Annotated in this window: 51 protein-coding genes and 1 pseudogene (2 of these 52 only partly in view); 28 read left to right on the forward strand and 24 right to left on the reverse strand. The window is 60.1% G+C overall.

Annotation, left to right across the window (positions count from 1 at the left end; genetic code table 11):
• The 4 genes from JFT44_RS02155 to yaaA all read right to left on the reverse strand — a co-directional run.
• Positions 1–557 carry the 5' end (the start) of an alginate biosynthesis protein Alg44 gene (locus tag JFT44_RS02155; protein WP_057958527.1) on the reverse strand. It extends 613 nt beyond the left edge of the window, so only the first 557 of its 1,170 coding nucleotides appear in the window; the start codon lies at positions 555–557; its stop codon lies off the left edge, out of view.
• Positions 558–594: 37 nt separating this feature from the next.
• Positions 595–2,076: a mannuronan synthase gene (gene alg8 / locus JFT44_RS02160; protein WP_162947770.1), complete on the reverse strand. Its 1,482-nt coding sequence runs from the start codon at positions 2,074–2,076 to the stop codon at positions 595–597.
• An 83-nt stretch (positions 2,077–2,159) separates the two neighbouring features.
• Positions 2,160–3,476, reverse strand: a complete 1,317-nt coding sequence (locus JFT44_RS02165; RefSeq protein WP_057438225.1) for a nucleotide sugar dehydrogenase — start codon at positions 3,474–3,476, stop codon at positions 2,160–2,162.
• 812 nt (positions 3,477–4,288) lie between these two features.
• A complete protein-coding gene (yaaA, locus tag JFT44_RS02170) occupies positions 4,289–5,068 on the reverse strand; it encodes a peroxide stress protein YaaA (protein ID WP_198830310.1) in 780 nt (259 codons plus the stop codon).
• A gap of 147 nt (positions 5,069–5,215) precedes the next feature.
• Between yaaA and JFT44_RS02175 the strand changes: the two genes are divergently transcribed.
• From JFT44_RS02175 to JFT44_RS02205, 7 genes are all read left to right on the forward strand, one after another.
• On the forward strand, positions 5,216–6,340 hold the full coding sequence (locus tag JFT44_RS02175; RefSeq protein ID WP_169959730.1) for a polysaccharide deacetylase family protein: 1,125 nt from the start codon (positions 5,216–5,218) through the stop codon (positions 6,338–6,340).
• 323 nt (positions 6,341–6,663) lie between these two features.
• On the forward strand, positions 6,664–8,058 hold the full coding sequence (locus JFT44_RS02180; RefSeq protein WP_057438231.1) for a PhoH family protein: 1,395 nt from the start codon (positions 6,664–6,666) through the stop codon (positions 8,056–8,058).
• 169 nt (positions 8,059–8,227) lie between these two features.
• Positions 8,228–8,701 (forward strand): cyclic pyranopterin monophosphate synthase MoaC, encoded by a 474-nt coding sequence (gene moaC, locus JFT44_RS02185; RefSeq protein ID WP_057438233.1) that lies wholly within the window; start codon positions 8,228–8,230, stop codon positions 8,699–8,701.
• On the forward strand, positions 8,698–8,940 hold the full coding sequence (gene moaD / locus JFT44_RS02190) for a molybdopterin converting factor subunit 1 (RefSeq protein ID WP_057438235.1): 243 nt from the start codon (positions 8,698–8,700) through the stop codon (positions 8,938–8,940). Before moaC ends, moaD begins: the two co-directional genes overlap by 4 nt.
• Before the next feature lie 2 nt (positions 8,941–8,942).
• Entirely contained in the window at positions 8,943–9,395 is a 453-nt protein-coding gene (gene moaE, locus JFT44_RS02195; protein ID WP_057958531.1) for a molybdopterin synthase catalytic subunit MoaE, read from the forward strand.
• Between the two features lie 230 nt (positions 9,396–9,625).
• Positions 9,626–11,611 (forward strand): hypothetical protein, encoded by a 1,986-nt coding sequence (locus JFT44_RS02200; RefSeq protein ID WP_198800077.1) that lies wholly within the window; start codon positions 9,626–9,628, stop codon positions 11,609–11,611.
• 39 nt (positions 11,612–11,650) lie between these two features.
• Entirely contained in the window at positions 11,651–16,453 is a 4,803-nt protein-coding gene (locus JFT44_RS02205) for an RHS repeat-associated core domain-containing protein (protein ID WP_198830311.1), read from the forward strand.
• Between the two features lie 24 nt (positions 16,454–16,477).
• Here the strand turns inward: JFT44_RS02205 and JFT44_RS02210 are convergent, their stop codons facing one another.
• From JFT44_RS02210 to JFT44_RS02220, 3 genes are all read right to left on the reverse strand, one after another.
• Positions 16,478–17,605: an FAD-binding oxidoreductase gene (locus tag JFT44_RS02210; protein WP_169989499.1), complete on the reverse strand. Its 1,128-nt coding sequence runs from the start codon at positions 17,603–17,605 to the stop codon at positions 16,478–16,480.
• A 145-nt stretch (positions 17,606–17,750) separates the two neighbouring features.
• Positions 17,751–19,223: an ATP-dependent RNA helicase RhlB gene (rhlB, locus tag JFT44_RS02215; RefSeq protein WP_115128943.1), complete on the reverse strand. Its 1,473-nt coding sequence runs from the start codon at positions 19,221–19,223 to the stop codon at positions 17,751–17,753.
• Between the two features lie 96 nt (positions 19,224–19,319).
• Positions 19,320–19,976, reverse strand: coding sequence for an alpha/beta hydrolase (locus JFT44_RS02220; RefSeq protein WP_057958536.1), 657 nt, complete (start codon positions 19,974–19,976; stop codon positions 19,320–19,322).
• Between the two features lie 345 nt (positions 19,977–20,321).
• On the opposite strand from JFT44_RS02220, the gene JFT44_RS02225 reads away from it, so the two are divergent.
• The 4 genes from JFT44_RS02225 to JFT44_RS02240 all read left to right on the forward strand — a co-directional run bounded on the left by JFT44_RS02225 (position 20,322) and on the right by JFT44_RS02240 (position 24,490).
• A complete protein-coding gene (locus JFT44_RS02225; RefSeq protein WP_057438245.1) occupies positions 20,322–21,353 on the forward strand; it encodes an amino acid ABC transporter substrate-binding protein in 1,032 nt (343 codons plus the stop codon).
• Positions 21,354–21,425: 72 nt separating this feature from the next.
• On the forward strand, positions 21,426–22,607 hold the full coding sequence (locus JFT44_RS02230; RefSeq protein WP_198830312.1) for an amino acid ABC transporter permease: 1,182 nt from the start codon (positions 21,426–21,428) through the stop codon (positions 22,605–22,607).
• 10 nt (positions 22,608–22,617) lie between these two features.
• Positions 22,618–23,715 carry an amino acid ABC transporter permease gene (locus tag JFT44_RS02235; RefSeq protein ID WP_057958538.1) on the forward strand — a complete coding sequence of 366 codons (1,098 nt, stop codon included), beginning with the start codon at positions 22,618–22,620 and terminating at the stop codon, positions 23,713–23,715.
• A 10-nt stretch (positions 23,716–23,725) separates the two neighbouring features.
• The gene (locus tag JFT44_RS02240; protein ID WP_045062117.1) at positions 23,726–24,490 is read left to right on the forward strand and encodes an amino acid ABC transporter ATP-binding protein; all 765 of its coding nucleotides are present in this window, start codon (positions 23,726–23,728) and stop codon (positions 24,488–24,490) included.
• A gap of 107 nt (positions 24,491–24,597) precedes the next feature.
• Here JFT44_RS02240 and JFT44_RS29035 read toward each other — a convergent pair whose 3' ends face one another.
• Together JFT44_RS29035 and JFT44_RS28950 are read right to left on the reverse strand one after the other, a co-directional pair.
• Positions 24,598–24,771, reverse strand: coding sequence for a YgiT-type zinc finger protein (locus JFT44_RS29035; protein WP_169959846.1), 174 nt, complete (start codon positions 24,769–24,771; stop codon positions 24,598–24,600).
• A 20-nt stretch (positions 24,772–24,791) separates the two neighbouring features.
• Positions 24,792–24,863 (reverse strand): annotated as a pseudogene (locus JFT44_RS28950) (type II toxin-antitoxin system MqsR family toxin); the annotation flags it as partial.
• A gap of 159 nt (positions 24,864–25,022) precedes the next feature.
• On the opposite strand from JFT44_RS28950, the gene JFT44_RS02250 reads away from it, so the two are divergent.
• Both JFT44_RS02250 and JFT44_RS02255 read left to right on the forward strand, forming a co-directional pair.
• Positions 25,023–25,682, forward strand: coding sequence for a FadR/GntR family transcriptional regulator (locus tag JFT44_RS02250; RefSeq protein WP_057958539.1), 660 nt, complete (start codon positions 25,023–25,025; stop codon positions 25,680–25,682).
• Positions 25,672–26,952: a CynX/NimT family MFS transporter gene (locus JFT44_RS02255; RefSeq protein WP_057438249.1), complete on the forward strand. Its 1,281-nt coding sequence runs from the start codon at positions 25,672–25,674 to the stop codon at positions 26,950–26,952. The genes JFT44_RS02250 and JFT44_RS02255 overlap by 11 nt, the downstream gene beginning before the upstream one ends.
• Here the strand turns inward: JFT44_RS02255 and JFT44_RS02260 are convergent.
• The 8 genes from JFT44_RS02260 to JFT44_RS02295 form a co-directional block, all read right to left on the reverse strand.
• A complete protein-coding gene (locus JFT44_RS02260) occupies positions 26,949–27,599 on the reverse strand; it encodes a DUF1120 domain-containing protein (protein WP_057438251.1) in 651 nt (216 codons plus the stop codon). The genes JFT44_RS02255 and JFT44_RS02260 overlap by 4 nt on opposite strands.
• A gap of 17 nt (positions 27,600–27,616) precedes the next feature.
• Positions 27,617–28,759: a DUF1120 domain-containing protein gene (locus JFT44_RS02265; protein ID WP_128592821.1), complete on the reverse strand. Its 1,143-nt coding sequence runs from the start codon at positions 28,757–28,759 to the stop codon at positions 27,617–27,619.
• An 11-nt stretch (positions 28,760–28,770) separates the two neighbouring features.
• Complete coding sequence (locus JFT44_RS02270; protein WP_307829567.1) at positions 28,771–31,203, reverse strand: fimbria/pilus outer membrane usher protein; 2,433 nt, start codon at positions 31,201–31,203, stop codon at positions 28,771–28,773.
• Between the two features lie 55 nt (positions 31,204–31,258).
• A complete protein-coding gene (locus tag JFT44_RS02275; protein WP_057958542.1) occupies positions 31,259–31,960 on the reverse strand; it encodes a fimbria/pilus chaperone family protein in 702 nt (233 codons plus the stop codon).
• Between the two features lie 33 nt (positions 31,961–31,993).
• The gene (locus JFT44_RS02280; RefSeq protein WP_115128933.1) at positions 31,994–32,620 is read right to left on the reverse strand and encodes a DUF1120 domain-containing protein; all 627 of its coding nucleotides are present in this window, start codon (positions 32,618–32,620) and stop codon (positions 31,994–31,996) included.
• Between the two features lie 89 nt (positions 32,621–32,709).
• Complete coding sequence (locus JFT44_RS02285) at positions 32,710–33,330, reverse strand: DUF1120 domain-containing protein (RefSeq protein ID WP_169989496.1); 621 nt, start codon at positions 33,328–33,330, stop codon at positions 32,710–32,712.
• 37 nt (positions 33,331–33,367) lie between these two features.
• Complete coding sequence (locus tag JFT44_RS02290) at positions 33,368–33,982, reverse strand: DUF1120 domain-containing protein (protein ID WP_057958544.1); 615 nt, start codon at positions 33,980–33,982, stop codon at positions 33,368–33,370.
• Positions 33,983–34,029: 47 nt separating this feature from the next.
• Complete coding sequence (locus JFT44_RS02295; protein WP_057438259.1) at positions 34,030–34,656, reverse strand: DUF1120 domain-containing protein; 627 nt, start codon at positions 34,654–34,656, stop codon at positions 34,030–34,032.
• 427 nt (positions 34,657–35,083) lie between these two features.
• Here JFT44_RS02295 and JFT44_RS02300 point away from each other — a divergent pair, with 427 nt between their 5' ends.
• The 5 genes from JFT44_RS02300 to JFT44_RS02320 all read left to right on the forward strand — a co-directional run bounded on the left by JFT44_RS02300 (position 35,084) and on the right by JFT44_RS02320 (position 38,616).
• Entirely contained in the window at positions 35,084–35,893 is an 810-nt protein-coding gene (locus tag JFT44_RS02300) for a response regulator (RefSeq protein WP_198830313.1), read from the forward strand.
• A gap of 200 nt (positions 35,894–36,093) precedes the next feature.
• Positions 36,094–36,729 carry a response regulator transcription factor gene (locus JFT44_RS02305; RefSeq protein WP_057438263.1) on the forward strand — a complete coding sequence of 212 codons (636 nt, stop codon included), beginning with the start codon at positions 36,094–36,096 and terminating at the stop codon, positions 36,727–36,729.
• An 84-nt stretch (positions 36,730–36,813) separates the two neighbouring features.
• Positions 36,814–37,284 carry a nuclear transport factor 2 family protein gene (locus JFT44_RS02310; RefSeq protein ID WP_057444437.1) on the forward strand — a complete coding sequence of 157 codons (471 nt, stop codon included), beginning with the start codon at positions 36,814–36,816 and terminating at the stop codon, positions 37,282–37,284.
• A gap of 36 nt (positions 37,285–37,320) precedes the next feature.
• Positions 37,321–37,605 (forward strand): GIY-YIG nuclease family protein, encoded by a 285-nt coding sequence (locus JFT44_RS02315; protein ID WP_057444436.1) that lies wholly within the window; start codon positions 37,321–37,323, stop codon positions 37,603–37,605.
• 81 nt (positions 37,606–37,686) lie between these two features.
• The gene (locus JFT44_RS02320; RefSeq protein ID WP_198830314.1) at positions 37,687–38,616 is read left to right on the forward strand and encodes a glutathione S-transferase family protein; all 930 of its coding nucleotides are present in this window, start codon (positions 37,687–37,689) and stop codon (positions 38,614–38,616) included.
• Positions 38,617–38,827: 211 nt separating this feature from the next.
• On the opposite strand, the gene JFT44_RS02325 is transcribed toward JFT44_RS02320, so the two are convergent.
• Together JFT44_RS02325 and yejK are read right to left on the reverse strand one after the other, a co-directional pair.
• Positions 38,828–39,181: a glutaredoxin family protein gene (locus tag JFT44_RS02325; protein ID WP_057438267.1), complete on the reverse strand. Its 354-nt coding sequence runs from the start codon at positions 39,179–39,181 to the stop codon at positions 38,828–38,830.
• Positions 39,181–40,185 (reverse strand): nucleoid-associated protein YejK, encoded by a 1,005-nt coding sequence (gene yejK, locus JFT44_RS02330; RefSeq protein ID WP_038443112.1) that lies wholly within the window; start codon positions 40,183–40,185, stop codon positions 39,181–39,183. Before yejK ends, JFT44_RS02325 begins: the two co-directional genes overlap by 1 nt.
• Before the next feature lie 396 nt (positions 40,186–40,581).
• Here yejK and JFT44_RS02335 point away from each other — a divergent pair, with 396 nt between their 5' ends.
• A complete protein-coding gene (locus JFT44_RS02335) occupies positions 40,582–40,863 on the forward strand; it encodes an HU family DNA-binding protein (RefSeq protein WP_038443110.1) in 282 nt (93 codons plus the stop codon).
• Between the two features lie 67 nt (positions 40,864–40,930).
• Here JFT44_RS02335 and rlmF read toward each other — a convergent pair whose 3' ends face one another.
• The 5 genes from rlmF to JFT44_RS02360 all read right to left on the reverse strand — a co-directional run bounded on the left by rlmF (position 40,931) and on the right by JFT44_RS02360 (position 47,460).
• A complete protein-coding gene (gene rlmF, locus JFT44_RS02340; RefSeq protein WP_057958549.1) occupies positions 40,931–41,947 on the reverse strand; it encodes a 23S rRNA (adenine(1618)-N(6))-methyltransferase RlmF in 1,017 nt (338 codons plus the stop codon).
• Between the two features lie 138 nt (positions 41,948–42,085).
• Complete coding sequence (locus JFT44_RS02345) at positions 42,086–44,932, reverse strand: valine--tRNA ligase (RefSeq protein WP_120734106.1); 2,847 nt, start codon at positions 44,930–44,932, stop codon at positions 42,086–42,088.
• A 152-nt stretch (positions 44,933–45,084) separates the two neighbouring features.
• A complete protein-coding gene (locus JFT44_RS02350) occupies positions 45,085–45,468 on the reverse strand; it encodes a hypothetical protein (protein WP_057958551.1) in 384 nt (127 codons plus the stop codon).
• Positions 45,469–45,475: 7 nt separating this feature from the next.
• A complete protein-coding gene (locus tag JFT44_RS02355; RefSeq protein WP_057438270.1) occupies positions 45,476–45,904 on the reverse strand; it encodes a DNA polymerase III subunit chi in 429 nt (142 codons plus the stop codon).
• Positions 45,905–45,969: 65 nt separating this feature from the next.
• Positions 45,970–47,460, reverse strand: coding sequence for a leucyl aminopeptidase (locus JFT44_RS02360; protein ID WP_198830315.1), 1,491 nt, complete (start codon positions 47,458–47,460; stop codon positions 45,970–45,972).
• A 282-nt stretch (positions 47,461–47,742) separates the two neighbouring features.
• Here JFT44_RS02360 and lptF point away from each other — a divergent pair, with 282 nt between their 5' ends.
• The 9 genes from lptF to JFT44_RS02405 all read left to right on the forward strand — a co-directional run.
• Positions 47,743–48,861, forward strand: coding sequence for an LPS export ABC transporter permease LptF (gene lptF, locus JFT44_RS02365; RefSeq protein ID WP_057958552.1), 1,119 nt, complete (start codon positions 47,743–47,745; stop codon positions 48,859–48,861).
• Positions 48,854–49,933 (forward strand): LPS export ABC transporter permease LptG, encoded by a 1,080-nt coding sequence (gene lptG, locus JFT44_RS02370; RefSeq protein WP_186625887.1) that lies wholly within the window; start codon positions 48,854–48,856, stop codon positions 49,931–49,933. Before lptF ends, lptG begins: the two co-directional genes overlap by 8 nt.
• Positions 49,934–50,085: 152 nt before the next feature.
• Positions 50,086–51,885 (forward strand): translation elongation factor 4, encoded by a 1,800-nt coding sequence (lepA, locus tag JFT44_RS02375; protein WP_198830316.1) that lies wholly within the window; start codon positions 50,086–50,088, stop codon positions 51,883–51,885.
• Positions 51,886–51,890: 5 nt separating this feature from the next.
• A complete protein-coding gene (gene lepB / locus JFT44_RS02380) occupies positions 51,891–52,745 on the forward strand; it encodes a signal peptidase I (RefSeq protein ID WP_057958554.1) in 855 nt (284 codons plus the stop codon).
• A 154-nt stretch (positions 52,746–52,899) separates the two neighbouring features.
• Positions 52,900–53,589: a ribonuclease III gene (rnc, locus tag JFT44_RS02385; RefSeq protein ID WP_029297476.1), complete on the forward strand. Its 690-nt coding sequence runs from the start codon at positions 52,900–52,902 to the stop codon at positions 53,587–53,589.
• On the forward strand, positions 53,582–54,484 hold the full coding sequence (gene era, locus JFT44_RS02390) for a GTPase Era (RefSeq protein ID WP_029297473.1): 903 nt from the start codon (positions 53,582–53,584) through the stop codon (positions 54,482–54,484). The genes rnc and era overlap by 8 nt, the downstream gene beginning before the upstream one ends.
• Before the next feature lie 166 nt (positions 54,485–54,650).
• Entirely contained in the window at positions 54,651–55,340 is a 690-nt protein-coding gene (gene recO / locus JFT44_RS02395; RefSeq protein WP_057438280.1) for a DNA repair protein RecO, read from the forward strand.
• A 51-nt stretch (positions 55,341–55,391) separates the two neighbouring features.
• Positions 55,392–56,135 carry a pyridoxine 5'-phosphate synthase gene (pdxJ, locus tag JFT44_RS02400; RefSeq protein WP_057438282.1) on the forward strand — a complete coding sequence of 248 codons (744 nt, stop codon included), beginning with the start codon at positions 55,392–55,394 and terminating at the stop codon, positions 56,133–56,135.
• 248 nt (positions 56,136–56,383) lie between these two features.
• Positions 56,384–57,671, forward strand: partial view of a multicopper oxidase family protein gene (locus tag JFT44_RS02405; protein ID WP_057438284.1) — the 5' portion only. The gene runs 92 nt beyond the window's last position; the window shows 1,288 of its 1,380 coding nt (coding positions 1–1,288); its start codon is at positions 56,384–56,386; the stop codon falls past the right edge of the window.

Below are 57,671 nucleotides of genomic sequence, written 5' to 3' on the forward strand. Positions count from 1 at the left end.
AAGTACATGCCATACACCGACTTGAACACAAACCCGAATGCCGCCAGGCCCACCAGGAAGATCGCCAGGCTGAACGTCACGGCGCGCAGGCGACCAAAGGCGCTCATGCCGCTGCCGCTGTCCTTGACCTTGCGTGCCTTGGTGAAGTTGTCGCGCTGCAGGGTCGCCAGTACATCGCCCATGGTCACGATATCGCCGGACAGGTGCGAAGTGATCAGGTGCCGCAGGGTGGAAATATCTTGGGCATCCAGGTTCTGGAACTGGCAGCCGGTGCGGCCGGTCTGGCGGTCGTGGGAGCGGATCAACAGCTCCACGTCCATCGCCAGGCCGAGGTTGTCGATGACAAACTGCAGGCGCGCTTTATGCACATCGCCGACCTTCAGCGGTTGCTGGGCGGCATTGAAGGCCAGGCCGCCGGCGGACAGGTCGATGACCCGTACTTCCATGGGCGTGCGGTCGGCACCGAAGAAGCGCAGCTTGGCCGGGATTTTCACCCGGGCGTGTTGGCGCTGGGCTTCGGATTCGTGGACAACATTGGCGTTTACTTGACTGTTCATCAGGGCATTTCCTTAAGTTAATTCAGGCTTGGCAGGGTCAGACCATCATCAGCAACACGGCGACGAAAATGCTGCCGGCGGAGAAGGTCATGGTCCGAGACGACCAGGTGTTGAACCAACGTTGAAAGCTGGCCAAATCGCGGGTCAGTTTGGTGTCCTGGCGGGTCCAGGACTGTTGATCGAGGCGGAAGAACACGTAGATCTTCACCAGCGCGCCCATGATCTGGTTGTAATAGAGAATCACCGGGTAGGCGGGGCCGATCTTGTGCCCCGAGCACGACAGCAACAGGGTCAGGATCAGGCGGGTGATGCCGATCCACAAAAGGTAAGCGAGGATGAACGCGCCGCCGTACTTGAAGGTGGCGATGATCGCCACGGTCAGGCCGAGCAGGGAGGTCCACATCGACACGCGCTGGTCGAACAGCACCACGCTGGTGAACAGACCCAGGCGGCCCATGCCCAGGCCCAGGGCCCGGGAGTTCTGGCGCAGGTTGTTGCCGTACCAGCGGAACATCAGCTTGCGGCTGGCCTTGATAAAGCTCTTTTCCGGCGGGTGTTCCACGGTGTTGATCGCCGCATCGGGCACGTAGAAGGTGTCGTAACCCAGGCGCATCAGGCTGAACCAGCTGGACTTGTCATCGCCGGTCAGGAATTTGAAACGGCCCAGGCGCCAGTGTTGCAGCGAGTCGCTTTCCACGTCGGCGATAAAACCGGGGTCGGTGACGACGCTGGCACGGAACACCGACATGCGTCCGGTCATGGTCAGCACGCGCTTGGACAGGGCCATGGAGCACATGTTGATGTGGCGTTGGGCGAAGCGCAGTTTGTGCCACTCGCTCATGATGTAGCCGCCGCGCACTTCGCAGAACTCGTTGGTGGTCAGGCCGCCGACATTGCCGAACAGCTGGAACCACGGCACGGTCTTGCGCACTACGCCTTCGGCGAGCACGGTGTCGCCGTCGATCACCGCCACCACGGCGCGGTCGTCCGGCAGGTGGCGGGAGATCGCCCGAAAACCGAAGGCCAGGCCGTCGCGCTTGCCGGTACCGGCGATACGCACGAAGTCGAGCTTGACGTGAGCCGGTGGGTTCATCTTTTCCCAGAGGCTCTTGACCAGCAGCTCATCGGACATTTCCACCAGGGAGCAGACCACGGTGGTGGGGAAACCGCACTCGATGGCCTCGCGGATCACCGAGCTGTAGACCTGGGCCGTGGTCAATGCGTCGATACGAAAGCTGGTAACCATCAGGAACACATGGGACGGGTCCGCCGCCTTGCCCAGCTTGCGCACTTTGCGCCGCAGGTGCGGGTAGACCACGTACAGGAACAGCATGCCGCGAAAGAAATGCGTAGCACCCATCGAGTAGCGCCAGATACCCACGGCGCCAATCAGGAAAATAAAATTCTTCGACTCGGAGTCGAACGTACTCGCCGGCAGCAGCAGGGCGAGTCCCATCAGCAGGCTCAGAAAGACCAGCCAGCCGGCGGATTGGAGCAGTACGTGTTTTAACTTGGACATAAGCGTCATCCGAAGGTGAAGAAGGCTTCAAGCTGCAAGCGCTGGGGATCAGGACACTTGCAGCTTGAAACTTGCCGTTGCTGTTACCAGCAAATGCCTTCGGTACGGCCACTGACGCTGGTGGCCTGGGACATGAAGCCCACCAGGTCGACCACTTGCTTGCCGTGCGGGGCTTGCTGGGCCAGGGCGCGGAATTTCTCGTCGCGGTTGCCGAGGATGATCACGTCGCTGTTGTTGATCACATCGTCGAAGTCTGAGTTGAGCAGGGACGACACGTGGGGAATCTTGCCTTCGATGTAGTCCTTGTTGGCCCCATGCACACGGGCGTATTCGACGTTGCTGTCGTAGATGCTCAGGTCGAAGCCCTTGCCGATAAGCATTTCCGCCAGTTCCACCAGTGGGCTTTCACGCAGGTCATCGGTGCCGGCCTTGAAGCTCAGGCCCAGCAGGGCGACCTTGCGCTTGTCGTGGCTGGAGACGATGTCGAAAGCGTTCTGCACCTGGGATTCGTTGCTGCGCATCAGCGAGTTGAGCAGCGGCGCCTCCACGTCCAGGGTGCTGGCGCGGTAGGTCAGGGCGCGCACATCTTTTGGCAGGCACGAGCCGCCGAAGGCAAAACCGGGGCGCATGTAGTACTGGGACAGGTTGAGGGTCTTGTCCTGGCAGACCACTTCCATCACTTCGCGACCATCGACGCCTACGGCCTTGGCGATGTTGCCGATTTCGTTGGCGAAGGTGACTTTGGTGGCGTGCCACACGTTGCAGGTGTACTTGATCATCTCGGCAACGGCGATGTCCTTGCGGATGATCGGCGCATCGAGTTCTTCGTACAGCGATTGCAGGACATCACCGGAGGCTTTGTCCAGTTCACCGATCACGGTCATCGGTGGCAGGTCGTAGTCGGCGATGGCCGTGGATTCGCGCAGGAACTCCGGGTTGACCGCGACACCGAAGTCGACGCCGGCTTTTTTGCCGGAGCAGTCTTCGAGGATCGGGATCACCACGTTGGCCACGGTGCCGGGCAACACGGTACTGCGCACCACGATGGTGTGGCGGGTGGTCTTGTCACGCAGGACAAAACCGATCTCGCGGCATACCGCCTCGATGTAGTTGAGTTCCAGGTCGCCGTTTTTCTTGCTCGGCGTGCCGACACAGATCATCGACAGGTCGGTATCGCGGATGGCGTCGGCGAAGTTGGTGGTACCGCGCAAGCGGCCGGTGGCAATGCCCTGGCTCAACAGTTCGCCCAGGCCGGGTTCAACGATGGGGGATTTGCCCGCGTTGATCAGGTCGATCTTATCCTTGGAAATGTCTACGCCGACCACTTCGTGGCCCCGTGCAGACAGGCAACCGGCACATACTGCGCCCACGTAACCCAAACCAAATATGCTGATGCGCATCGCATTTACCTCTATCTTTATCACGCCATTAGATGGCCGGAGTTCATGTTTTCAAGCGTCACTCATGCACTAGGTAATGCGGTGAATAGACACAGCATTGCCATGTGCAGGCATGTTAAAAGTCGAGTGACTAACTAATGCACTCAAGTTGTGCGCAACTTGGCCTTATTGTTGGGGCTTGCCCTGAAATGCAGCCAGCCTTCGGTGAGAAGGGTCTGGCGTCAGTGCCGCAACGCCTTGATATGGACATAAAGCCCTTATCTATCAACGCATTGGGTTGTCTCACTGACCCATTTGGGTAGGCTCAGCCTTGGCCTTGTAGGGGATGGTCATGCAACCTTGTCGCCCGCCCTCAACTAAACAGTTGTTAATTAGACCGAAGGGTCAAAGTTGAATATGACAACTTTGCTACTTCCGTTGGTCGCTGTGTAAGTCATATCGCACAAGAACAGAGATAATCGTTACCGGTGGTATGAGCGGCACTGAAGGACATAGTTCCTGGCCGCTCATCCTGTTTCTGGAAATTTCTTGAAATATTAGGAAAGATGGCACTAGTACTATATTGATAGCACTTGCGGATTGGGCTAGTGGTTATAGGGAGTTGACGCGGGGATATAGTTTTGTGCCACTACTGTTTGAAAAAAGTGGTGCCACTACGAAAAAATCTGACGAATGTCGAGTGAAAGAAACGTTAGGAAATCTGAAGAAATATTTTTGACGTCAAAGTAATGACGATTCCGCATTTGAAATACGGAAAAAATGTGGGAGCAGGCTTGCCAGCTCCCACATCGGATTTGCGCTGTACTGGCGACCTACTCCGGTGCGTGATCGCGCAAAAATACCAGGTTATCCGGCTTGGACTGCTCGGCACTGAAGCGATAACCCTGGACATCAAACTGCTTGAGCTGCGCCGTGTCGTTGATGCGCTCTTCGATGACAAAGCGGCTCATCATGCCCCGGGCCTTCTTGGCGTAGAAGCTGATGATCTTGTACTGGCCGTTCTTCAGGTCCTTGAACTCGGTATTGATGATCCGCGCGTTCAAGGCCGGGCGCTTGACCGCCGAGAAGTATTCGTTGGAGGCCAGGTTCAGCAGCACATCATCGCCCTGCTCAGCCAGGGCCTCGTTGAGCCATTCGCTGATCCGCGTGCCCCAGAAGGCGTACAGGTCCTTGCCACGGGCGTTGCCCAGCTTGGTGCCCATCTCCAGGCGGTACGGCATCATCAGGTCCAGGGGACGCAGCAGGCCGTACAGGCCCGAGAGCATGCGCAGGTGGTCCTGGGCGTAAGCGAAGTCGGCGTCGTTGAAGGTCTGGGCATTGAGGCCGGTGTAGACGTCGCCCTTGAAGGCCAGCAGCGCCTGCTTGGCATTGGCCGGGGTGAAGGCCGGGGTCCAGCTGCCGAAACGTGCGGCGTTGAGGCCGCCGATCTTGTCGGAAACATGCATCAGTTCGCTGATCTGCGCCGGGCTCAGCTCGCGCAACTGCTCGATCAACTCCTGGGAGTGGTCGAGGTATTGTGGCTGGGTAAAGCGCTGGGTTACCGGCGGGGTCTCGAAATCGAGGGTTTTGGCGGGGGAAATCACCGTCAGCATGAAGTCGTCTCCTGTAATCGTCGGGGGATTCTAGGGGGTTGGGGCGTTGGACTCCACCTATCACGCCAATAGCTGCCATACGGTTATCCCTGTGGGAGGATAGTGATCGGCTATAGTGGCCGACGAATCAGGAGGGGGAGACCTGTTGTGCGAATTGCGCTTTTAGTGTGCGCCTGGCTGACGTGCCTGGGCGCCCAGGCGGCCAGTGTGGATGTCGCGACCCTGGACCGTGGCACCTGGCCGGAAAAACTCAGCAGCCCGGCGCTGTTTGATGTGGCATCACGCGCCGAAATCCTCATGTTCGCCAACGCGCTGCTGGCCAGCGAGGCCCTGGATGAACCGGCCCTCAAGCAGCGCCTGGGGCTGAAGATCGTCAACCAGGGCGCTATCGACGACCTGCGCCGCCACCTCTGGCAGCGGTTGCTGGAGAACTACATGTTCGCCCAGCAAAGCTGCGAACAGGACGCCTCGTTCTGCTATCTGGTGGACAACCTCGACGACCTGCGCGATCAAGCCGGCAAGTTCGAGGTGAGCGAGCAATCTTTCTATATAGGCTGGGCCGGTCCCAGTCGCGCGTTTCACCAGCGCTACCTGGATGAGCTGCTGCGCAAGGCCGCGCTGTTCCCGCAGATCGGCAGCGAAGTGGCGCGTTTTGGGGATTTCGAGCGCAATGGCGATGAACTCAACGACCGCCTGTTTTTACTGACCTTCGATGGCGGCCCGTCACCGCCGGGCGGTCAGACCGACTGGCTGGCCGACTACCTGCGCAAGCAGAAAATGACAGCCACCTTCTTTGTCCTGGGCAACAGCCTGCAAACCCGCCTGGAGAAAACCTCGGCCGTCGATGTGCAGGGTTTGTACCAGGGTCAGTGCGTGGGTATCCAGGGCTGGCAATACCGTTCCCACAGCCATTGGGTCGACTGGCAAAGCTCGATCACCCGCAGTGCGTCGCTGACCCAGAACCTGCTGCCGGAAAACTACGTGCCGCTGTTCCGCCCACCCTATGGCCAGCGCCGGGCTGACAGCCAGGGCTTTTTCCAGGCCCAGGGCCTGCAAGTGGCATTGTGGGATATCGACTCCCAGGATGAACCGGGCCTGCTCAAGGCCGACGAGTCGGCTCAGCGGGTGCTGACGCTGATGTTGTTGTGGCGCAAAGGGGTGATTGTGTTCCACGACACCCAGGACAAGGCGCGGGTCGCATTGCCGCTGTTGCTACAGGCAACGGCGCAAAGTGGGCTGGGTTGGCAGGATTGTCGGGAAGCGTTTCGCTGAAAAGGGCAAAAGCCCGGCCCTGTTGGGGATGAGGGTTTTTTGGGGTGATTTGCTGCGACATTTCGATGCAGGCGGACTTCCGACTTTAGCGGGGTGCGTGGCGGCCCGCCAGTGCTATTCGTCATCCTGAAAAATAAACTTCAAAAAAGCGTCAAAGTGCTTTTTCCTGTCATGGGTTTTGCGGTATTACGAAGTCAGATCGCCGAAACCTGCACCACAGGTGGCGTCTTCCCAGACTCCCTTTGCGGTGTATTCGGCGCTCGAATCGAGGCGCAGCACTGTTGTGGTATTGCGTCGACTGGCTCCCACAAAGGTGACCGAGTATGGATGATCATGGACGTAACCCTTCTTCCGACCAGCCAATCCTTTATGTGCTTGATACCAATGTATTGATTCACGATCCAAACGCGTTGCTCAATTTCGAAGAACACCACGTCGCCATCCCGATGATCGTGCTTGAAGAGCTCGACAAACTCAAAAGCGGGCACCACAGCGTTGCCGCCGAATGCCGCCAGGCGATCCGCCTGATTGACAAGACCCTGGGCGAGGCCTCGCCCGATGATGTGGAAGTCGGCGTCCCGATCCAGCGTGGCAAGAGCGGGCCCAAGGGCTTGCTGTCGATCCTGATGAGCAAGCGCAGCGAGCCCAACAGCCTGCTGCCGGAAAACCTCAACGACAACAAGATCATCAACCAACTGATCGACCTGCACGCGCGCGACAAGGACCTGCGCCTGGTGCTGGTGACCAAAGACATCAACATGCGCCTCAAGGCACGAGCGTGTGGGATCGCTGCCGAGGACTACAGTACCGACCAGCTGGTCGACGATGTGTCGATGCTGTCCCGGGGTTATCACACCATGACCGGCTCGTTCTGGGACCGCGTGAGCAAGGTCGAGACCCGCCAGGACCATGGCCGCACCTGGCACCAGGTGCAACTGACCGACAACCTGCCGGCGGTGCATATCAATGAATTCATCATCGACGAACAGGGCTTCGTGGGCTGGATCAAAGAGATCCAGGTCGACAAGCTGCTGATCCTCGATCTGCATCAGGAGCCCCTGTTGCACCAGGAAGCCTGGGGCCTGAAACCGCGTGATATCTACCAGAGCCTGGCGCTGTACGCGCTGCTCGACCCGGACATCCACCTGGTCAACCTGACCGGCGCGGCGGGTTCGGGCAAGACCATCCTCGCCCTGGCGGCTGCCATCGAGCAGACCATGGTCACCAAGCGTTATCGGCGCATCATCGCCACCCGTAGCGTGCAGGGCCTGGACCAGGAGATCGGCTTTTTGCCCGGCACTGAGGCAGAAAAAATGGAGCCGTGGCTGGGGGCGATCACCGACAACCTCGAAGCCTTGCACATGGATGACGAAAACACCCATGGCAGCGTCGACTACATCCTCAGCAAAGTGCCGTTGCAGTTCAAATCCCTCAACTACATTCGAGGTCGCAGCTTCCAGCAGAGCCTGATTCTGATTGACGAATGCCAGAACCTCACGCCGCACCAGATGAAAACCATCATCACCCGTGCCGGCGCCGGTTCCAAAGTGGTGTGCCTGGGCAACCTGGCACAGATCGACACTCCCTACCTGTCCGCGACCAGCTCCGGGCTGACCTACCTGACGGAACGCTTCAAGGATTTCCCGAACGGCGTGCACATCGCCTTGCAGGGTGTCCCTCGCTCGATTCTGGCCGAATACGCCGAATCCCACCTGTAATCCGAAACCGGGCGATACCTCCATCGCCCGGTTCACCTCAATTCCTGTGGGAGCCGGGCTTACCCGCGATGGCGTTGGTGACTGACACTGCGCTATCGCAGGCAAGCCTGCTCCCACCTTTTGATCTGCGTTGGGTTTACAATCGGGGCTTCTGATCAGGAGTATCCCCGTGCTGACTCATCTCGATTCCCAGGGCCGTGCCCATATGGTCGACGTCACCGATAAAACCGTGACGTTCCGCGAAGCCGTGGCCGAGGCGCGGGTGCGCATGCTGCCCCAGACCCTGCAAATGATTGTCGACGGCGCCCATCCCAAGGGCGACGTGTTCGCCGTGGCGCGCATCGCCGGGATCCAGGCGGCGAAAAAGACCAGCGACCTGATCCCCCTGTGCCATCCGCTGATGTTGACGGGCGTCAAGGTTGAGCTGGCAGCCGAAGGGGAAAATACCGTGCACATCATCGCCCGCTGCAAGCTGTCCGGGCAGACCGGCGTGGAAATGGAAGCACTGACTGCCGCCAGTGTTGCCGCGTTGACGATCTACGACATGTGCAAGGCGGTGGACCGTGGCATGACCATCGAGAACATCCGCCTGCTGGAAAAGCTCGGCGGCAAAAGCGGGCATTTCAAGGCGGACCAGGCATGAGCATCAACGTACTGTTTTTTGCACGCTACAGCGAGGCGATAGGCCTGGACTCCCTGGAGGTCGAAGGCGACTTCGCCACGGTCGATGCCGTGCGCCTGGCACTGGCGGCTGATGCGGGCTTCGAGGTGCTCAACGAGGCCAGCCTGATGTGTGCGCGCAACCAGGAACTGTGCTCCCTCGACGAGCCTTTGCAGGCCGGTGACGAAGTCGCCTTCTTCCCGCCCGTGACCGGAGGCTGACCATGGCCATTCGTGTGCAAGCCCAGCCCTTTGACCCCGGCGCCGAAGTCAACGCCATGCACGCGGCCAACGTGGGTGTGGGTGCGGTGGTGAGCTTTGTCGGCTATGTACGCGATTTCAACGATGGCCTCGATGTGGCGGGGATGTTCCTTGAACACTACCCCGGCATGACCGAAAAAGCCCTGGCCAAGATCGCCGTCGAAGCCGAGCAGCGCTGGCCGCTGCTCAAGCTCGAAGTGCTGCACCGCATCGGCGCCCTGGAGCCCGGCGAACCCATCGTGTTCGTCGCGGCCGCCAGTGCCCACCGCCAGGCGGCGTTTGATGCCTGTGCGTTTGTGATGGACTACCTCAAGACCCGGGCGCCGTTCTGGAAGAAGGAGAACACCAGTGAGGGGGCGCGGTGGGTTGAGGGGCGAGAGAGTGATCATGCGGCGGCGGGTCGCTGGAAAGCCTGATTGTTTATCATTGGGTGGCGCTTGCAAGAACACGCAGTCATGGCTGTGGTTTATAGTTATAAAGGTTCATTAAGTTATTTCTATTTCAGCTAATTAACTGTCATTTTTAACAGTTACTTTCTCTTTTTTCCTGGTCTCTAATCTCCCTAAGTGTTCGATATCTAAGTTCGTGGAATTTCAGCTCGAATTTGGTTTCGAGAAAGTTCGCGCTACGGCGATGGATGTGGTTTTTGGAGAACGAGATGATCAGGCAATCACATAATATGCGGCTTGTGCATTTTAAGGTCAGGTTTGCTGATGGCACTGACTATACGGATGCACTTTATGCCAATGGGCATCATCAAGTTGAAGTTGTAGTTGAGGTTTTAAAGCAGGTTTTGGGGAAAAAAGGTGTCTGGAGTCAAGCCTCCTTAACCGATAGTGAGCGGGCGAGTGTAAAAATCGTGCCTGTTTCTATCGCGGATAATGCCAGTGTAGGCAGCGGGTGGAGTTGCGATACGCAGAAGAACGAATATGATCCAGGACTCTGGAATCGTACTGGGGAAGAACTCGGCGAGAGTCTGCCAAACAATACGGTTGTTGACGCGGGGGTAGAGATTGTCAGGCGTTATATGCGCCTTGAGGAAAATGTCTCTCTCAAGGCTGTACAGTTCATGGCGACTATTGTGTTGGACGGAGAGACGGTTACTAACAGCTATTCCGAATATCCGACTGATTTTAAGTCGTCGGTATTTATCAAGCCCACGGTGCCCCCAGTATTGCTTTCTACAGAGCTTGATTTGATTGTTGATTATGATGCTTTAAATATTACAGGGCTTCTTGATATTGATATGTACTATTGGGAAGGTGTTAATGGTTTGTGGTTTGTTCATAATTATGGGTTGAATGAGTCAGTGGAGGTGCCAAATGAAGGGACCTCCTTTCAGACGTCTTATGGACTTTCGGGTAATTATAAAGGAGGGGTTTTCTCTGGGTCTGCGAGCAGTACTTTACGGTTGAGTATGGTTCACCAGTATCTTCCAGTTGTAAATCCAGGTGAGGATCCAGTGATTCATCGGATAAGTAATCGTGTTATGTGCGCGGTTAAACTTACTACACAGATTCCGGACCTTCCGCATGAGGTTTTGAATAGCAAGTGGCGGTTGCGGGATAACTATGGGAATCTTCATGTATTTAAAATAGTTCCCTATGAAAGTGGCAATCGTCTGACGGTGGAGCCCGTTAAGTTAGCAAGGCGACCTCAGCACTTCCACATCGTCCTTGCTAATGGTCAGGATTCTACTGACGCGCTGTATGCCAATGGCCGGCATCAGTGCAAAGTTCTTATTGAAGTCACTATGGTGCAGGAAGGGATTAATGGTAATTGGGAGAGCACGCTCCTGCGGGAGGATGAAAAAGCCAGTGTAGCGGTCACATTATATTCTCCAAATGTGAACCAGCCTCTACCGGGGGGGTGGTCCTGCGATACCGTGAAAAATATATATGATACCGGACTTTGGATTCGAGAGATACAAGACGCAGAGGGGGGCGGAATTGGGGAGAACACTACGCAACAAAAGAGTGGGGCGCTGGATACTATAGAGATAGTTGAGCGATTTATGCGTTTGGAAACCGGCGCTTCAATGGAGAGTCGGAGGCTTATGGCTAAGATAATTATAGATGGTAAAGTTTATACCACGAATTTTAACGAAGGGGATTCAAAGTTTAATGCTTGGGTGAATATCTCGCCTCGGCAGCCTTATCGAGTGAGAGTTCGTGATCTTATACTTACTGTGGATCACGCTTATTGGAACCACAATACGAAGACCGATATTGATGTTTGGTATTGGTTGCCCCCGCCTGGGGTGAGGTTTATCTCCCAAATGGGGTTAGACGCACCCATGTGGGTCCCTTGGGAGGGGCGTTACTTTCAGACGTCTTTTGTTAATGGGTCCGGTGGAGTTGATAGAAAAGGCGGAGTTGTAGTGGGCCACGATAAGCCTGGGTCAAGCCCCTCTCTTGATGAGATACATGAAAACTTGTCAGATAATTATCATATTCTGAGATTTAATCGAGTAAATACGATTATGCGTGCGTTATGGGTTTCCATTGAGCTCCCCATGTTTGAAGGGGAGGGCAACACACCTTGGCGACTAGTCGATAATTATGGCTGCATGCATGTATATACTATGCGTGGAAGTAGGCAAAATATTGAGTTGTTGGATTATGAGAGCTGATTAGATTTGTGCGTCTCGTCTTCAGAACAGGTGCTTACCATGAATGTCTATTCCAACGCATTTAATTTTTCCTCGTACTTGAACGGTTCCGTCGATCCACGAACAGGTCAGTATGGTGCCCAAATCAATTTGGCTCAATTATCTCCTGAGGGGCCTCTCGAGGTCAGTCGCAGTATTGTTTTGTTATTTTCAATGTTTGAGCCTGGCCGTGTACCTTATGGGTTGGGGTGGCGCCTGAGTAATACGGAATTTGACCTTTCCAGTGCGCAACTCACGTTGATTAGCGGCGAGCGATTTAAGACGCAAGGTATGCCTTCTGTTGGCGGAACGATGGTTTTCAAGGATCGAAAACTTAAAGATCTAGTGGTAAGGCGAACGAATGAAACCACGCTGCATGTGATTTATCGGGATGGCACGATTGAAGTTTTGGAGCGTACCAGTAGTACGCTCCCTTATCGAATTACTTCCATAATATTTGAAAATGGTGAGGTCTTCAGATTCGGCTATGCCCCAGGTGGTTCTCTTGAGCGTATCCTCAATCACAAACAGGAAGAGTTGCTGCTACTGACCTACGCGAGTGGGCGCCTGCAAACGGCTGATAGACGTGTCGAGGGGGGGCGTTATGCGCGTACGCGATTTACACAGATCAATGATCGCCTTACAGGTGTCACTGCGCCTTACGATCGTAGTGGTGCGCCGGGGGTTGCTGCCTATACGTTTGTATACAGGACGCCGTTTCGTAATGGCTTGGTTGCGATTGAGCGGGTGCAAACGCCGATGGGCGGAACTGAGCAGATCAACTATACCGAAAACGGTCATCAATATGGCAACAACCAATTCATCCCCCGTGTGTCCAGTTGGACGCAGACTCCAGGTGCCAATCAACCTCCAATGATCCGGACTTATGATTACAGTCCAGGGCAGAACTTCACGGGGTTCCCTTATGCGGGTGGTTTCAAAGAGGGTGAGGACAACCTGTATCTGATTAGCGGCGCCTATGACTATTGGACTGAGGAGAAAAGCATTGACGCGGCCAATAACAATACGGTCTTGAGCGTCACTCGTACCACCTACAATAAGTTTCACCTGTTGACCGAAAAGCAGGTCCTACGCGAGGGAACGCGCAGTAAAGTAAATATCACCTATAACACGCTCCCCGGTCTATTTCCCAGCCAGCCCGCGAACTTCCAACTGCCCAAAACCGTTACCAATCGCTATGAACTCGTAGCTGGTGGCACCTCGAGGGAAGAGATCCAGCAGATCGAAACCGATGATTATGGCAACGAACTCAGCCGCACCGAGCCCTCTGGCATTCGCACCGAATACAGTTATTACCCGATTGCCGGCGAAAGCGGAAAATGCCCGGCGGACCCCCACAAATTGTTCCAGCGCTACCTCAAACAAGAGCGACTCGTACCTGTAGGAGGCACGCCTACCGCGCGACTCACGGAATATACCCATACGCGCGTCCCCCAGACGGGCAGTAGTTATTTTGTGCTACAGCAATCGAGCAGCCAGGCTGGTGTGCTAGTGATGCAGCAGACTTACTACGAAACCCCTGTGGCGCTGGCTGGCCGGTTGAAGAGCAGCACCAGTACGGTCGGCGGGCAGCTGTTGACCAGTGATTTCAGTTACGTCATTGAAGGCGATAACCTGATCGAAACCCGACGGTTGAAAGGGCGCGAAGAACAAGGAAATCAATGGCTTGAGGCAAAACGCACGCTTTCGATGGTCAGTCGACGCCTGTTGTCGTTAACGCGAGATGGCGGCAGCACGATGGGCCTGGCGTACGACGTCAATGGCCGGCTGACCGCAGAAACCGTAGCTCTTGGAGCGCCGCAGAAAGCGACCCGGCAATACGCTTACCATTTTGCCGAAGAGAATAAGCGTGCCCATCTGATTACCGCGGACGCGCAAGGTAACAAGACGATTACCTACTACGACGGTGCCGGACGCCAGGTGTCCGAAGCACAATTGATCGGCTCGAGCCAGGAGCGAGTCGCCTGCACTTGGCGTTATGACGCGCTTGGGCAAACTGTGGAAGTGGTCAAGAGCGACTACGTGACCAACGGGCAACGCTCGTTGCGCAGCGTCCACTCCTACAGTAAGTGGGGCAACGCCAGCCGCGTCACCCACGCCGATGGCCGTGTTGTCATCAACGAGTATGACCCGCGGCTCAATCTTACCGAGGAGGGCGTGGTTGGCGGTGAACGGCTGTTGACCTATTTCAATACGCATAACCAGCCAATGAAGGTGGAGCGCCTGGATGCCAACAATAATAAAGTGGAGCTGGCGTCGTATACCTACGATGGCTTGGGGCGCTGCGTGACGGCAGTGGATGTCAATAAAACGTCCACTGAGCTGACCTATGACGTGTTCGACCGGGTGCTGACGACCCTTCAAAAACCAATAGATGGCACTCCTCATCGGCTGCGTAAAACGGATTACGCCCCCGGCACCAGCAGTGAATTGGCCAGTGCTTTTACGGTCGACAACAAGCGGCTGGGGGCCCGTACCTACGATAGCCTCGGCAGAATGACCAGCCAGACGCGTGGGGCATTGGGGCAGGCCACGACCTGGGAGTACAAGGCCGGAGAGATGGAACCGTTCACCATGGTTTCCTCCCGTGGGGTTCGCCAGACCCTGACTTATGACACAGAGTTGGATGTGCCGACTCGGATTGAGATGTCGGACCATCCGGCGAGCACCTACCGGCATGACCCGGTTACCGGTGCTATGACACGTTCCGAGACCAATGGCTTGATCCATGAGTTCGTTATGGATGCCAACGGCCGTCCTGAAAAGGATATCCAAACCGCCAACGGCAACGTCCTGACCTCGCAGTATGGCTATTCCCCTGGCGGGCGCCTGCTGCAGCAAACTTCCGCCGACGGCCAGTCCAGCCAGCTTGAGTACGATGTGTTCGGGCGGTTCTCCAAGATGACCACTGGCGCCATGGTCATCGAGCAAACCTACGATACATTGGGCCGGCCGCATGTCCTGAGCACCGCCTATGAAAGCACGCGAGTCGTTACCAAGCTGTCCTATGACTCGCTGGGTCGGGAAGCCGAGCGCCGCTTCGAGCAGAACGGTGCGCTGTTCCAGGTCATGACCAGCACGTATCACCTCAACAGTATGTTGGCGACACGGGAACTCAAGGACGCCGGCTCACGCCTGGTGATCGGCGAGACCTTCACCTACGATGCCTTTCTGCGGCTCAAGACCTATCGCTGCACGGGGCCCGAACACCCCAAGGATCATCTGGGGCGTGGCATTGTCGGGCAGGATTTCAGCTTTGACAGCCTCAATAACATTACTCGGGTTGTCACGACGTTTGCCGACAGCACGCAAGACACCTGCGAGCGTTATTTTACCGGTGCCGATCCCACTCAACTGACCCGGCTGACCCATACACGCCCGGCGCAGGATGTCACACTGACGTATGACGCGGCGGGCAACTTGCAGGCACACCCGGCGGGCCAGGCCTATACCTACAATGGTTTTGAGCAGTTGACCACAGTGCAGGCCGGTCCCCTCAAGTACAGCTACCAATACGATGCCGAGGCCCGCCAGGTACTGGCGTCCCGGGGCAGTGAGCCGCCGGTGATGCTGGCATACGCCGGCGACCGGCTGGAGACTCTGGTTGAAGGCAATAAAAAGATCCGCTACGCCGACGGCGGGGATGAGGTGATGGCACGCAGCGGGGGCGTCGACGGGCTGCAACTGCATATGAACGATGCCAGCGGTAGCGTGCGCGGCGTATCGGCCCCAGGCCAGGCCCATGTGCGGCGACACTACACGCCCTACGGCGATACGAAAATCCCGCTGGATGACGGCAAGGTCCGTAGCATGGCTGATCTGCAACTGCCGGCGTTGAATGGTCAACGGCTGGATGCGGCGATCAACCTCTACTTTCTCGGCAACGGTCAACGGGTCTACGATCCTCACCTGATGATGTTCTTGCAGCCTGATCCGCTGAGCCCTTTTGACGAGGGGGGGATCAACAGCTATGCCTACTGTGCTGGTAATCCGGTCAACCTAATGGACCCCAGCGGGTTGTTGCCGAACTGGTTGAAGTGGGTATTGACCGGAGTTGCGCTGGTGTTGTCGATAGTGACGGTAGGTTTTGCGGCTCCCGGATTTGTTACCGCGGTAGCGGCATATGCGGCGGCAGTTGGAACGGCGGCGGCATCTGCGGCGGGGATGGTTGTTGCTTCCAAGGCGGCGCTGCTGGGGGCTGCATCGTTGGGGGTGGTTGGGGGAACGCTTAGTGTCGCAGCCTTGAGTATCGCTGAGGTCGACAGGGCGATGGGTTGGGACCGTTCGCACCACATCCAAAACCTGGGGTGGGCATCTTTCGGGTTCTCTGTGGCGTCATGGGTAGTTAGCTTTGCGGGGGCCTACACGTCGGCAAGTATGGCCTACACTGCGGCTCTCAAGGCCAGCACGGCCAAGGACTTTGTCAAGTACAGCAGCTTTTTTGACGCCCCACTGGGGGCCAGCTTTCTGGCGGCTGGCAAGCGGATGCTGGGCTTGAGCTATAAGTTCACCGATAAACAGGGAATCACTAGCTTCAGCAAGATTTACGGGGTCACCCGTTTCGTATTGAGAAGTACCAACTTTGGTCGCTCGGTAGAGGCCAGAACCACATCGGCAGGCTCGGGTGGTGGCGATCCTGCCCAACCCGTGCCAGGTGCTCCCGGTTCGGCCCATCCCCAGCCGCAAGCCACGGGCAGTCGCCTGGTGGATATGCCGGCCAGCAGTGCAGGCTATTACCAGGCATTCAGAGACGAGGCGTCGCGCATTCGCCAGCCCATCATTGCGCAGTTGTATCAAGGATGATCCAGCAGGGCACCGTGCCTGCAATCAACCCAGGCGCCGGGGTGATAACATCGCCTCCGTCAGGCCGGCACGCTGCAACGCCTCGGGTAACGCCAGGTGGCGAACCAATGCCGCACTGGCCTGGCCCATCGCCGGTGAGGTCTGGATGCCATAGCCGCCCTGGGCCGCGACCCAGAATAAACCCTCGACCTGTGGATCGAACCCGCACACCAGGTCGCCATCGCTGACAAAGCTGCGCAACCCTGCCCAGGTGCGGGTCGGGCGGCGGATGCTCAGGGTGGTGGCTTGTTCGATGTGATAGATGCCCGTGGCAATGTCCAGCTCTTCGGGTTGCACGTCGTGGGGCGCCACCGGGTCGGCATTGGCCGGTGAGCCGAGGAACATGCCGGCGTCGGGCTTCATGTAGAACGAGCCGTCGAGGGCCGCCAGTTCCGGCCAGGTGTGGCTATTCACCTCGGCGGGGGGCGCGAAGATAAAGGCGCTGCGCCGCTTGGGTTGCAGGCCGATCTTCCGCGCTCCGGCCAGCTCGCCAATGGTGTCGGCCCAGGCGCCGGCGGCATTGAGGATCACCGGGGCGCTGAAGCGTTGTTGCGAAGTGCGCACGTGCCACTGGCCCTCGCCGTCGCGGGTCAGTTTCTGCACTTCATTGTCGGTGTGGATTTCTCCGCCATTGCGCCGGATACCACGTAGATAGCCTTGGTACAGCGCGTCGGTGTCGATGTCGCAGACCGTCGGGTCGTAGATCGCCCCGTGGACTTTTTCCGGGCGCAGGATCGGTAGCCTGTGCAGCGCCTCCTCGGCACTCAGCAGCTGCGTCTCGGGTACCAGGGCCTTGGCACTCAGGTATTGGCGCTGCAGTTCGTCAGGATCGCCCAGCAGGTCCACCAGCAGTTCGCCACGGGGCGTGAGCAACGGATACTCGCTGAAACCTGCGGGCGGGTGATCGAAGAAGTCGCGGCTGCCCAGGGTCAGGGCGCGCACTTGCGAGGTACCGTAGGCGGCGATATACAGCGCGGCCGAGCGGCCAGTGGAGTGATAGCCCGGCATGGACTCACGCTCCAGCACGATGACGCGGGCATGTCGGGACAGCCAGTAGCCGGCGGAGGCACCGGCAATACCGCCGCCGATGATGATGTAGTCGGCCTGGTTCATGTGTTCCTCCTTGAATGTGAAAGCGCTGAAAGCAAATGTGGGAGCGGGCTTGCTCGCGAATGCGGTGTGTCAGTCTCTGGACATATTGACTGATTCACTGCGTTCGCGAGCAAGCACGCTCCCACATCTTTTACCGCATTCCAGCTTAAGGGCGTTTACGCTCTACGGGACGCAGCAAGTGCGTCGGCGGCGTTTCGCAGCTGATCTTGCGGCCCAGCAAGGTTTCGATCGACGGCAATTGATACGAATCGTCTTCCCCGGCAAAGCTGATCGACACACCGGCAGCGCCTGCACGCCCGGTACGGCCGATACGGTGTACGTAGTCGTCCGGCACTTCCGGCAGGGTGAAGTTGATCACGTGGCTGATGCCGTCGATATGAATCCCGCGGCCTGCCACATCGGTGGCCACCAGCACGCGGATCTTGCCTTCGCGAAAGCCTTCCAGGGTCTTGATGCGTTTGTGCTGCGGCACGTCGCCGGACAGTTGCGCGGCATTGACGCCGTCGCGAACCAGGCGTTCTTCAATGCGCCGCACTTCGTCCTTGCGGTTGGCAAATACCATGACCCGCTCCCAACCGTTGTCGTTGACCAGGTTGTAGAGCAGCTTGTATTTGTCGGCACCGGCCACCGCATAGATATGCTGTTCGACGTTTTCGCTGGCGACGTTCAGCGCCTCGATCTCGACGATGGACGGGTCGGTGGTCCACTGCTTGGCGAGGTTCATCACGTCTTCGGTGAAGGTCGCGGAGAACAGCAGGGTCTGGCGTTCGTTTTTCGGTGGGGTCTGGCGAATGATCTGACGCACTTGTGGGATAAACCCCATGTCGAGCATCCGGTCGGCTTCGTCCAGCACCATCACTTCAACCATGTCCAGGTGTACGTCACCACGCTGGTTGAAGTCCAGCAAACGGCCCGGGGTGGCGACCAGGATGTCGCAGTGCCGCGCTTCCAGGTGCTTGAGCTGTTTGTCGAAGTCCATGCCGCCCACGAACGTCATGACGTTGAGGCCGGTGTACTTGGTCAGGTCGGCGGCATCCTTGGCGATCTGCACCACCAGCTCCCGGGTCGGGGCGATGATCAGTGCCCGTGGCTCGCCCATGTAGCGCTCTTTGGGCGGCGGGGTTTGCAGCAGTTGGGTAATGATCGAGATCAGGAACGCTGCGGTCTTGCCGGTACCGGTCTGGGCGCGGCCAATGGCGTCTTTGCCGGCCAGGGTGAAGCCCAGTACCTGGGCCTGGATCGGCGTGCAGTATGGAAAGCCCAGGTCCTGGATGGCATGCATCAGTTCCGGGGCCAGCTTGAAGTCGTGAAAGCGGGTCTTGCCCTCTTGGGGCTCAACCACGAAGTCTTCCAGTTTCCACGGCTTTACCACCGGTTTTGGCGCACGTTCGCGGCGCGGTTTTTCTACGCGCGGTGGTTCTTCTACGGGCTGGGCGGCTGGAGCCGGGGCGGCAGGCGTGGCAGGCGCTGGTTTTGGCGAGGCAACGGGCGCGGTTCGGCCAGGCTGTTTACCGTCATTGCGGCTGCCGGAAGTTTGGGCCGGGGCGCTGGGAACAGGGGCGAGTGGTTCAGCCTCGCTTTTACCGAACATCTTCTTGAGTGCTTTGAGCACGGTCATCTCATCAATTGGTTAAGGAATGTACGCCGGCCAGTGTAATGCAAGAATCGGGCGCGGCGTAGTGCGTTGGACACGCGGCTACACAATGGCGGTTTTTTAGCCAAGCCGTTGGCTTAGCCATTGACCGATATCGCGGATCTCTTCGGGTAACACTTCGTGACCCATTGGGTATTCCTGCCATGTCACGGTGACACCCTGCTGCTTTAAATGCTCATAGGCGCTGCGGCCCATGGCGTTCTGCACCACTTCATCGTACTGGCCGTGCAGGCACAGGGCCGGAATGCGCTGCTGGCTGGCGGACAGTTCCAGTTCATCGCTGAACGTCGGTGCATAAGTGGAGAGGGCAAGCACGCCACCCAAGGCCCCCTGCCATTTCATAAAGGCGGCGTGCAGGACCACCGCGCCGCCTTGGGAGAAGCCGGCAAGGAAAATGCGCGAGGCGTCTATTCCGCTGGCTTTTTGTTGGTCGATCAAATCAATGACCATTTTTGCCGACTCATCCAGCTGTTCACGGCTGATGGCCCGTGCCGGGGTCATGGCCAATATGTCGTACCAGCTTGGCATCTCGTAGCCGCCATTGATGCTCACCGCACGGGTCGGAGCCTGGGGCAATACAAAGCGCGTGGACAGCAAGGTTTCCTGCAACGCCTCCGCCACTGGCAAGAAGTCGTAGCGATCGGCACCCAGGCCATGCAACCAGATTACGCAGGCGTCTGCGGGCTTGGCGGGCTGAAGAATCAAGGGGTCGGTCATGTTTGCTCCATAAATGTGCGTGCGCGCCGAAGAGATGCGACAAGGCAGTTCGTGCAAGGCGGCTCAGTTAACAAGATGTCGCATGGTTGACTGTTTTGCGATTGATCCTGGGCTGAAACGACTCGGCTGACACTCTGGTACGGCGCTTGCTATGTGTAGGTCGATGTCAGAACTATCCGGGGACGGTAACACTATCAGTGACTACCGCCTCTGGGATAGCCGCTGCAATGACAGCGACAGCCTCTTGCTGCTTGACCCCAAAAAAAGCCAACACGGGTCGATATCGCCTCATAAGGGTGCGCAGAGGTTCGAGCTCCGACACAACAAGAGCAACTGGAGGTTTGAATGAAGGTATTGAAGTCCACCCTGGCCATCGTGACTGCGGCGACCGTATTGGGGATCAGTGGTCTGGCCCAGGCCGGTGCCACCCTGGATGCAGTGCAGAAGAAAGGGTTTGTGCAATGTGGCGTCAGCGACGGCCTGCCGGGTTTCTCGGTGCCGGATGCCAGCGGCAAGATCCTCGGGATTGACGCTGACTACTGCCGCGCTGTGGCCGCTGCGGTGTTCGGCGACGCGACCAAGGTCAAGTTCAGCCAATTGAATGCCAAGGAGCGTTTCACCGCGCTGCAGTCTGGCGAAGTCGACATCCTCTCGCGCAATACCACCATGACCAGCTCCCGCGATGCGGGCATGGGCCTGAAATTCCCGGGGTTCATCACCTACTACGACGGCATCGGCTTTTTGGTCAACAACAAGCTGGGCGTGAAAAGTGCCAAGGAGCTGGACGGTGCAACCATCTGCATCCAGGCCGGTACCACCACCGAGCTGAACGTTTCCGACTACTTCCGTGGCAACAACCTCAAGTACACCCCGATCACCTTCGACACCTCCGATGAAAGCGCCAAGTCCCTGGAGTCCGGGCGCTGCGACGTGCTGACCTCCGACAAGTCGCAACTGTTCGCCCAGCGCAGCAAGCTGGCCGCGCCGAAAGACTACGTGGTCCTCCCGGAAACCATTTCCAAGGAGCCCCTGGGCCCGGTCGTGCGTAATGGCGACGACGAGTGGCTGGCCATCGTGCGCTGGGTGGGCTACGCCATGCTCAACGCTGAAGAAGCCGGTATCACCTCGAAAAACGTCGAGGCTGAAGCCAAGGCCACCAAGAACCCGGACGTTGCCCGTCTGCTGGGCGCTGACGGCGAATACGGCAAAGACTTGAAAGTGAAGAAGGACTGGGTGGTCCAGATCGTCAAGCAGGTCGGTAACTACGGTGAAGTGTTCGAGCGCAACCTGGGCAAGAGCACCCCGCTGGAAATCGACCGTGGCCTGAACGCGCTGTGGAACAACGGTGGCATTCAATACGCACCTCCTGTGCGCTGATCGCTGATGGTTCTATCACCCGGTGGGCCAACCGCCGGGTGATGTTCTGTTCCATTTTTTGCGGGGCACTTAATGCAAACTCAAATCGGCGCACCAAAACAGAAGCTCAGCTTCAGTGATCCAAAAGTGCGTGCGTGGCTGTTCCAGATCATCACCATCGTGGCGGTGGTCGCGTTGGGCTGGTACCTGTTCAACAACACGCAAACCAATCTTCAGCACCGGGGCATTACCTCCGGCTTCGACTTCCTGGAGCGCAGCGCCGGTTTCGGCATCGCTCAACATTTGATCGACTACACCGAATCGGACAGCTATGCCCGGGTCTTTGTGATCGGTCTGCTCAACACCTTGCTGGTCACCGTGATCGGTGTGGTCCTGGCCACCATCCTCGGGTTTATCATCGGCGTGGCCCGGCTGTCACCGAACTGGATCATCAGCAAACTGGCGACGGTGTATGTGGAGGTGTTTCGCAATATTCCGCCGCTGCTGCAAATCCTGTTCTGGTATTTCGCGGTGTTCCTGACCATGCCGGGGCCGCGCAACAGCCATAACTTCAGCGACACCTTTTTTGTCAGCAGCCGTGGCCTGAACATGCCGGCGGCCGTCGCGGCCGATGGGTTCTGGCCGTTTGTCGGCAGTGTGGTGCTGGCGATCACTACCATTGTGTTGATGAGCCGTTGGGCCAATAAACGCTTTGAAGCCACCGGCGTGCCGTTCCACAAGTTCTGGGCGGGTCTGGGGCTGTTCCTGGTGATCCCGGCGTTGTGCACGTTGCTGTTTGGTGCGCCCGTGCATTGGCAAATGCCGGAACTCAAGGGCTTCAACTTCGTCGGCGGCTGGGTTCTGATCCCCGAGCTGCTGGCGCTGACCCTGGCGCTCACGGTTTACACGGCAGCGTTTATTGCCGAGATCGTGCGTTCGGGCATCAAGTCGGTCAGCCACGGCCAGACCGAAGCCGCGCGCTCCCTGGGCATGCGCCCCGGGCCCACGCTGCGCAAGGTCATCATCCCGCAAGCCCTGCGGGTGATCATCCCGCCGCTGACCAGCCAATACCTGAACCTGGCGAAAAACTCGTCCCTGGCCGCCGGTATCGGTTACCCGGAAATGGTTTCGCTGTTTGCCGGCACGGTGCTCAACCAGACCGGCCAGGCCATCGAGGTCATTGCCATCACCATGAGCGTGTACCTGGCAATCAGCATCAGCATTTCCCTGCTGATGAACGGGTACAACAAGCGCATTGCGCTGATCGAACGGTGAGGACACCCGCATGACTTCCCATACTTTCAAACCTGATATGCCGCCGCCGAACAAAGTCTTCGGCCCGATGGCATGGATGCGCGCCAACCTGTTTTCCAGTTGGCTCAATACCCTGCTGACCTTGCTGGCGTTCTACCTGGTGTACCTGGTGGTGCCGCCGATCCTGCAGTGGGCGATCCTCGACGCCAACTGGGTCGGCACCACCCGCGCCGACTGCACCAAGGAAGGCGCCTGCTGGGTGTTTATCCAACAGCGCTTCGGGCAGTTCATGTACGGCTACTATCCCGGCGACCTGCGCTGGCGCGTGGACTTCACCGTGTGGCTGGCGGTGATTGGCGTGGCCCCGCTGTTTATCTCGCGGTTTCAGCGCAAGGCGGTCTACGGCCTGGGCTTTCTGGTGCTGTACCCGATCATCGCCTTCTTCCTGCTGCACGGCGGGATCTTCGGCCTGACCAACGTCGCCACCAGCCAATGGGGCGGCCTGATGCTGACCCTGGTCATCGCCACCGTTGGCATCGCCGGGGCCTTGCCCCTGGGGATTGTGCTGGCGCTGGGGCGACGCTCGAACATGCCGGCGATTCGTGTGGTGTGTGTGACCTTCATCGAGTTCTGGCGCGGCGTGCCGTTGATTACCGTGCTGTTCATGTCGTCGGTGATGCTGCCGCTGTTCCTGCCTGAAGGCATGGGCATCGACAAGCTGCTGCGGGCCCTGATCGGCGTGATCCTCTTCCAGTCGGCCTATGTGGCTGAAGTGGTGCGCGGTGGCTTGCAGGCGATTCCCAAGGGGCAGTACGAAGCGGCCGCCGCGATGGGCCTGGGCTACTGGCGCAGCATGGGCCTGGTGATCCTGCCGCAAGCCCTGAAGCTGGTGATCCCCGGCATCGTCAACACGTTTATTGCGCTGTTCAAGGACACCAGCCTGGTGATCATCATCGGCTTGTTCGACCTGCTCAACAGCGTCAAGCAAGCCGCCGCCGACCCGAAATGGCTGGGCATGGCCACTGAAGGCTATGTGTTCGCGGCCCTGGTGTTCTGGATTTTCTGTTTTGGTATGTCGCGCTATTCCATTCATTTGGAACACAAGCTCGACACTGGCCACAAGCGTTAGGAGTTTCTTGATGAGCGAAGCAATCAAACAGCCGGTGAGCCCTGAAGGCATTATCCAGATGCAGGGCGTCAACAAGTGGTACGGCCAGTTCCATGTGTTGAAAGACATCAACCTCAACGTCAAGCAGGGCGAGCGCATCGTGCTGTGCGGCCCGTCGGGCTCGGGCAAATCCACCACCATCCGCTGCCTCAACCGCCTGGAAGAGCACCAACAGGGGCGCATCGTGGTCGATGGCGTGGAACTGACCAATGACCTCAAGCAGATCGAAAGCGTGCGCCGGGAAGTGGGCATGGTGTTCCAGCACTTCAACCTGTTCCCGCACCTGACCATCCTGCAGAACTGCACGCTGGCGCCGATGTGGGTGCGTAAGATGCCCAAGCGCAAGGCCGAGGAAATCGCCATGCACTACCTGGAGCGCGTGCGCATCCCGGAGCAGGCCCACAAGTTCCCGGGGCAATTGTCGGGCGGCCAGCAACAGCGCGTGGCGATTGCCCGTGCCCTGTGCATGAAGCCGAAAATCATGCTGTTCGACGAGCCGACCTCGGCCCTCGACCCGGAGATGGTCAAGGAGGTGCTGGACACCATGATCGGCCTGGCCGAAGACGGCATGACCATGTTGTGCGTGACCCACGAAATGGGCTTTGCGCGCACCGTGGCCAACCGCGTGATCTTTATGGACAAGGGCGAGATCGTGGAACAGGCGGCGCCCAATGACTTCTTCGACAACCCGCAGAATGAGCGGACCAAGTTGTTCTTGAGTCAGATTTTGCATTGATGGATGTTTGAGACCAACCCGGCCTGGCGCCGGGTTTTTTTTGCGGCTAGGAAGCGTTGAGTACTTCAGTGTCGCTGTTCACGGTAGAGGTGAAGGCACCGAACAAATCAGCACCCTCGGCGGATGCGTTTTATCTCGGCGCCGATCATTTTTCGCGCGGCGAGAACCAGCTCATCACCCGCTTCTGCATAGCGATCCGCACTATCGGTATCGGGGTCCCAAAAGCCGTCGCCACAGGCTTTGCATTCCCAGCCTGAAAGAGTGTCGACCCGACGCTCCATGCCCTGGACACTGATGGTTTTGCGTTCCTTCCAAGCCGCCTGACATCCACTTTTATCACCGCCAAATCGTAATGAGGTGTGTACTTTTCCATAAGACACCTGAGGCCAATAGTTACCCTTGAAGGGTAATTTTACTGATCGAAAATTCGCTTCCTTTGCCCGCCTGAAAACCCTGGTGCGTTGCTTCTGTAGGCAACTCCGAATAGTCTGTACGAAAATTCATCCTATGATTGGACGAAAGTACAAAACCCATGCCGGACATCGCCCCTCTGATCAAACGCTCCCTGGTCGACCAGGCCCTGGACCAACTGCGCCAGCGCATCACCCAAGGCAAATGGGCGATTGGCGAGCGCCTGCCCACCGAGCCGGAGCTGTCGGCCGAGCTGGGCATCAGCCGCAATACCGTGCGCGAAGCCATGCGGGTGCTGGCGTTCTCCGGGCTGATCGAGGTTCGCCAGGGAGACGGTAGCTACCTGCGTTCCATGACCGATCCGTTAGGGGTGATGAATGCCATGTCCCAGTGCACCCTGGAGCAGGCGCAGGAGACGCGGCAGATTCTTGAGGTCGAGGCCGTCGGCCTGGCGGCCTTGCGCCGCACCCCTGAGGATCTGCAACGCCTGCACCAAGCGCTGCAGGCCAGTGGCGAGCACTACCACGGCGACCTGGAGCACTACATCCAGTGCGACCTGGTGTTCCACAAGCGCCTGGTGGACGCGGCCCACAACCCGGCCTTGAGCGAGCTGTACCAGTACTTTTCCAGCATCGTCGGCGCTCAGTTGCGCCAGACCCTGAATATCAAGCCGCGTCGCCAGGCAGTGTTCGACCTGCATGTCGAACTGCTCAATGCCGTGGAGCAGCAGGCCCCGGAGCGCGCCAAAGCCCTGTCCCGGCAGTTGATCAATGAACCTTGAACCCGAGAACGCCATGCCCCGCCCAGAAAATGCCCTTGAAGAATTGCTGATCGACGCCGAGGCCGACGACGAGGTGGTCCAGCACAGTCCGCCGCAGGTGCATCGTCCGTGGCTGTTATTACTGGGCCTGATCCTGGTGGCGTTGAACCTGCGCCCGGCGTTGTCGAGCATGGCACCGCTGCTCAGTGAAGTGTCCGCCAGCCTGGGGTTGTCGGCGGCCCAGGCCGGCCTGCTGACCACCTTGCCGGTGCTGTGCCTGGGCCTGTTTGCGCCCATGGCGCCGATCCTCGCCCGACGGTTTGGCGCCGAGCGGGTGGTGCTGGGGATTTTATTGACCCTGGCCGCCGGGATCATTCTGCGCAGCTCGTTCGGTGAGGTCGGGCTGTTCGCCGGCAGTCTGTTGGCCGGGGCCAGTATCGGCATTATCGGGGTGTTGTTACCGGGTATCGTCAAGCGTGACTTCGCCAGGCAGGCCGGGGCCATGACGGGGGTCTACACCATGGCCCTGTGCCTGGGCGCGGCGTTGGCAGCAGGGGCCACGGTGCCGTTGAGTCATTACTTCGCAGACAGCTGGAACATCGGCCTGGGCTTCTGGATGCTGCCGGCACTGCTGGCGGCCCTGTTCTGGTTACCGCAAGTCGGGCAGAAACACGGCGCCCACCAGGTGGCGTACCGGGTCAAGGGCTTGCTGCGCGACCCGCTGGCCTGGCAGGTGACGTTGTATATGGGCCTGCAATCGTCCCTGGCCTATATCGTGTTCGGCTGGTTGCCGTCGATCCTCATCGGCCGTGGCCTGAGTGCCACTGAAGCCGGGTTGGCCCTGTCCGGCTCGATCATCGTGCAACTGGCCAGCTCCCTGGCCGCACCCTGGCTGGCCACCCGTGGCAAGGATCAACGCCTGGCCATTGTGGTGGTGATGCTGCTGACCCTCGGCGGCCTGTTCGGGTGCCTGTATGCACCGTTGGACGGTCTGTGGGGCTGGGCGATTCTGTTGGGCCTGGGCCAGGGTGGCACGTTCAGCCTGGCGCTGACCTTGATCGTGCTGCGCTCGCGCGATTCCCATGTGGCCGCCAACCTGTCGAGCATGGCCCAGGGCATCGGCTACACCCTGGCGTCCCTTGGCCCGTTCGCGGTCGGCCTAGTGCATGACTGGACCGGCGGCTGGACGGCCATTGGCTGGATTTTCGCGGTAATCGGCCTGGGTGCAATCGTCGCCGGGCTGGGCGCAGGACGTGCGCAGTATGTGCAGGTCACCAGCGAGAAACTCTAGAGATACAGCACTTCCAGGGTTGCCGAGCCATCCAGCGGGGTATCGGTGCTCAGGTCCAGGTTCTGCCGGGCATTGATCACCGCCTCGACTTTGACCGTGCTGATCAGAACCTGAATCGCCGACGGTCCGGCGACACTGTCTTTGGTTTCGGTGAAACCCAGGTAACTGTTGGCGCCAATCTCGATGGTGTTGAGGTTGGCGGTACGCCAGGCCAGGCCGCCGGTGGTGGACTCGGTGCCGTAGATCAGCGAAGTACTGTCGACCAGCGTTTTTCTGGGATCAAACGTCATGGAGTACAGCCCGATGCGATTACCACTGTTGTCGAACCCCAGCCCGTAATAGATCTCGCTGTTGACCGTGGCCGAACCGTTGCGATTGTCGCGCATGCGCAGGGCAAAGCGGGCTGGGGCATTGCAGCCGATTCTGACTTGCAACTGCTTGATCGGCAGGCGTGTGCCCTTGTCGAGGTTCAGGTCATGCTGGGAAATCTTGCCATAGTCGATCAGCCCGCCGCTGGACAGCAGCGGGGTACAGGCTGTCGGCGTGACCTGGCCTTTGACGCTCAGGTCCACGGTCGAGGCGGCCAGCGCAGGTTGCGCCGAGACCAGTAACAGCAGGGCGGGCAAAGCCAGGCAGTGCTTGTGCATAAAGAAGGTTCCAAAGGTCAGAGGTAGATGATTTCCAGGGTGCCGGAGCCGTTGATACGCACCAGGTTGCGCAGGTCCATGGATTGGGTGGGGGCCAGGTAGGGCTTGATGCGCACCGTGCCGACCAGGTGTTGAGCGGCAATCGGCCCCAGGGTGCTGCCGATGCTGTCGGTAAACCCCATCAGGCTATTGGCGGCGATCGGGATCTGCCGGGCGGTGGCGCTGCTCCAGGCCTGGCCGTTGCTGGTGGAGTCGGTGCGATAGAGGGTGCCCAGGTTATCGGCGCTGAAGTCCGCCGGGTCGATGTTCAGATAGTAGCGACCGATTTTGTTGTGACTGGCATCCACGCCCAGGCCGTAGGCGGTCTCATCGGTGCCGCCGGTGGCCGAGCCGAATCGGTTGTCGTGCATCACCAGGGCGAAGCGTGCGGGGGCATCGCAACTCACGGAAAACTGCAACGTACGGGTGGGCAGCGGGGTTTCTGCAGTGGCGCTCAGGTCCTTGGCCAGCAAGGTGCCGTAATCCACCAGGCCGCCGTTGGATAACTGCGGTGTGCAAGCGACGGGGGCGAAGTGGGCGCGCAGGGTCAGTTCCCGGTAGCGTCCGCTTTGGGGGGCGTCGAAGGTGCCCGACACTTCCCAGGTGGTCGCATCGCGCACGTGGGTCGCGGCCACGTCGGCCCAGGCACTGAGGCTTACTTGCAGGGAAAAGTGCTGGCCTTGCACCGGATTGCCGCCGACCATCGGCACCACCCCATGGCCTGGACGCCAGTTCAACGCTGTGGCGACGGTGGCGGGAGGCTGGCCGGCGCCCGGTAGTAACCCCAGCTCCACTGCCTGGCCATCCAGCACGCCATCGCTGACTTGCAGGGCGTAGTGTCCATGTTCGGTAAATTGCAGGTGTTGCGCATTCGCCGCCAGGGCCCGATAGAACACACTCATATCCGCCGGTTGCGGACAACTCAGGTTCAGGCTCAGGCGGCGCTCGCCGAGCAGGCGCTGGGGGGCACTGTCGTTTTGTGCAAGGCGGCTCATCAGGCCCAAATCCAGCAGGGATTCACTGAGGGTCAACTGGCACTCGTCATCGGCCAGGGCATTGCCGGCAAGGCCGACGGTAAGCACGACCGCCATCAGTCGCTTTGGGGCGCGGAAAAGGCGCATGGTGATCGTCCTCATAAGGCGTTGCAGCTCGCTGGCACGGTTTCGAAGTACACCTGGGGATCGCCCTTGGCCGGCAGTTCAAATTGCAGCCGGCAGCGCTCCATCTCTGGTGCGTTGACCCACAATTCAGACTGCTCCAGCACGTTGGGCAGGAACACCTGGCCACTGTCCTGCACCAGGGTCACGAACTCGCCGCTGGCGGTACTGACAGAGGCGCCACGGGGCAGTAACGCCCCCTGTGCGGTGCGTGCGGTGAGCAGCACTCGACGGGTCAAGGTCACGCCGAATTCGACCCGTTGCACGGCGCCGCGCCCGGCCGAGATCATGGTCAGGCCGTTGTTGATATCGGCATTGCGCGGCAGCGAGCGGGTCTGCACTTCTACCGGGCTGCGGCCATAGGCGCTCACCTGGGGCACCACGGCCTGGCCTTGCCAGTCGGTCCACACCGGGCCGCTGGGCGTGCTCAGCTTGATACCGCCCATGTCGCCCAGCGCCACCACGGCAAAGGTGTCGCGCACCGCATACGGCGACAACGTGACACCGCCACCATGCAGCACCACGCCCCCCCGGGCGCTGCCCTGATAGCTCGAACGCTCGGCATCGGCGCGGCTGTAGCTGAAATCGAGTTGGCTGTAGCGGGGCAGGGCCGAGAGGCCGAGGGTGGTTTCGACCTGCTGGTCGCGGGTGTCGTGTTCGGCGCTGACGCGGTAACTCAATTGATCGTCGATCTGTTCGTTCAGCCCCAGCCCCGTGCGATGTTCGCCACCCGAGTTGCGGACCCAGGCCCGCACGCGGCGGCTCTCGCCCAGGGGCAGGCTGACGTTCAGGTACACCGCGTTGTCCTGCTGCTGGCGCCCGCCCATCTGCCACTCGGCACTGGCCGACAATGACACCCCGCCGACGCTGGTGCCCCAGGACGCCAGGCCGCGACTGCTGCTCTCGCCGTCAGCGCTGCTCGAGCGCGAAACCCCGGCACTGAAAGCCCCCAGCCACGGGTGGGACCAGCCCAGCGTGGCGCTTTGTTGGTCGCGATAACGGGAGCGCGGTTGCTGGGTGGTGTCGGGCGCGTAGGTGGCTTCTTCCAGTTCCCGATAGCCCGGTGTCCTCCAGGAATTGGCCACGCTGAACGACCACTGATCATTCAGGCGCTGGGCCCAGGACAGGTCGGTTTGCAGGCCACGGACCTTATCCCGCGCCTGGGTATCGGCGAGCTGTGTGGACAGCTGGATCTGACTGTCCAGCCACGGCAGCCAACCCAGGCTCAGCCCCGCAGCCCGGTATTCACTGGACATCAGCACGCCGCTGCCCAGGGACAGTTGCGAGTGCACGGCACCGGTCCAGCCCGCGCTGGCGACCCACGGATCGTCGCCCTGGGCATCGCCGATATTGCGCACACGGCCCACCGCCACCGAGTACCCCGGTGCTGGCAACCCGAGGCCGAGCATGGCGGCGGGGACGGTGAAGCGTCGCTCGCCGCCGCTGCTTTCCTTGACCGTGACTTCGACGTCCGAACGCGAGTTCAGGCGCCGTACGTCCGTCAGGGAGAACGGGCCGGCGGGCACCACCGTGGAGTGAATCAACGCGCCGTTCTGCCGCACCTCGACTTGCGCCGGGCTGTTGGCAATACCGTCGATGGTCGCGCTTTGCCCCTGTTCCAGTAGAGCCTGTTCGGTCAGGACCTGGACCCCGGTGATCTGCGCACCGGATAACACCGGGTTGTAGAGGCTGATCTGCCCGGCTTGCAGCACGGCTTGATGGCTGGCAAAGGTGCGCTGGGCATAGGCCTCCAGATGGGTGCTGCGCGACAGCCCATCCTGCCAGGTCTGTACTTGGCGGCTGCGCACGATCCAGTCGCCGGCGTTGAAACCCACCTCGGTATTGGCCGAGCCAAACCGGCTGTTGCCGTCGCCGAAGCGGTTATAGAACCCTGTGAGATCGTAATTGAGCAAGCCGGCGACGCCGCCGGTTTCATAGCCCGAGACGTCCTGTTGCACCGGGCGCAATGCATCGGTCGGCACCACCAGGGACACGCTGAGGCTGGCGGGGTCCGGCTCCACCAGGCTTTGTGGGTACTGCGCGAGAAAATCATGGCAGGGCCCTTCGTCGCCGGGGAGCGTCAGGTTGGCGGCGTCCAGCAAGGATCGGTCAAAACACAGTACGCCCTGTTGATCAAAACCCACCTCCAGGCGCCCACGAGGCTGGCCGTTGACCCGCAGGCTCACCGCCTGCCTGCCGGCGGCAAAGCGTGGGGCGTCCAGCAGCAGGTTGGCCAACTGTGGGTCAATGCCGCGCTGGTGCAGGGTGGTGGCGTCGAAGCCGGGCCGTGCTTCGGCCCAGGCTTTGCCCGGCAATAAGGCACAGGCCAGCAGCATCGCGGGGAAGGCAAGGCGAGCGGGAGTGTCGGGCACTGCTTCGCCGTCACGGGAGCTCAATATTGTTTTCACGAAAGGCACTCGATTGAAGGGCGTCTGTGGCGGGTCGGGAACCTCTTGTTGCTCGTCAGATGATCGGGGCTTCGTAGGCGGCAGCCGCAAAGCCGTAGACGGTGGCCGGTTGCAGTCGCACTTTAGTGGCGGGGCCGCCGCTGGCCTGCACACTCAGGGTCTCCCCGGGCAACACGTAGGTGCGAGGCAGCATGGCTTTGCCGTCACCGGGCAGCAGGCGCAGGTCCTGGGCCAGGCGCACCACATACGGGCTGTCGTTGCGCACGTGCAAGGTACTGCCCTGTTGCGACCAGGTCAGGCTGGTCCAGGGCGTGCGATTGAGGGCCAGACCCTTGGGGTGGATGATCACCGGCAGGTTCTGGCGCACCGTCACGCCGACCTGTGCGTGCCCGGCTTTGGCCGCGGAACGGCCCTGGGGCATACCTTCGAAGATCGCCCGTTTGAGCCGCTGGGTACGCAGCGGTTGTTGGCTTTGCAGGATGAAACGGACCAATTGCGATTTGTCCGGCTCCACCCGCGACAGTGGCGGCGTGACTACCAGCAGGGGTTCGGTGTCTTCGGGAATGTCTTCCAGGGTGACGTGCAACAAGGCGAGCTGGCCGTCGGTGTTGGTCACTGAAACGGCGGCCTCACCCTCGGCTTCGTAAATAATCACCACGGAGGTGTCCGGCACCATGCCGTCGGCCTGGGCCTGTGCGCCAAGCAGCAGCGACAGGGCAAGCCAGCAGGTTGCTGTTTTGAGTAAGGTTGTGGTCATGCCGGGGTCTTCCATTGGGGCAGCGTGAAGAGGTCAGAGGTAACGCAGGTCCAGCACGATGGAGCCATCGAGCGGCACCTCCTGATTCAGGGTCAGGTACTGGGTGAAGTTGATCGACGTGTCGATGCGCAATTGAGTCGTCAACTGGCCGATGAAGTCCGGCTGGCGATCTCCGGGCAGGGCAAAGCCGACATAGGATTTGGGGTACGCATTGGGTTCCGGGCGCCAGGTTTCGCCACTGTCGGTGGAGGCCAGGACCTGCATGGGCTGTGAGTCGCCCTGGGGGTTGCGATAGGACAGGGCGATGGACCCCAGGCGCTCGGCCGGGACGTGGATGTTTCGGCCCAAGCCATAGAAGAACCCAGGGGCCAGTGAGGATTGCGCGCGGTTATCGAGCCCCACCAGGGCGAACAACATCGGCCTGGTGCATTGCACCTTCAGTTCCAGCAACTGGCCCGGTAGTACGGTGAACTCGTTGGCGTTGAGGGTGTGTGCGGGAATTTTCCCATGATTAACCGTGCCGTCCTCTGACAGCGTCACGTGGCAGGCATCCGGCGTCAGCCGCCCCGTTACCGTGATATCGACAGAAGACGCGGCGAAGGCCGCTGCGCCATTCGTCAGCAAAAGCCAGATCGCCAGAAGGCGAGGGTAGGTGTTCATCGGTGGGCGCCACTGGCCGAAGTAGACACGGCCGATACGAAAGAAATACCCATGCCCGCAAGTCTCAGCCAGGCATGGGCGTCCAAGGGTTACAGGTACTTGACTTCAAGGGTGGCGGAACCATCGAGGGTGACCTCGTTGCTCAGGTCCAGGCCGTCGGTACGGGCAATGCTGGTTTCCACCACCAGTTCCGCCACCAGCTCCTGGATGGAGGCCGGCTGGGTGGCGTCATCCATGGTGGCTGCGGCCATGTACAAACCTGGATTCCAGAACTTTTCGCTGTACCAGGTATTGCCGCCGTCTGCGGATGCAATCGGCTGCATCGGTATTCCGTCGGCGACCGCGTTGCGTAGCGTCAACCCGAACCAGCCCAGTTTTTGCGTGCCGTTGATCAAGCCCAGGCCGAACTGGGCCGCAGTGGGGGACGAGCCGGCGCGGTTGTCGATGGCGTGCAGGGCAAATTGAATCGGGGCATCGCACGTGACCCCCAGGATCAGGACGTGGGTGCCGATTTGTGTGGGGCTGTCCGCACGCAAGTCTTTCGCGGAAATCTTGCCATGGTCGACGATTCCGCCATGGTCCATGTTAGGCGTACAGGCGCTGGGGACGATCAGACCCTTGACGGTCAGGTCGACGGTGGAGGCCGCGTAACTGGTGGCAGAGCCAAGCAGCAGCAGGCTGGTGGCGATGGCGGTGAACACGGGTTTCATGGGAGCGAGTTCCTTTCGATTGGGGCTGTGTGTGGCGTTACAGATAGTTGACCTGGACCGTGGCGTGCCCATCGACGGGGACTTCGTCGGTCAGGGTCAGGCCATCGGCAGGCGCAATGTGGGTGTACAGGCGGATCTCCGCGTCCAAGGCGCGGACGGCGATAGGTACCAGGTCATTGCCCCTCGCAACTGCCGTCACCAGGGTGTGGTTGAGCATATTGGTCAGTTCCCACGTCACGCCGCCGTCTCGCGAGGTAATGGTCCGTACCGGGGCACCGTCAGCTATCGGGGTGTAGAGATGAAAGGCGGACCCTCCCAGTTTCTCGCCCCCGGGCGTCATGCCCAGGCCATGCCAGTTGTCGTGGTTGGCCGAGGAGCCGGCACGGTTGTCGACAGTGTTCAGGGTGAAAAGCGTCGGTGCTTCACAGCGCACGCTCAGTAGCATGGATTGATTGGGCAGTTTGGTGTGCTGGTCGGCGTTGAGGTCCTTGGCCGACATTTTCCCGAAGTCGATGGTGCCGTCGCCTGAGATCAACGGTGCGCAGGCGCTGGGCGTAATGGTGCCTTTGACGGCGAGGTCGGTGGTGCTGGCGGCGAATGCCGCCGGTGTGAACAGCAATGTCAGTAGGAGTCTGGAGGCAAAAGCGTTCATAGACATAGGGCCCTTTATCTGGAGTGGTCCAAGCAGCGTCGACCGGTTTAGAGGTACTTCACTTCCAGGGTTGCCGAACCGTCCAGCGCCACCTCATCGGTCAGGGTCAGCGTGTTTGCCGGGGCAATCCAGGTATTGAGCACGATCTCCACGGATGCGGTTTCGAGGGGGTGCGGCAAGTAGCCGACATCCGGGACAAAGCTGCCGAATGCAATCAACCGGTTGGGCGCGACATAGTCGTCGTCCCACTGCATGCGCCATGTGCCATCGCGAAATTGCAGCATTTGCGATGGGATGTCGGCGACGGGGTTACGCACGATCACTACATACATCCCGAGTTTTTCCGTGCCATTGATCAGCCCCAGGCCATAGCCTGAGGCATTGGTGCCGTGCGATGTACCTGCCCGATTATCGACAGGGTTGATCGCAAACAGCGTCATGGCCTCGCAATTCACAGTCAGTTGCAGGGTCTTGTCTTCAATTCGTGTTTGTGTGTCCGGGTTCAGGTCTTTGGCCGAGATTTTCCCGAAGTCGATAGCGCCCGGCACGGTGAGGGTGCAGGCGCTTGGGGTGATAAGCCCTTTGACCGTAAGGTCCACGGTGCTGGCGGCAAAGGCCGATGAGGCACTGGCGAGCAACAGGGCGGTGCCCACCAGGTTTAACGACTTGTTCATGTTCAGGTTGTTCCAGTGCAGGTTCGGCTGATAAGGCGCACACGGCAATACCTGCCCTTTGTGAAGGGTGGCTTACAAGGCGGCTTGGCTTATGGGTTTCAGGGCTGCTGCGGGGCGGCGCCTGAGCTCCCTCTTCTCGGGGTAGGCGCAATTTAGCGGGGAGGCTGGGCAGGGGAAATACAACTATTACGACAATCGGCGGGAGAGGGAAATCAGTTTGGAGCGTGTCGGAATAAGTTAATTTGTTTTGTAGGAAAGTTGGTTTTTTCGTAGTTTTTGCATCGTCATGACCGCCTTCATAAGGCTACTTTTGTAGTGCGATAGCAGTCGTGTGAAGTGTTCGCACGTCCCCTGGCTGTTGCGTCAGCGTTGCCGGCCTACTACGAGCGCTGGGCGTTGCAGGACCCATCGCAATCATGAGGTGACCATGGAGACTGGCGTATTTTCCAACGCAGTGCTTTCCCGTGAACCGACACCTTCGCCTACACCGCCTGTGCACTGGCAGCACCTCAAGGTACTGGTGGTGGAAGACCACTCCGCCTACCGCATCTTAATGGGGTGGTTCCTCAAACAGCTCGGGCTGGGCCATCAATTGGTCGGCGACGGGCAGCACGGGCTGGCAGCCCTTACCGAACGACGATTCGACCTGGTGATCAGTGATTGTCAGATGCCGCATATGGACGGCTACACCATGAGCCGTGCAATCCGTCTGCGTGAACACGCTAACGCCCAGAGGCGGGTACCGATCATTGCATTGACCGGTAACCTGGTACATGACGACCCCCAACGTTGCCGCGATGCAGGCATGGATGCCTGGTTGCTCAAGCCGTTGTCCCTCGAGCAATTGCGTAGCGTATTGGCATTGTGGCTGCCAGGCCCGGCCGATGTGCAGGCGCCGGTGCCCGTTTCGGCACTCTGGCCGACCCGTGCCGGCCTGATTGAAACTTTTGGCGATGCTCTTGTAGTGGACCAGATGCTCGCCAGCCTGCTTTGCGAAGCCCGGGAGGACAGTGTCGGCCTGGCTCATGCGTGCCGGACTCTGAATGCGCCGTTGACCGCCGAGCGCTTGCATCGCCTGGTGGGGAGCCTGGCCTTCCTCGGGGTGGCGGACCTGGAGTTGCGAGGCATGCGCCTGATCGAGCGCGTCCATGCCCAGGGCATAGCATTGAGCGCGTTGCAGCTGGAAGCGTTCCAGGCTGACTTGCATACCTACCTCACTTACTTGGGCTCGCTGTGATGCCTTTGTCGATTTGTAGGTAAATGGAAGTCTGTGTTGAAAGTTTTTGGTGTAGGCGTTTTCTTTTTATTTTGTAGGTGTTGCCGGGCTGGCTACCAAACATTGATCGTGATGAAAAAACCGGGAGCTCAGGCAGTTGTTGAAGGGGACCGGCGCAGGTATTTTGCGCGGATTCAAGTTGCCATCATCCGTGGGTATTTATGCTTCGCGTAATTATTGCTGACGATCATCCCATTGTGCGTATCGGGCAGAGAGTGGTAATCGAGGCGAATGGTCGGTGCAAAGTCGTGGGGGAGGCCGATGGCCCCGATGAACTGCTGCGGTTGCTGGAAACCACGCCCTGCGACGTACTGGTGACCGACTTCGCTATGCCGGGCGGCCAGCAGGCTGACGGCTATGGCCTGCTGAGCCTGTTGCACCGCCAGTACCCGAGGTTGCCGGTGATTTTGGTGACCATGTTTGCCAACGTCGCCACCTTGCGCGCCTCCTTTGCCCACGGCGCACAGGCGATCGTCGCCAAAAGTGCCTCGGCCAAGGAGTTGCCCCTGGCTATCAAGACGGTGCACGCCGGCCAGACCTTTGTCAGCGAATGCCTGCGGGTGCAGTTGGTGGAGGCGGGTACGGGCGACCAGTCGCAACAGCCGCAGTTGTCCGGCAAGGAGCGCGAAGTGGTGCGCATGCTCGCCAGTGGCATGACGGTCAGTCAGATCGCCGCGCGGGTCAATCGCAGCATTTCCACCATCAGCAAACAGAAAAGCACGGCCATGAACCGCCTGTGTATTTCCACCGACGTGGATCTGTTCGCCTATGCTCGCAGCTGCGGGATGGTGCCCTAGGTATTCCGCAGATCAATGCCGATGGTGTTGCAGGCCCATGCACACTATCGTAAGTGACTTTCAACCCTTCGCCGGATGCTGCCCATGAGCGACGCCCATAACGCCCTGATCAACGAGTTCTATGGCGCCTTCCAGCGCCTGGATGCCGAGGCCATGAGTGCCTGCTACACCGAGGATGTGCTGTTCAGCGACCCGGCGTTCGGCGAATTGCGCGGGCGCGATGCCGGCGACATGTGGCGCATGCTCACCACCCGGGCCAAGGACTTTTCCCTGACCTTCGACCAGGTACACAGTGACGACAACAAAGGCAGTGCTCATTGGGTGGCGACCTACCTGTTCAGCCAGACCGGCCGCACGGTGGTCAACGATATCCAGGCGCGCTTTGTGTTTCGCGACGGCAAGATCTGCGAGCACCACGACCATTTCGACCTGTGGCGCTGGTCGCGTCAGGCCCTTGGCACCAAGGGCCTGCTGCTGGGCTGGACGCCGCTGGTGCGCAACGCGGTGCGCGGCCAGGCGTTGAAAGGGTTGAAGGCGTTCCAGGCCAGTCGTTGATAAGATTGGCGCTCTTTTCGTTTGCCAGAACCTTTTGTGAACAGCCCACCTGAACCTGTCGCGCCCAAACCCTGGTTTGTCTACCTGGTCCGGGCGGCCAATGGCGCGCTCTATTGCGGGATCAGCAACGATCCGCTGCGCCGCTTTGCGATGCACCAGAGCGGCAAGGGCGCGCGGTTTTTTCTGTCCAGCCCGGCGGTGGCGCTGGTGTATACCGAGGCTTGCGCGAGCAAGGGCGAAGCCCTGCGCCAGGAACGCCTGATAAAGAAGCTCAAGAAAAGCGCCAAGGAGTGTCTGGCCCGGGCTTATCAATCTGACTGATCAGTTCCCATCAGGCCAATGGCTAGGCCGCCGGGGTTTTGCGCGATAATCTGGCCGCTCCTTCATCTGGCGGAGTCCGGCATGTCTGAGTTGATCCTGCACCACTACCCCCAATCCCCTTTCGCGGAAAAAGCCCGCCTGCTCCTGGGCTTCAAAGGGCTGTCCTGGCATTCGGTGATCATTCCCCCGGTGATGCCCAAGCCGGACCTGACGGCCCTGACCGGCGGTTACCGCAAAACCCCGGTGCTGCAGGTGGGCGCGGATATTTATTGCGACACCGCGCTGATCGCCCGCCGCCTGGAACAGGAAAAGGCCACGCCGCCGCTGTTTCCCGAAGGCCAGGAACTGCTCAGCCAAAGTTTTGCCGCCTGGGCCGATTCAGTGGTGTTTTCCCATGCCGTGGCCCTGGTGTTCCAACCCGAATCCCTGGCCGTGAAATTTGCCAAGGTGCCACCGCAGTTGCTGCAGGTGCTGGTCGCCGACCGTAGCAAGATGTTCGGCGACGGTAGCGCCGCCCGCATGCCGCTGGAGGTGGCGCGGCACCAGTGGCCGGCAATCATTGCGCGGCTTGAGCAACAGTTGCAGCGTCAGTCAGGGGATTTCCTGTTTGGCGAACCGTCGATTGCCGACTTCGCCATGGCCCATCCGTTGTGGTTCCTCAAAGGCTCATCAGTGACCTCGCCGTTTGTGGATAACTATCCGGCTGCCAGCGCCTGGCTTGCTCGGGTGCTGGGCTTCGGGCATGGCACCGCCAGCGAGATGAATGCCGGGCAGGCCCTGGAAATCGCCCGCGATAGCGCGCCTGCGGCGTTGCCGGATGAAGTGTTTGAAGATCCCAACGGGTTCAAGGTCGGCCAGCAAGTGACCATCGCCGCGACCGACTATGGCGTCGACCCGGTGGCGGGGGAGTTGGTGTTTGCCGGTCGCGAAGAGTTGATCCTGCGCCGTGAGGATGAGCGTGGCGGCACCGTGCATGTGCACTTTCCGCGCCTGGGCTTCTTAATCCGTTAATCAAACCGCTGTAGGCGCGGGTTTGCTCGAATGCCGTTCAGTCAGGCGTAGATCCCCTGTGGGAGCGGGCTTGCTCGCGAAAGCCGTGGGTCAGTCAACATCAATGTTTGCTGGGCCGACGTCTTCGCGAGCAAGCCCGCTCCCACATTTGGTCTTCGCTGCGTTGAGCATTGCGTTCGCTTAACGGGTCGGCATTAGGGCTTGCTCGCGCCTACAGGTTCAGGGCGGACAGGATGGCATCCGGGTTGTAGTCGCGGATCTGCGTGCCATTCACGTCCACAAATGGAATCCCGCCGCCTCCCAGGGCCTCATAAGCCTTGCGTCCCTGGGCGTCCTTCTCGATGTCCACGGTCTTGTAGGGGATACCCTTCTGATCGAGGAACCGCTGGGTCTGCTTGCAGTACCCGCACCACTCGGTGCTGTACAGCGTGACCCGGGCAGTGGCGCGTACCTGCTCCGGGACGACCTGCGACGGATTGAACAGTCGCTCGATCTTGCCCCAGTTCTGGATCGCCACCACTACCAGCAACACCAGCAGGACTTTCTTCAGTACCCCGCCGAGCATCAGTTACGGCGCTTGAGCTGGTCGGTCAGTTGGGTCGGCAAGCCCTTGATGATCAGGGTGCCGGCGGCTTCGTCATACTCGATCTTGTCGCCCAGCAGGTGCGCTTCAAAGCTGATCGACAGGCCCTCGGCGCGCCCGGTGAAGCGGCGGAACTGGTTGAGGGTGCGTTTATCCGCCGGGATTTCCGGCGACAGGCCGTAATCCTTGTTGCGGATATGGTCGTAGAAGGCCTTTGGCCGATCTTCATCAATCAGGCCCGACAGTTCTTCCAGGCCCATCGGCTCGCCGAGCTTGGCCTGGCTGCTGGCGTAATCCACCAGGGTCTTGGTTTTCTCGCGGGCGGACTCGTCCGGCAGGTCTTCGCTTTCGACGAAGTCACTGAAGGCCTTGAGCAGGGTGCGAGTCTCGCCCGGACCGTCGACGCCTTCCTGGCAGCCGATAAAGTCGCGGAAGTACTCCGAGACCTTCTTGCCGTTCTTGCCCTTGATAAACGAGATGTACTGTTTGGACTGCTTGTTGTTCTGCCATTCGGACACGTTGATGCGTGCCGCCAGGTGCAACTGGCCCAGGTCCAGGTGGCGCGAGGGCGTCACGTCCAGCTCGTCGGTCACGGCCACGCCTTCGCTGTGGTGCAGCAGGGCGATAGCCAGGTAGTCGGTCATGCCCTGTTGATAGTGGGCAAACAACACGTGGCCGCCGACGGAGAGGTTGGACTCCTCCATCAGTTTTTGCAGATGCTCCACGGCAATCCGGCTGAAGGCGGTGAAATCCTTGCCGCCTTCGAAGTATTCCTTCAACCAGCCACTGAACGGGTGCGCGCCGGACTCGGCATGGAAGAAACCCCAGGCCTTGCCTTGTTTGGCGTTATAGCTCTCGTTGAGGTCGGCGAGCATGTTCTCGATGGCGGCGGACTCGGCCAATTCGGAGTCACGGGCGTGGAGAACTGCGGGCGTGCCGTCGGGTTTTTTGTCGATCAGGTGGACGATGCAATGACGGATCGGCATGGGCTTCTCGGCTGGTTGAGCGGGAGCGGTTGGCCTCCCGGAAAAAGTCGCCAGTGTACCGCACCCGTTGGTCGCGGCGTCGTTTGAAGCGGTTTCGGGAGGCCTCTGACGGGTCAGATGCCTTTTTTTCACGGTTTAGAGCGATAAAGCTGACCAAATGGGTAGGTAGAAGCGGATATTTCCCCGTCTCTGTGCTAGTTTTGCCCGGTCTTACGCGATGTATCGGCGTTAAGCGTGCATTCAGCATTTGTCAGGTCGAACCAAACCCCGTTTCAGGCATCTATAACCCCGATCTCTCGCGGTTATGGCCAGGGGTGCCAGGCCATGACGGTCGGGCTCGATGGCTGACACTGCACTCTGCAATCCAAATGAATTTGATAGGGAAGGAACACCACAATGGCTTTGACTAAAGACCAACTGATCGCTGATATCGCCGAATCCACTGATACCACCAAGGTTCAAGTACGTGCCGTACTGGAGCAACTGGCTCAGATCGTTGGTGACCAGCTGGACAACGGCGGCGAAATCACTCTGCCAGGTGTTGGCAAGCTGAAAGTGACCGAGCGTCCAGCCCGTACCGGCCGTAACCCTTCGACTGGCGCTGCCATCGAAATCGCTGCGAAGAAAGTGATCAAGCTGGTTGTGGCCAAAGGCCTGACCGACTCGATCAACAAGTAAGACGCAGCAAAAAAAACCGTGCACCGGAGCGATCCGGGCACGGTTTTTTGTTGCCTGCGATTTACCTCTAGCGCACCCAGCGCTGGCGCCAGATCTGCTGCTCGTTCTTGGTCTGGAAGGTCCAGGCCACAAAACGGCTCTGTTTCTGGCCTTGGGACATCTCCACTACCTGGCTTTCCAGGGCACCGGCTTTTTTCAGCGCGGTCTCGATGGCAGGCAGGTTGGAGGCTTTTGACACCAGGGTGCTGAACCACAGCACTTTATGGGCGAAATGCGCGCTTTCGGCGATCAATTGCGTGACAAACCGCGCTTCGCCGCCCTCACACCATAGCTCTGCCGACTGGCCGCCGAAGTTCAGTACCGGCAACTTGCGCTTGGGGTCGGCCTTGCCCAGGGCGCGCCACTTACGCTCGCTGCCTTTGGTCGCTTCGTCCATGGAGGCATGGAACGGCGGGTTGCACATGGTCAGGTCAAAACGCTCACCCGGCTCCAGCAGCCCCAGCAGAATATGTTTCGGGTTGGTTTGCAGGCGCAGTTGGATGACCTTGCTCAGGTCGTTGGACTGCACGATGGCCTTGGCGGCCGCCACGGCGGTAGGGTCAATCTCGGAGCCGAGGAAATTCCAGCGGTAATCCATGTAGCCGATCAGCGGGTAGACGCAGTTGGCGCCCATGCCGATATCCAGCACCTTGACGATCGAGCCACGGGGGATCTTGCCGTCGTTGACACTGGCCAGCAGGTCGGCGAGGAAGTGCACGTAGTCGGCACGCCCTGGCACCGGTGGGCACAGGTAGTCAGCCGGGATATCCCAGTGCTGCACGCCATAGAACGCCTTGAGCAGCGCCCGGTTGAACACCCGCACCGCGTCCGGGCTGGCGAAGTCGATGCTTTCCTTGCCGTAGGGGTTGAGGATCACGTACTGGGCCAGTTCCGGCGTAGTCTTGATCAGCGCCGGGAAGTCGTAACGGCCCTGGTGGCGGTTGCGCGGATGCAGAGTGGCCTCTTTGCGTGGCACCACGGGCTTGGCTGTGGCGGCGGTTTTCGGCTTCTTGCGGGGCGGTTTGGGTGTGCTGGGGGCGGTCATGATGATTCTGGTGTTGGCTCAAAGTGGCGGCCATTGTCACACATCCTGAGCCCGCCCCGGGCAAATGTGGGAAGCGGGGTGTTTTCCAGGGCCAAAAAAAAGAGACCCGAAGGTCTCTTTTTTTACCCGGGTTGCCTCTTACAGGCTGGAAATCCGCGCACGTTGCTCCGCCAGCTTGCCCAACGCCTGTTCGGCCTCGGCCAGCTTGGCGCGTTCCTTGTCGATGACTTCGGCCGGGGCCTTGTCCACGAAGGCTGCATTGGACAGCTTGCCGCCCACGCGCTGCACTTCGCCCTGCAGGCGCAGGATTTCCTTGTCCAGGCGCGCCAGCTCGGCACCTTTGTCGATCAGGCCGGCCATTGGCACCAGCACTTCCATCTCGCCGACCAGTGCGGTGGCAGACAGCGGTGCTTCGGCGCCGTCAGCCAATACGGTGATCGACTCCAGCTTCGCCAGCTTCTTGAGCAGGGCGTCATTCTCGGTGAGACGGCGCTGGTCCTCGGCACTGGCGTTCTTCACGAACACCGCCAAAGGCTTGCCGGGGCCGATGTTCATCTCGGCGCGGATATTGCGCGTGCCGAGCATCAGGGTCTTGAGCCATTCGATATCGCTTTCGGCAGCCTCGTCGATGCGTGCTTCATTGGCCACTGGCCAAGGTTGCAGCATGATGGTCTTGCCTTCGATACCGGCCAGCGGCGCCAGGCGCTGCCAGATTTCTTCGGTGATGAACGGCATGAACGGATGCGCCAGGCGCAACGCCACTTCCAGCACGCGCACCAGGGTGCGACGGGTACCGCGCTGGCGCTCGACCGGCGCGTTCTCGTCCCACAGCACCGGCTTGGAGAGTTCCAGGTACCAGTCGCAATACTGGTTCCAGATGAACTCGTACAAGGCCTGGGCGGCCAGGTCGAAACGGAACTGGTCGAGTTGGCGGGTCACTTCGGTTTCGGTGCGCTGCAGCTGCGAGATGATCCAGCGATCAGCCAGAGACAGCTCATAGGCTTCGCCGTTCTGGCCGCAGTCTTCGCCCTTGTCCAGCACGTAGCGCGCTGCGTTCCAGATCTTGTTGCAGAAGTTGCGATAGCCTTCGACGCGACCCATGTCGAACTTGATGTCGCGACCGGTGGATGCCAGCGAGCAGAAGGTGAAACGCAGGGCGTCGGTGCCGTAGCTGGCGATGCCGTCGGCGAACTCGTCGCGGGTCTGCTTCTCGATCTTTTTCGCCAGCTTTGGCTGCATCAGGCCCGAAGTGCGTTTCTGCACCAGGGTTTCCAGGTCGATGCCGTCGATGATATCCAGCGGGTCCAGGACGTTGCCCTTGGACTTGGACATCTTCTGGCCTTGGCCATCACGCACCAGGCCGTGTACGTACACGGTCTTGAACGGTACCTGCGGGGTGCCGTCTTCATTCTTCACCAAGTGCATGGTGAGCATGATCATCCGGGCAACCCAGAAGAAAATGATGTCGAAGCCGGTGACCAGCACGTCGGTGGAGTGGAATTTTTTCAGGAACTCGGTCTGTTGCGGCCAGCCCAGGGTGGAGAACGTCCACAAGCCCGAGCTGAACCAGGTGTCGAGTACGTCGTTGTCCTGTTGCAACGCGACGTCCGGACCCAGATTGTTCTTGGCGCGTACTTCGGCTTCGTCGCGGCCGACATAGACCTTGCCCGACTCGTCGTACCAGGCCGGAATGCGATGGCCCCACCACAACTGACGGCTGATGCACCAATCCTGGATGTCACGCATCCATGAGAAGTACATGTTTTCGTACTGTTTAGGCACGAACTGGATACGGCCGTCTTCCACAGCCGCGATTGCCGGCTCGGCCAGCGGCTTGGTGGACACGTACCATTGGTCGGTCAGCCACGGCTCGATCACGGTGCCGGAACGGTCGCCTTTTGGCACTTTCAGGGCGTGGTCGTCAACGCTGACCAGCAGGCCAGCGGCGTCGAAGGCGGCAACGATCTGCTTACGCGCTTCGAAACGGTCAAGGCCGGCGTATTCGGCCGGGATCCTGCCGTCGATGCTGTCGTTCAGCGTACCGTCCAGGTTGAACACCTGGCAGGCCGGCAATACGGCGGCGTTCTTGTCGAAGATGTTGAGCAGCGGCAGGTTATGGCGCTTGCCGACTTCATAGTCATTGAAATCGTGGGCCGGGGTGATTTTCACGCAGCCGGTGCCGAATTCAGGGTCGCAGTAGTCGTCCGCGATGATCGGGATGCGGCGGCCTACCAGCGGCAGCTCGACGAACTTGCCGATCAGCGCCTGGTAGCGCTCGTCGTTCGGGTTAACCGCTACGGCAGCGTCGCCGAGCATGGTTTCCGGACGGGTGGTAGCGACGATCAGGTAGTCGTTGCCTTCGGCGGTCTTGGCGCCGTCGGCCAGCGGGTACTTGAGGTTCCACAGGAAACCCTTCTCGTCGTGGTTTTCCACTTCAAGGTCGGAAATCGCTGTGTGCAGCTTGGTGTCCCAGTTGACCAGGCGCTTGCCACGGTAGATCAGGCCATCTTCATGCAGGCGCACGAAGGCTTCCTTGACCGATTCCGACAGGCCATCGTCCATGGTGAAGCGCTCGCGGCTCCAATCCACCGACGAGCCGAGACGACGGATCTGACGGCTGATATTGCCGCCGGAATGGTCTTTCCATTCCCAGATCTTCTCCAGGAACTTCTCGCGCCCCAGGTCGTGACGGTTTTGGCCGGTGGCTTCCAGTTGGCGCTCTACCAGCATCTGGGTGGCGATACCCGCGTGGTCGGTGCCTGGCTGCCACAGGGTGTTGCGGCCCTGCATACGGCGGAAACGGATCAACGCATCCATGATCGCATTGTTGAAGCCATGGCCCATGTGCAGGCTGCCAGTGACGTTCGGCGGCGGAATCATGATGGTGTAGGACTCGCCCGCACCTTGCGGAGCGAAATAATTCTCGGACTCCCAGGTCTGGTACCAGGAAGTTTCAATAGCGTGCGGCTGGTAGGTCTTATCCATGCGCGGCGGGACCCTAGTTGGCATTTATTCAGGAAAGCCGGCAAGTATAACGAGGGATAGGGGAGAGGGCGAGACGAAGAGAGGGGCTAAGGCTGGCGCGGGTCAAATGTAGGAGCGGGCTTGCCCGCTCCTACAGGGGATATCTATGTGGCTTAGGACTGGTACTGGCTAAGCAACCGCTCCATCCGCGCATCCATCCGGCGCTTGATCTCGGTTTCGATATGCGGGGCAAAGTCGTCGATCACGTCCTGCATGATCAATTGCGCAGCGGCGCGCAGTTCGTTGTCCAGGTGCAGCAACAGGGCATCGGGGGCTTTTTCGGCGGCGGGCGCTGCCTGGACGACGGGCGGCTCGACCGGCGCGGCGGCGGCTGGCTTGGCGCCGACCGTATCGAACAGCAGGGGGATCTGTACCTCTTCTGCGACAGTATCGGTCAGCAGCGGCGGTTGCAGGTTGTCATCACCCAGCAACTGGCGGATCGACTCGAGGTCGTCCAGCAGGTGGTCAGACGGTTTTAGCGGATTTGAAGTGTCCATCATGTGCTCAGAGTCGCTGTAATCGGTGATCTTGCAGAGAATAGCCCTGTTCGCGGTAGAAACGGAAACTCTCACGCGCGGCCTGACGAATAGCCGGATCTTCCACCACCACTTCCGCGACCCGGGCAAACCCCTTGGCGAAGGCTGGCACTTTCAGGTCCAGGTTGACCAGCAGGTCATGGTGATCGCCACAACTGTCGCCCACACCCAGCACCACCTGGCTGTCCGGCTCCGATTCTGCGGGGCCGTGGGGCACAAAGCTCTCGCCCTTGAAGCGCCACAGGCGGGCATCGAGGTCGTCACGCTGGGCGGCATCGCTGCAGTGCAGGTAGATGCGGTGGCCCATGCGCCAGGCTTTTTCCGTGAGTTTGCAGGCAAAGTCCAGGCGAGCCGACGGATCGGCGCTGGGCAATATATAGAAGTCGACTTGGGTCATTACATTTCCAGGCAGGCACGCAAAAACCTGTAGGAGCCTGTAAATCGGCTCCTACAGAGTTGCGTTTAGGCTTTGGCGCGATCCAGCAGGTACTGGGTCAGCAACGGCACCGGACGGCCGGTAGCGCCTTTGTCCTTGCCACCGCTGGTCCAGGCGGTGCCGGCGATATCCAGGTGAGCCCAGTTGAAGTTCTTGGCAAAACGCGACAGGAAGCACGCCGCCGTGATGGTGCCGGCCTTTGGCCCGCCAATGTTGGCGATGTCGGCGAACGGGCTGTCCAGTTGCTCCTGGTACTCATCGAACAGGGGCAATTGCCAGGCGCGGTCGTCGGCCGCCTTGCCGGCGCTGAGCAATTGCTCGACCAGCTCGTCGTTGTTGCCCAGCAGGCCCGAGGTGTGGGAACCGAGAGCGACGATGCAGGCGCCGGTCAGGGTGGCGATATCAATCACTGCCTGGGGCTTGAAGCGCTCGGCGTAGGTCAGGGCATCGCACAGCACCAGGCGGCCTTCGGCGTCGGTGTTGAGGATTTCCACGGTCTGGCCGCTCATGGTGGTCACGATATCGCCTGGGCGGGCAGCACCGCCGCTCGGCATATTTTCGGCACAGGCCAGGATGCACACCAGGTTGATCGGCAGCTTGAGCTCCAGCACGGCGCGCAGGGTACCGAACACACTGGCGGCGCCGCCCATGTCGTACTTCATCTCGTCCATGCCGGCACCCGGCTTGAGGCTGATGCCGCCGGTGTCGAAGGTGATGCCTTTACCGACCAGGGCGAACGGTTTGTCGGCCTTCTTGCCGCCGTTGTATTGCATGACGATCAGGCGGGGCGGCTGGTCGCTGCCCTGGCCCACGGCATAGAACGAGCCCATGCCCAGTTCTTTGATCTTCTTCTCGTCGAGGACTTCGACTTTCAGGCCCTTGAATTCTTTGCCCAAGGCCTTGGCCTGTTCACCGAGGTAGGTCGGGTGGCAGATGTTTGGTGGCATATTGCCCAGGTCGCGGGTGAACGCCATGCCCGCAGCGATGGCCTGGGCGTGGGTGGTGGCGCGCTGTACTTCAGCCTGGGCGGCCTTGATGGTCAGCAGGGTGATTTTCTTCAGGGCGCCGGGTTCGGCTTTCTGGCTCTTGAACTGTTCGAACGTGTAACCACCGTCCAGCAGGGTTTCGGCCAACAGGCGGGTCTTGCCGTAGCTGTCGCGGCCCTTGACCACGATTTCGTCCAGCGCCAGTGCCGCATCGCTGCCGCCCAGACCCTTGAGGGTGTTGAGGATGGCGCTGATGATCTTGCGGAACGGGCGGTCGCCCAGTTCGGCATCCTTGCCCACACCCACCAGTAACACGCGGTCGGCTTTGAGGTTCGGCAGGCCTTGCAACAGCAGGCTTTGCCCGACTTTGCCGGCCAGGTCGCCACGCTTGAGCACCGCGCTGATGGCGCCACCGCTCAGTTTATCGACTTGTTTGGCGGCCGCGCCGAGCTTGCGGCCTTCGCCGATGGCGACCACGAGGGTGGCGGTCTTCAACGTTTCGGGGCTAACGCTTTTTACAACCAATTCCATGTTCGGGTCCCTTATATAAGGTCAAAGAGCCTGGAGTCTGTACTCCGGCCTGTGGGCTGGGCCGCCTGTAGACGGCCGCGACAAAGCCCGCAGTTTGTACCGCGCCGCCCGAGCCTGACAACCCTTGACGCCAGCTTTGTGCATGGGTGTGAGCAAGCTCCGTGACAGGCGCGGACAATCACAGGATAATGCGCCATCTTTTTCGCCGGCCCGTGTCAACGGGGCGACTTGATATGCTTGCTTGTTTGGCCGCCTTAGCCTGACAACCCTGGAGTGTCTGGTTTGATCGTCTTCCGTTATCTGTCCCGCGAAGTTCTGCTGACCCTGAGTGCCGTAAGTGCGGTACTGCTGGTCATCATCATGAGTGGTCGTTTCGTCAAATACCTGGCCCAGGCCGCCTCGGGTGCCCTGGATCCAGGCTCGTTGTTCCTGATCATGGGGTTCCGCCTGCCTGGCTTCTTGCAACTGATCCTGCCCCTGGGCCTGTTTCTCGGGATCCTGCTGGCCTATGGCCGGCTCTACCTCGAAAGCGAGATGACCGTGCTGTCGGCCACCGGCATGAGCCAGCAGCGTCTGCTGGCCATGACCATGGTCCCGGCCACCGGCGTAGCGCTGGTGGTGGCCTGGCTGAGCCTGAGCCTGGCGCCCCAGGGCGCCATGCAATTTCAGCTGGTGCTCAACAAACAGGACGCGATGACCGAGTTCGACACCCTCGAACCGGGGCGCTTCCAGGCGCTCAACGACGGCACCCGCGTGACCTACACCGAGCGCATGACCGACGATCGGGCCAACCTCGGCGGTGTGTTCATCTCCGAGAAGCGCCTGGGCCAGGACAAGAAAGACCGAGGCATTTCCGTGCTGGTGGCCGATAGCGGGCGCCAGGAAGTGCGTCCGGACGGCAGCCGCTACCTGATCCTGGAAAACGGCTACCGCTACGACGGCAGCCCCGGCCAGGCCGACTACCGTGCCATCAAGTACGACACCTACGGGGTCATGCTGGCCCGGCCGGATGTGAGCAACGAGGTCACCGACCGCGATGCCATCCCGACCTCAGCCCTGATCGGCAGCAAGCAACTGCGCTCGATTGCCGAGCTGCAATGGCGTATTTCCCTGCCACTGCTGGTGTTTATCGTCACCTTGATGGCGGTGCCGCTGTCCCGGGTCAACCCGCGCCAGGGCCGCTTCCTCAAGCTGCTGCCGGCGATCCTGCTGTACATGGCCTACCTGACCATCCTGATTTCCGCCCGTGGCTCCCTGGAGAAGGGCAAGCTGTCGCCGACCCTGGGGCTGTGGTGGGTCCACGGCATCTTCCTGGTAATTGGCCTGGGCCTGCTGTATTGGGAACCGATTCGCTTGAAAATGCAGAGCCGTCGCGGCATGAAGGAGATGGCTCGTGGGTAAGTTGGATCGCTACATCGGTAGCAGCGTACTGGTCGCCATCCTGGCGGTATTGGGCATCATCCTCGGCCTGGCGTCGTTGTTTGCCTTCATTGATGAAGTGGGCAACGTCACCGATACCTATACGGTCACTGACGTACTGAGCTACGTGGCGCTGACCGCGCCGCGCCGGCTCTACGACATGATGCCGATGGCCGCACTGATCGGCTGCCTGATCGGCCTGGGCAGCCTGGCCAGCAACAGCGAGCTGACCATCATGCGCGCCGCGGGGGTGTCCATTGCCCGTATCGTCTGGGCGGTGATGAAACCCATGCTGCTGCTGATGGCCACCAGCGTATTGATCGGCGAATACGTGGCGCCACCGGCGGAAACCACCGCCCAGGCCAACCGTGCGCTGGCCCAGGGCTCGGGCGACGCGCAGAGCTCCAAGCGGGGCCTGTGGCACCGCCAGGGCGATGAATTTATCCACATCAACGCCGTGCAACCCGGTGGCCTGCTGGTGGGTGTGACCCGCTATCGCTTTGATGAAGAGCGCCACATGCTGTCGTCGAGCTTTGCCAAACGGGCACAGTTCAATGACAACCAGTGGGTGCTGAGCGATGTCACCACTACCCATTTCCGCAACCCCGGCAAAGGCACCGAGGCCAGCACCGAGGTGATCAACGAGCCGACACAGACCTGGGACATCGCCCTCAAACCGGAACTGCTCAATACCGTGGTGATGATCCCGGAAAGCCTGCCGATCTCCGGTTTGTGGAGCTACATCCACTACCTCAAGGACCAGGGCCTGAACAACGGCCGCTACTGGCTGGCATTTTGGGTCAAGGTGTTGCAGCCGGTGGTGACCGCTGCCCTGGTGCTGATGGCGATTTCGTTTATTTTCGGCCCGTTGCGCTCGGTAACCCTGGGCCAGCGGGTATTTACCGGGGTATTGGTCGGCTTCACCTTCCGCATTGCCCAGGACCTGCTGGGGCCGTCGAGCCTGGTATTCGGCTTCTCGCCGCTGTTTGCGGTGCTGGTGCCGACCGGCATCTGTGCCCTGGCCGGGTTCTGGCTGCTGCGGCGGGCCGGTTGATCCGCGGTTGTTGAATAAAAAATGCCCCATTCGCAAGAACGGGGCATTTTTGTTATTGGTCGTCAAAGATGACGTCTGGCCTGAGCATCAGGTACAATTCCCGGCTATTTTTCAGCGGGCAATCTGCCTGCAGCCTTTTTGAGTGTTGATCCGTGAGTGATTTGAGTCATATCCGCAATTTCTCCATCATCGCCCACATTGACCATGGTAAGTCGACGCTGGCCGATCGATTCATCCAGATGTGCGGCGGCCTTGCCGAGCGTGAAATGGAAGCCCAGGTCCTGGACTCCATGGACCTCGAACGCGAGCGCGGGATCACCATCAAGGCCCACAGCGTTACCCTGTACTACACCGCCAAAGACGGTATCAAGTACCAGCTGAACTTCATTGACACCCCGGGCCACGTCGACTTCACCTACGAAGTCAGCCGTTCCCTGGCCGCCTGCGAAGGCGCGCTGTTGGTGGTGGACGCGGGGCAGGGCGTTGAAGCCCAGTCCGTGGCCAACTGCTACACCGCGATCGAGCAGGGCCTGGAAGTCATGCCGGTGCTGAACAAGATCGACCTGCCACAGGCCGATCCGGACCGTGTGAAGGAAGAAATCGAAAAAATCATCGGCATTGACGCCACCGACGCCGTCGAGTGCAGCGCCAAGACCGGCCTGGGTGTCGACGAAGTGCTCGAGCGCCTGGTCAAGACCATTCCTGCGCCAACCGGTAACTACGAAGATCCGCTGCAAGCGTTGATCATCGACTCCTGGTTCGACAACTACCTGGGCGTTGTGTCCCTGGTACGCGTGCGCCATGGCCGGGTGAAGAAGGGCGACAAGATTCTGGTCAAGTCCACCGGCAAGATCCACCTGGTGGACAGCGTCGGTGTATTCAACCCCAAGCACACCGCTACCACTGATCTGAAAGCCGGTGAAGTAGGCTTCATCATCGCCGGTATCAAGGACATCCACGGTGCGCCGGTCGGTGACACCCTGACCTTGAGCTCGACGCCTGATGTTGACGTGCTGCCAGGCTTCAAGCGCATCCAGCCCCAGGTCTACGCCGGCCTGTTCCCGGTCAGCTCCGATGACTTCGAGGATTTCCGCGAAGCCCTGCAAAAGCTGACCCTCAACGACTCGTCGTTGCAGTACACCCCGGAAAGCTCCGACGCCCTGGGCTTCGGCTTCCGCTGCGGGTTCCTGGGCATGCTGCACATGGAAATCATCCAGGAGCGCCTGGAGCGCGAGTACGACCTGGACCTGATCACCACCGCGCCAACCGTTATTTTTGAGCTGGCGCTGAAAACCGGTGAAACGATTTACGTCGACAACCCGTCCAAGCTGCCGGATCTGTCGTTGATCGAAGACATGCGCGAACCGATCGTGCGCGCCAATATTCTTGTGCCGCAGGAACACCTGGGCAACGTCATTACCCTGTGTATCGAAAAGCGTGGCGTGCAGCACGACATGCTGTTCCTCGGTACCCAGGTCCAAGTGACCTACGATTTGCCGATGAACGAAGTGGTCCTGGACTTCTTTGACCGTCTCAAATCCACCAGTCGCGGCTATGCTTCGCTGGATTACCATTTCGACCGTTATCAATCGGCCAATCTGGTGAAGCTCGATGTGCTGATCAACGGCGACAAGGTCGATGCCCTGGCGCTGATCGTGCACAAGGATAATGCGCACTACAAAGGTCGCCAGTTGACCGAGAAGATGAAGGAACTGATTCCGCGCCAGATGTTCGACGTTGCGATCCAGGCCGCCATTGGCGGGCAGATCATTGCGCGGACCTCCGTCAAGGCTCTCAGAAAGAACGTACTGGCCAAATGCTATGGCGGCGACGTCAGCCGTAAGCGCAAGCTGCTTGAGAAGCAAAAGGCCGGTAAAAAACGCATGAAGCAAGTGGGTAACGTGGAAATTCCACAAGAAGCCTTCCTTGCGGTGCTCAGGTTGGATAGTTAGGTCCTATGTCACTAAATTTCCCGCTGTTGCTGGTCATCGCCGTTGCCGTCTGTGGCTTCCTGGCGCTGCTCGATCTGCTGTTCTTCGCCCCGCGTCGCCGGGCGGCCATCGCGTCCTATCAGGGCAGCGTCAGCCAGCCCGATGGCGTGGTGATCGAGAAGCTGAACAAAGAGCCCCTGCTGGTTGAATACGGCAAGTCGTTCTTCCCGGTGTTGTTCATCGTGCTGGTGCTGCGCTCGTTTCTGGTAGAGCCGTTCCAGATTCCTTCGGGTTCGATGAAGCCAACCCTGGATGTGGGCGACTTTATCCTGGTGAACAAGTTTTCCTACGGGATCCGCTTGCCGGTGATCGACAAGAAAATCATCGAGGTGGGTGATCCGCAGCGCGGCGATGTGATGGTGTTCCGCTACCCAAGCGACCCGAACGTCAACTACATCAAGCGTGTGGTCGGCCTGCCGGGTGACGTGATTCGCTACACCAGCGACAAACGCCTGCTCGTCAATGGCGAGTCGGTGGCTGAGAAACTCATCGGTGCCGAGCCTAATACCCTGGGCAGCGCCGAGCTGTACGAGGAAAAACTCGGGGCGGTAGAGCACCAGATCCGCAAGGAAATGAGCCGCTACCGTTCGCCGCCCGACAACCAGTGGACCGTGCCTGCCGGGCACTACTTCATGATGGGCGACAACCGCGACAACTCCAACGACAGCCGCTACTGGGATGATCCAAGCATTCCCAAGGAGCTGCTGGGCATGGTTCCGGACCAGAATATCGTCGGCAAGGCCTTCGCGGTCTGGATGAGCTGGCCCGAACCCAAACTCAGCCACCTGCCGAACTTCTCGCGGGTGGGGCTGATCAAGTAATCCATGCGGCGCTGTGAACACAGCGCCGAATGCTTTTCTGGGGCTTGGACATTGGTCCGGCCTCGAGCGATACGCAGCATTGCCAGGATTTGAATTTGAACACAGCGTTAATCGTCGATGGCCTTTGCCGCCACGTACTGAAAGTAGGTAAACCGTGAGCGTTTCTTTGAGTCGTCTTGAGCGTCAGCTCGGCTACACCTTCAAGGACCAGGAATTGATGGTCCTTGCCCTCACACATCGCAGTTTTGCCGGGCGCAACAATGAACGCCTGGAATTCCTCGGTGATGCCATTCTCAACTTCGCCGCGGGCGAAGCCTTGTTCAACCGCTTCCCCCTGGCCCGTGAAGGCCAGCTGTCGCGCCTGCGTGCGCGCCTGGTGAAAGGCGAGACCCTGGCCGTACTGGCCCGTGGTTTTGACCTGGGCGAGTACCTGCGCCTGGGGTCCGGCGAGTTGAAAAGCGGCGGTTTCCGTCGCGAGTCGATCCTGGCCGATGCCCTGGAAGCCCTGATCGGCGCGATCTATCTCGATGCCGGGATGGAAGTGGCCAAGGAGCGGGTCATGGCCTGGCTGGCGTCGGAAATCGACAGCCTGACCCTGGTGGATACCAACAAGGATCCCAAGACCCGCCTGCAGGAATTTTTGCAGTCGCGCGGCTGCGAACTGCCACGCTACGAAGTGGTGGATATCCAGGGTGAGCCGCATTGCCGTGTGTTCTTCGTCGAATGCGAAGTCACCTTATTGAACGAAAAAAGCCGAGGTCAGGGTGTGAGCCGTCGTATTGCCGAACAGGTAGCGGCCGCTGCAGCACTGATTGCCCTGGGCGTGGAGAATGGCCATGACTGATTCAACCGCAACACGCTGTGGCTATGTTGCCATCGTCGGCCGTCCCAACGTGGGCAAGTCCACGCTGCTCAACCACATCCTCGGGCAGAAGCTGGCGATCACCTCGCGCAAGCCGCAGACCACCCGCCACAACATGCTGGGCATCAAGACCGAAGGCAACGTGCAAGCGGTCTACGTCGACACCCCGGGCATGCACAAAGGCGGCGAGAAAGCCCTGAACCGCTACATGAACAAGACCGCTTCGGCGGCGTTGAAAGACGTCGACGTGGTGATCTTCGTGGTTGACCGCACCAAGTGGACCGATGAAGACCAGATGGTGCTGGAGCGTGTGCAGTACGTCACCGGCCCTTTGATCGTCGCGCTGAACAAGACCGACCGCATCGAAGACAAAGCCGAGCTGATGCCGCACCTGAGCTGGTTGCAGGAACAACTGCCGAACGCCCAGATCATGCCGATCTCGGCCCAGCACGGGCACAACCTCGAAGCCCTGGAGCGGGTGATCGCCGGCTACCTGCCGGAGAACGAGCACTTCTTCCCGGAAGACCAGATTACCGACCGCAGCAGCCGCTTCCTCGCCGCTGAACTGGTACGCGAGAAAATCATGCGCCAGATGGGCGCCGAGCTGCCGTACCAGATCACCGTGGAAATCGAAGAGTTCAAGCAGCAGGGCAAGACCCTGCATATCCATGCGCTGATCCTCGTCGAACGTGACGGCCAGAAGAAAATCATCATTGGCGACAAGGGCGAGCGCATCAAGCGCATCGGCACCGAGGCGCGCAAGGACATGGAATTGCTGTTCGATTCCAAGATCATGCTTAACCTGTGGGTGAAGGTTAAGGGTGGCTGGTCCGATGATGAGCGTGCACTGCGCTCCCTGGGCTACGGCGACCTGTAATCAGCCTTTAGTAACACCGCAGGACAAAATGTGGGAGCGGGCTTGCTCGCGAATGCAATGGATCAGTCACCAGATGCTTTGGCTGACCCACCGCATTCGCGAGCAAGCCCGCTCCCACATTGGATAGTCGTTGTTTTCCAGACCGTGTTCCCGCAGCGAGAACCCCATGTCCCCAACCCCACCCCCCAGCCAACCCGCCTACGTCCTGCACAGCCGCGCCTACCGCGAGACCAGCGCCCTGGTGGACTTCCTCACGCCCCAGGGCCGGCTGCGCGCGGTGTTGCGCAGTGCGCGGGGCAAGGCGGGCACGCTGGCGCGGCCATTCGTGGCCCTGGACGTGGAGTTTCGCGGCAAGGGCGAGCTGAAAAACGTCGGCCGCCTGGAAAGCATCGGCACCTCGGCCTGGCTCAATGGCGAGGCGCTGTTCAGCGGCCTCTACCTCAATGAACTGCTGATCCGCCTGCTGCCCGCCGAAGACCCGCACCCCGCGGTGTTCGATCACTACGCTGCGACCCTGCTGGCCCTGGCCGAAGGCCGCCCCCTGGAGCCGCTGTTGCGTGCTTTCGAGTGGCGTCTGCTCGACGACCTGGGCTACGGTTTTGAACTGAGCAACGACCTGCACGGCGAGCCCATCGCCAGCGACGGCATGTACCGCCTGCAGGTGGATGCAGGCCTGGAGCGCGTCTACCTGCTGCAACCCGGCCTGTTCCAGGGCACCGAGTTGCTGGCCATGGCCGACGCCGACTGGAGCGCCCCCGGTGCCTTGTCTGCGGCCAAGCGCTTGATGCGCCAGGCCCTGGCCGTGCATCTGGGCGGTCGGCCGCTGGTCAGTCGCGAGTTGTTTCGAAAGCCCTGACATCCCCGTGTATGCTGTGCGCCGATTCTTTCCCTTTTCAGGAGCGCTTCCGTGACCACCAGCAATCGCATTCTTCTTGGCGTCAACATCGACCACGTCGCCACCCTGCGCCAGGCCCGGGGCACTCGCTACCCTGATCCGGTCAAGGCCGCGCTGGATGCCGAAGAAGCCGGCGCCGACGGGATCACCGTGCACCTGCGCGAAGACCGCCGGCACATCCAGGAGCGCGACGTACTGGTGCTCAAGGATGTGCTGCAAACGCGCATGAACTTCGAAATGGGCATCACCGAAGAAATGATGGCCTTCGCCGAGCGCATCCGTCCGGCGCATATCTGCCTGGTCCCGGAAACCCGCCAGGAACTCACCACCGAAGGCGGCCTGGATGTCGCCGGCCAGGAAGCGCGGATCAAGGCGGCGGTCGAGCGCCTGTCGCAGATCGGCAGTGAAGTCTCGCTGTTTATCGACGCCGACGAACGGCAGATCGAAGCCTCGCGCCGCGTGGGCGCCCCGGCCATCGAGTTGCACACCGGCCGCTACGCCGATGCCACCACCCCCACCGAAGTGGCCGAAGAACTGCAGCGCATCATCGACGGCGTGGCCTGTGGCCTGCGCGAGGGCCTGATCGTCAACGCCGGCCATGGCCTGCACTACCACAACGTCGAAGCCGTGGCGGCGATCAAGGGCATCAACGAACTGAACATCGGCCACGCGCTGGTGGCGCACGCGCTGTTCGTCGGTTTCAAAGGAGCGGTTGCCGAAATGAAAGCGCTGATCCTGGCTGCCGCCAAGCCCTAATCAACGCCAAAGATTCAACGTGGCGCGGGCTTGTGTGGGAGCGGGCTTGCCCGCGATAAGGGCGTTTCAGTCGATACCTCTATTGACTGACACAGCGCTATCGCGGGCAAACCCGCTCCCACACAAGCTTGCTCCCACATAAGGCCTTTCCCACATGCGGCAATGCGAAGCCTTACTGTTTAGCCGGCAGGGGTGTATCGTATTTGCCCTTTGCGGGCCTTGGGCCTGCGCAGATTTGTGAGGTTGTTGTGTCCCGATCCTTTTCCCGTCGACAAATCCTTGGTGGCCTCGTCGGCCTGGCAGTCGTGGGTGTCGGTGCCGGTGGCGCCTATCGCTACTGGCTGGGGAAAGTCGCGGACGCCAGCGCCGGGCGCGATTACGAGTTGATCGCCGCACCGTTGGACGTGGAACTGGTGCCGGGACACAAGACCGAGGCTTGGGCCTTTGGCCCTTCGGCGCCGGGCACCGAGTTGCGCGTACGCCAGGGCGAATGGCTGCGGGTGCGCTTTATCAACCATCTGCCGGTTGCCACCACCATCCACTGGCACGGCATCCGCCTGCCCCTGGAAATGGACGGCGTGCCCTACGTCTCGCAACTGCCGGTATTGCCCGGTGAGTATTTCGACTACCAGTTCCGCGTGCCGGATGCCGGCAGCTACTGGTATCACCCCCATGTCAGCAGCAGCGAAGAACTGGGTCGTGGCCTGGTCGGCCCGTTGATTGTCGAAGAGCGCGAGCCCACCGGCTTCCAGCACGAACGCACCCTGAGCCTGAAAAACTGGCATATCGACGAGCAGGGTGAATTTGTCGAGTTCAGCATCCCCCGCGAAGCAGCCCGTGGCGGTACGGCCGGGCGCCTGTCGACCATCAACGGTGTGCCGCAGGCGGTCATCGACCTGCCTGCCGGGCAAATCACCCGGGTGCGCCTGCTCAACCTCGACAACACCCTGACCTATCGCCTGAATATCCCCAACGTCGAGGCGCAGATCTACGCGCTGGACGGCAACCCCATCGAGCCACGGCCCCTGGGCAAGGAATACTGGCTGGGCCCGGGCATGCGCATCTGCCTGGCAATCAAAGCCCCGCCGGCCGGCGAAGAGCTGTCGATCCGCAATGGCCCGGTGCGCCTGGGCACCTTCCGCTCGGTGGCCAACACCGACGCCCCCGGCGAGTGGCCACCGGCGTTGCCGGCCAACCCGATTGCCGAGCCCGACCTGGCGAATGCCGAGAAGCTCAACTTCAATTTCGAATGGGTCGGCTCGGTCTCGGTCGATGTCGAAAACAGGCCGCCGAGCCTGTGGCAGATCAACGGCCAGGCCTGGGATATCACCGACAAGACCTGCGCCGACCGCCCGATTGCCAAGCTCGAGTTGGGCAAGAGCTATATTTTCGAACTGAAGAACATGACCCAGTACCAGCACCCGATCCACCTGCATGGCATGAGTTTCAAGGTCATCGCCTCGAACCGCCACAAAGTCACGCCGTACTTCACCGACACCTACCTGCTGGGCAAGAACGAGCGCGCTCGCGTGGCGT

Source organism: Pseudomonas sp. MF5691 (genome assembly GCF_016405645.1).
In the GTDB taxonomy this organism is placed as follows: Bacteria; Pseudomonadota; Gammaproteobacteria; order Pseudomonadales; family Pseudomonadaceae; genus Aquipseudomonas; species Aquipseudomonas shahriarae.

Bases quoted from the DNA above. Each gene is read 5' to 3' on its own strand.
- JFT44_RS02325 (WP_057438267.1), bottom strand. From the start codon at position 39,181: ATGCTCGGCGGGGTACTGAAGAAAGTCCTGCTGGTGTTGCTGGTAGTG.
- JFT44_RS02255 (WP_057438249.1), top strand. From the start codon at position 25,672: ATGAACCTTGAACCCGAGAACGCCATGCCCCGCCCAGAAAATGCCCTT.
- JFT44_RS02305 (WP_057438263.1), top strand. From the start codon at position 36,094: ATGCTTCGCGTAATTATTGCTGACGATCATCCCATTGTGCGTATCGGG.
- JFT44_RS02275 (WP_057958542.1), bottom strand. From the start codon at position 31,960: ATGACCACAACCTTACTCAAAACAGCAACCTGCTGGCTTGCCCTGTCG.
- JFT44_RS02310 (WP_057444437.1), top strand. From the start codon at position 36,814: ATGAGCGACGCCCATAACGCCCTGATCAACGAGTTCTATGGCGCCTTC.
- JFT44_RS02320 (WP_198830314.1), top strand. From the start codon at position 37,687: ATGTCTGAGTTGATCCTGCACCACTACCCCCAATCCCCTTTCGCGGAA.
- JFT44_RS29035 (WP_169959846.1), bottom strand. From the start codon at position 24,771: ATGGAGCGTCGGGTCGACACTCTTTCAGGCTGGGAATGCAAAGCCTGT.
- alg8 (WP_162947770.1), bottom strand. From the start codon at position 2,076: ATGTCCAAGTTAAAACACGTACTGCTCCAATCCGCCGGCTGGCTGGTC.
- JFT44_RS02180 (WP_057438231.1), top strand. From the start codon at position 6,664: ATGGATGATCATGGACGTAACCCTTCTTCCGACCAGCCAATCCTTTAT.
- JFT44_RS02260 (WP_057438251.1), bottom strand. From the start codon at position 27,599: ATGCACAAGCACTGCCTGGCTTTGCCCGCCCTGCTGTTACTGGTCTCG.
- era (WP_029297473.1), top strand. From the start codon at position 53,582: ATGACTGATTCAACCGCAACACGCTGTGGCTATGTTGCCATCGTCGGC.
- moaD (WP_057438235.1), top strand. From the start codon at position 8,698: ATGAGCATCAACGTACTGTTTTTTGCACGCTACAGCGAGGCGATAGGC.
- JFT44_RS02335 (WP_038443110.1), top strand. From the start codon at position 40,582: ATGGCTTTGACTAAAGACCAACTGATCGCTGATATCGCCGAATCCACT.
- moaE (WP_057958531.1), top strand. From the start codon at position 8,943: ATGGCCATTCGTGTGCAAGCCCAGCCCTTTGACCCCGGCGCCGAAGTC.
- JFT44_RS02290 (WP_057958544.1), bottom strand. From the start codon at position 33,982: ATGAACGCTTTTGCCTCCAGACTCCTACTGACATTGCTGTTCACACCG.
- JFT44_RS02350 (WP_057958551.1), bottom strand. From the start codon at position 45,468: ATGGACACTTCAAATCCGCTAAAACCGTCTGACCACCTGCTGGACGAC.
- JFT44_RS02265 (WP_128592821.1), bottom strand. From the start codon at position 28,759: ATGCGCCTTTTCCGCGCCCCAAAGCGACTGATGGCGGTCGTGCTTACC.
- recO (WP_057438280.1), top strand. From the start codon at position 54,651: ATGTCCCCAACCCCACCCCCCAGCCAACCCGCCTACGTCCTGCACAGC.
- lepB (WP_057958554.1), top strand. From the start codon at position 51,891: ATGTCACTAAATTTCCCGCTGTTGCTGGTCATCGCCGTTGCCGTCTGT.
- JFT44_RS02210 (WP_169989499.1), bottom strand. From the start codon at position 17,605: ATGAACCAGGCCGACTACATCATCATCGGCGGCGGTATTGCCGGTGCC.
- JFT44_RS02250 (WP_057958539.1), top strand. From the start codon at position 25,023: ATGCCGGACATCGCCCCTCTGATCAAACGCTCCCTGGTCGACCAGGCC.
- JFT44_RS02280 (WP_115128933.1), bottom strand. From the start codon at position 32,620: ATGAACACCTACCCTCGCCTTCTGGCGATCTGGCTTTTGCTGACGAAT.
- JFT44_RS02165 (WP_057438225.1), bottom strand. From the start codon at position 3,476: ATGCGCATCAGCATATTTGGTTTGGGTTACGTGGGCGCAGTATGTGCC.
- yejK (WP_038443112.1), bottom strand. From the start codon at position 40,185: ATGCCGATCCGTCATTGCATCGTCCACCTGATCGACAAAAAACCCGAC.
- JFT44_RS02300 (WP_198830313.1), top strand. From the start codon at position 35,084: ATGGAGACTGGCGTATTTTCCAACGCAGTGCTTTCCCGTGAACCGACA.
- JFT44_RS02235 (WP_057958538.1), top strand. From the start codon at position 22,618: ATGACTTCCCATACTTTCAAACCTGATATGCCGCCGCCGAACAAAGTC.
- JFT44_RS02355 (WP_057438270.1), bottom strand. From the start codon at position 45,904: ATGACCCAAGTCGACTTCTATATATTGCCCAGCGCCGATCCGTCGGCT.
- JFT44_RS02230 (WP_198830312.1), top strand. From the start codon at position 21,426: ATGCAAACTCAAATCGGCGCACCAAAACAGAAGCTCAGCTTCAGTGAT.
- JFT44_RS02220 (WP_057958536.1), bottom strand. From the start codon at position 19,976: ATGACCGACCCCTTGATTCTTCAGCCCGCCAAGCCCGCAGACGCCTGC.
- rlmF (WP_057958549.1), bottom strand. From the start codon at position 41,947: ATGACCGCCCCCAGCACACCCAAACCGCCCCGCAAGAAGCCGAAAACC.
- rhlB (WP_115128943.1), bottom strand. From the start codon at position 19,223: ATGACCGTGCTCAAAGCACTCAAGAAGATGTTCGGTAAAAGCGAGGCT.
- JFT44_RS02225 (WP_057438245.1), top strand. From the start codon at position 20,322: ATGAAGGTATTGAAGTCCACCCTGGCCATCGTGACTGCGGCGACCGTA.
- JFT44_RS02205 (WP_198830311.1), top strand. From the start codon at position 11,651: ATGAATGTCTATTCCAACGCATTTAATTTTTCCTCGTACTTGAACGGT.
- JFT44_RS02360 (WP_198830315.1), bottom strand. From the start codon at position 47,460: ATGGAATTGGTTGTAAAAAGCGTTAGCCCCGAAACGTTGAAGACCGCC.
- JFT44_RS02285 (WP_169989496.1), bottom strand. From the start codon at position 33,330: ATGAAACCCGTGTTCACCGCCATCGCCACCAGCCTGCTGCTGCTTGGC.
- JFT44_RS02295 (WP_057438259.1), bottom strand. From the start codon at position 34,656: ATGAACAAGTCGTTAAACCTGGTGGGCACCGCCCTGTTGCTCGCCAGT.
- JFT44_RS02345 (WP_120734106.1), bottom strand. From the start codon at position 44,932: ATGGATAAGACCTACCAGCCGCACGCTATTGAAACTTCCTGGTACCAG.
- JFT44_RS02240 (WP_045062117.1), top strand. From the start codon at position 23,726: ATGAGCGAAGCAATCAAACAGCCGGTGAGCCCTGAAGGCATTATCCAG.
- yaaA (WP_198830310.1), bottom strand. From the start codon at position 5,068: ATGCTGACGGTGATTTCCCCCGCCAAAACCCTCGATTTCGAGACCCCG.